56 protein-coding genes and 3 pseudogenes (2 of these 59 cut by a window edge) are annotated in these 55,497 nt (G+C 64.5%); 22 read left to right on the top strand and 37 right to left on the bottom strand.

Features of this window, described 5'->3' with window-relative positions; genetic code table 11:
• From Q7J44_RS05620 to Q7J44_RS05635, 4 genes and pseudogenes are all read right to left on the bottom strand, one after another.
• Window positions 1-70 (bottom strand): annotated as a pseudogene (locus Q7J44_RS05620) (cupin domain-containing protein); its annotated part reaches 149 nt to the left of the window's first position; the annotation flags it as partial.
• Window positions 71-122: 52 nt separating this feature from the next.
• On the bottom strand, window positions 123-428 hold the full coding sequence (locus Q7J44_RS05625; RefSeq protein WP_304877838.1) for a cysteine hydrolase family protein: 306 nt from the start codon (window positions 426-428) through the stop codon (window positions 123-125).
• Window positions 429-722: 294 nt separating this feature from the next.
• Complete coding sequence (locus Q7J44_RS05630; protein ID WP_304877840.1) at window positions 723-869, bottom strand: hypothetical protein; 147 nt, start codon at window positions 867-869, stop codon at window positions 723-725.
• A gap of 226 nt (window positions 870-1,095) precedes the next feature.
• Entirely contained in the window at window positions 1,096-1,662 is a 567-nt protein-coding gene (locus Q7J44_RS05635; RefSeq protein ID WP_304878051.1) for a BMP family ABC transporter substrate-binding protein, read from the bottom strand.
• Window positions 1,663-1,785: 123 nt separating this feature from the next.
• Between Q7J44_RS05635 and Q7J44_RS05640 the strand changes: the two genes are divergently transcribed.
• Window positions 1,786-2,352, top strand: coding sequence for a LysR substrate-binding domain-containing protein (locus Q7J44_RS05640; RefSeq protein ID WP_304878053.1), 567 nt, complete (start codon window positions 1,786-1,788; stop codon window positions 2,350-2,352).
• Window positions 2,353-2,505: 153 nt separating this feature from the next.
• On the opposite strand, the gene argF is transcribed toward Q7J44_RS05640, so the two are convergent.
• Window positions 2,506-3,432 (bottom strand): ornithine carbamoyltransferase, encoded by a 927-nt coding sequence (gene argF / locus Q7J44_RS05645; protein ID WP_304877842.1) that lies wholly within the window; start codon window positions 3,430-3,432, stop codon window positions 2,506-2,508.
• 82 nt (window positions 3,433-3,514) lie between these two features.
• The gene (locus Q7J44_RS05650; protein WP_304877843.1) at window positions 3,515-4,693 is read right to left on the bottom strand and encodes an aspartate aminotransferase family protein; all 1,179 of its coding nucleotides are present in this window, start codon (window positions 4,691-4,693) and stop codon (window positions 3,515-3,517) included.
• Between the two features lie 347 nt (window positions 4,694-5,040).
• Between Q7J44_RS05650 and Q7J44_RS05655 the strand changes: the two genes are divergently transcribed.
• A complete protein-coding gene (locus tag Q7J44_RS05655) occupies window positions 5,041-5,646 on the top strand; it encodes a GcrA family cell cycle regulator (protein ID WP_304877844.1) in 606 nt (201 codons plus the stop codon).
• Window positions 5,647-5,937: 291 nt separating this feature from the next.
• On the top strand, window positions 5,938-6,975 hold the full coding sequence (locus tag Q7J44_RS05660) for a cytochrome-c peroxidase (RefSeq protein ID WP_304877845.1): 1,038 nt from the start codon (window positions 5,938-5,940) through the stop codon (window positions 6,973-6,975).
• Between the two features lie 63 nt (window positions 6,976-7,038).
• Here the strand turns inward: Q7J44_RS05660 and Q7J44_RS05665 are convergent, their stop codons facing one another.
• Complete coding sequence (locus Q7J44_RS05665) at window positions 7,039-9,033, bottom strand: AsmA family protein (protein ID WP_304877847.1); 1,995 nt, start codon at window positions 9,031-9,033, stop codon at window positions 7,039-7,041.
• A gap of 83 nt (window positions 9,034-9,116) precedes the next feature.
• A complete protein-coding gene (locus Q7J44_RS05670) occupies window positions 9,117-10,148 on the bottom strand; it encodes a hydroxyacid dehydrogenase (protein WP_304877849.1) in 1,032 nt (343 codons plus the stop codon).
• 237 nt (window positions 10,149-10,385) lie between these two features.
• Here Q7J44_RS05670 and rimO point away from each other — a divergent pair, with 237 nt between their 5' ends.
• The 8 genes from rimO (at window position 10,386) to Q7J44_RS05710 (ending at window position 18,943) form a co-directional block, all read left to right on the top strand.
• Window positions 10,386-11,771, top strand: coding sequence for a 30S ribosomal protein S12 methylthiotransferase RimO (gene rimO / locus Q7J44_RS05675; protein WP_304877851.1), 1,386 nt, complete (start codon window positions 10,386-10,388; stop codon window positions 11,769-11,771).
• Between the two features lie 362 nt (window positions 11,772-12,133).
• Window positions 12,134-12,700, top strand: a complete 567-nt coding sequence (gene rfbC, locus Q7J44_RS05680) for a dTDP-4-dehydrorhamnose 3,5-epimerase (RefSeq protein ID WP_304877853.1) — start codon at window positions 12,134-12,136, stop codon at window positions 12,698-12,700.
• Complete coding sequence (gene rfbB / locus Q7J44_RS05685; RefSeq protein WP_304877855.1) at window positions 12,697-13,737, top strand: dTDP-glucose 4,6-dehydratase; 1,041 nt, start codon at window positions 12,697-12,699, stop codon at window positions 13,735-13,737. Before rfbC ends, rfbB begins: the two co-directional genes overlap by 4 nt.
• Entirely contained in the window at window positions 13,734-14,588 is an 855-nt protein-coding gene (gene rfbD / locus Q7J44_RS05690; RefSeq protein WP_304877857.1) for a dTDP-4-dehydrorhamnose reductase, read from the top strand. Before rfbB ends, rfbD begins: the two co-directional genes overlap by 4 nt.
• Complete coding sequence (rfbA, locus tag Q7J44_RS05695; RefSeq protein WP_304877859.1) at window positions 14,585-15,463, top strand: glucose-1-phosphate thymidylyltransferase RfbA; 879 nt, start codon at window positions 14,585-14,587, stop codon at window positions 15,461-15,463. Before rfbD ends, rfbA begins: the two co-directional genes overlap by 4 nt.
• Window positions 15,464-15,659: 196 nt before the next feature.
• Entirely contained in the window at window positions 15,660-16,790 is a 1,131-nt protein-coding gene (locus tag Q7J44_RS05700) for a polysaccharide biosynthesis/export family protein (RefSeq protein WP_304877860.1), read from the top strand.
• Window positions 16,791-16,853: 63 nt separating this feature from the next.
• The gene (locus Q7J44_RS05705) at window positions 16,854-18,020 is read left to right on the top strand and encodes a hypothetical protein (RefSeq protein ID WP_304877862.1); all 1,167 of its coding nucleotides are present in this window, start codon (window positions 16,854-16,856) and stop codon (window positions 18,018-18,020) included.
• Entirely contained in the window at window positions 18,017-18,943 is a 927-nt protein-coding gene (locus tag Q7J44_RS05710) for a sulfotransferase (RefSeq protein WP_304877864.1), read from the top strand. The genes Q7J44_RS05705 and Q7J44_RS05710 overlap by 4 nt, the downstream gene beginning before the upstream one ends.
• Window positions 18,944-18,951: 8 nt before the next feature.
• Here Q7J44_RS05710 and rsgA read toward each other — a convergent pair whose 3' ends face one another.
• The 3 genes from rsgA to Q7J44_RS05725 all read right to left on the bottom strand — a co-directional run bounded on the left by rsgA (window position 18,952) and on the right by Q7J44_RS05725 (window position 21,380).
• Window positions 18,952-19,986: a ribosome small subunit-dependent GTPase A gene (gene rsgA, locus Q7J44_RS05715; RefSeq protein ID WP_304877866.1), complete on the bottom strand. Its 1,035-nt coding sequence runs from the start codon at window positions 19,984-19,986 to the stop codon at window positions 18,952-18,954.
• Between the two features lie 82 nt (window positions 19,987-20,068).
• Window positions 20,069-20,923 carry an amidohydrolase gene (locus tag Q7J44_RS05720; protein WP_304877868.1) on the bottom strand — a complete coding sequence of 285 codons (855 nt, stop codon included), beginning with the start codon at window positions 20,921-20,923 and terminating at the stop codon, window positions 20,069-20,071.
• 154 nt (window positions 20,924-21,077) lie between these two features.
• Window positions 21,078-21,380, bottom strand: coding sequence for a DUF2218 domain-containing protein (locus Q7J44_RS05725; protein WP_304877870.1), 303 nt, complete (start codon window positions 21,378-21,380; stop codon window positions 21,078-21,080).
• A 126-nt stretch (window positions 21,381-21,506) separates the two neighbouring features.
• Here Q7J44_RS05725 and Q7J44_RS05730 point away from each other — a divergent pair, with 126 nt between their 5' ends.
• The 5 genes from Q7J44_RS05730 (at window position 21,507) to Q7J44_RS05750 (ending at window position 25,606) form a co-directional block, all read left to right on the top strand.
• The gene (locus tag Q7J44_RS05730; RefSeq protein WP_304877871.1) at window positions 21,507-22,397 is read left to right on the top strand and encodes a siderophore ABC transporter substrate-binding protein; all 891 of its coding nucleotides are present in this window, start codon (window positions 21,507-21,509) and stop codon (window positions 22,395-22,397) included.
• A gap of 19 nt (window positions 22,398-22,416) precedes the next feature.
• Window positions 22,417-23,370: an ABC transporter permease gene (locus Q7J44_RS05735; RefSeq protein ID WP_304877873.1), complete on the top strand. Its 954-nt coding sequence runs from the start codon at window positions 22,417-22,419 to the stop codon at window positions 23,368-23,370.
• Window positions 23,363-24,304 (top strand): iron chelate uptake ABC transporter family permease subunit, encoded by a 942-nt coding sequence (locus tag Q7J44_RS05740; protein ID WP_304877875.1) that lies wholly within the window; start codon window positions 23,363-23,365, stop codon window positions 24,302-24,304. Before Q7J44_RS05735 ends, Q7J44_RS05740 begins: the two co-directional genes overlap by 8 nt.
• On the top strand, window positions 24,301-25,056 hold the full coding sequence (locus Q7J44_RS05745) for an ABC transporter ATP-binding protein (protein ID WP_304877877.1): 756 nt from the start codon (window positions 24,301-24,303) through the stop codon (window positions 25,054-25,056). Before Q7J44_RS05740 ends, Q7J44_RS05745 begins: the two co-directional genes overlap by 4 nt.
• Before the next feature lie 73 nt (window positions 25,057-25,129).
• Entirely contained in the window at window positions 25,130-25,606 is a 477-nt protein-coding gene (locus tag Q7J44_RS05750; protein WP_304877880.1) for a MarR family winged helix-turn-helix transcriptional regulator, read from the top strand.
• Window positions 25,607-25,646: 40 nt separating this feature from the next.
• Here Q7J44_RS05750 and Q7J44_RS05755 read toward each other — a convergent pair whose 3' ends face one another.
• From Q7J44_RS05755 to Q7J44_RS05780, 6 genes are all read right to left on the bottom strand, one after another.
• On the bottom strand, window positions 25,647-27,575 hold the full coding sequence (locus tag Q7J44_RS05755) for a TonB-dependent siderophore receptor (RefSeq protein WP_304877882.1): 1,929 nt from the start codon (window positions 27,573-27,575) through the stop codon (window positions 25,647-25,649).
• 135 nt (window positions 27,576-27,710) lie between these two features.
• Complete coding sequence (locus Q7J44_RS05760) at window positions 27,711-28,508, bottom strand: inositol monophosphatase family protein (RefSeq protein ID WP_304877884.1); 798 nt, start codon at window positions 28,506-28,508, stop codon at window positions 27,711-27,713.
• An 88-nt stretch (window positions 28,509-28,596) separates the two neighbouring features.
• On the bottom strand, window positions 28,597-29,223 hold the full coding sequence (locus tag Q7J44_RS05765; RefSeq protein WP_304877886.1) for an ABC-type transport auxiliary lipoprotein family protein: 627 nt from the start codon (window positions 29,221-29,223) through the stop codon (window positions 28,597-28,599).
• 31 nt (window positions 29,224-29,254) lie between these two features.
• Window positions 29,255-30,976, bottom strand: a complete 1,722-nt coding sequence (locus Q7J44_RS05770) for an MlaD family protein (protein ID WP_304877888.1) — start codon at window positions 30,974-30,976, stop codon at window positions 29,255-29,257.
• Between the two features lie 4 nt (window positions 30,977-30,980).
• The gene (locus Q7J44_RS05775) at window positions 30,981-31,778 is read right to left on the bottom strand and encodes an ABC transporter ATP-binding protein (RefSeq protein ID WP_304877889.1); all 798 of its coding nucleotides are present in this window, start codon (window positions 31,776-31,778) and stop codon (window positions 30,981-30,983) included.
• The gene (locus tag Q7J44_RS05780) at window positions 31,775-32,890 is read right to left on the bottom strand and encodes an MlaE family lipid ABC transporter permease subunit (RefSeq protein ID WP_304877890.1); all 1,116 of its coding nucleotides are present in this window, start codon (window positions 32,888-32,890) and stop codon (window positions 31,775-31,777) included. Before Q7J44_RS05780 ends, Q7J44_RS05775 begins: the two co-directional genes overlap by 4 nt.
• A gap of 262 nt (window positions 32,891-33,152) precedes the next feature.
• On the opposite strand from Q7J44_RS05780, the gene Q7J44_RS05785 reads away from it, so the two are divergent.
• On the top strand, window positions 33,153-34,214 hold the full coding sequence (locus Q7J44_RS05785) for a YeeE/YedE family protein (protein ID WP_304877891.1): 1,062 nt from the start codon (window positions 33,153-33,155) through the stop codon (window positions 34,212-34,214).
• Between the two features lie 94 nt (window positions 34,215-34,308).
• Here Q7J44_RS05785 and Q7J44_RS05790 read toward each other — a convergent pair whose 3' ends face one another.
• The 13 genes from Q7J44_RS05790 to Q7J44_RS05850 form a co-directional block, all read right to left on the bottom strand.
• A complete protein-coding gene (locus Q7J44_RS05790; RefSeq protein WP_304877893.1) occupies window positions 34,309-35,253 on the bottom strand; it encodes an MBL fold metallo-hydrolase in 945 nt (314 codons plus the stop codon).
• A complete protein-coding gene (locus Q7J44_RS05795; RefSeq protein ID WP_304877894.1) occupies window positions 35,250-36,161 on the bottom strand; it encodes an MBL fold metallo-hydrolase in 912 nt (303 codons plus the stop codon). Before Q7J44_RS05795 ends, Q7J44_RS05790 begins: the two co-directional genes overlap by 4 nt.
• A gap of 62 nt (window positions 36,162-36,223) precedes the next feature.
• Window positions 36,224-37,489, bottom strand: a complete 1,266-nt coding sequence (locus Q7J44_RS05800; RefSeq protein ID WP_304877895.1) for an NAD(P)/FAD-dependent oxidoreductase — start codon at window positions 37,487-37,489, stop codon at window positions 36,224-36,226.
• Between the two features lie 51 nt (window positions 37,490-37,540).
• Window positions 37,541-38,245: a c-type cytochrome gene (locus Q7J44_RS05805; protein WP_304877897.1), complete on the bottom strand. Its 705-nt coding sequence runs from the start codon at window positions 38,243-38,245 to the stop codon at window positions 37,541-37,543.
• Between the two features lie 6 nt (window positions 38,246-38,251).
• Window positions 38,252-39,649 (bottom strand): c-type cytochrome, encoded by a 1,398-nt coding sequence (locus Q7J44_RS05810; RefSeq protein ID WP_304877899.1) that lies wholly within the window; start codon window positions 39,647-39,649, stop codon window positions 38,252-38,254.
• Window positions 39,633-40,898 (bottom strand): sulfite dehydrogenase, encoded by a 1,266-nt coding sequence (soxC, locus tag Q7J44_RS05815; protein ID WP_304877900.1) that lies wholly within the window; start codon window positions 40,896-40,898, stop codon window positions 39,633-39,635. The genes Q7J44_RS05810 and soxC overlap by 17 nt, the downstream gene beginning before the upstream one ends.
• A gap of 20 nt (window positions 40,899-40,918) precedes the next feature.
• Window positions 40,919-42,610, bottom strand: coding sequence for a thiosulfohydrolase SoxB (gene soxB / locus Q7J44_RS05820; RefSeq protein WP_304877902.1), 1,692 nt, complete (start codon window positions 42,608-42,610; stop codon window positions 40,919-40,921).
• 112 nt (window positions 42,611-42,722) lie between these two features.
• A complete protein-coding gene (gene soxA / locus Q7J44_RS05825; RefSeq protein WP_304877903.1) occupies window positions 42,723-43,589 on the bottom strand; it encodes a sulfur oxidation c-type cytochrome SoxA in 867 nt (288 codons plus the stop codon).
• A gap of 30 nt (window positions 43,590-43,619) precedes the next feature.
• On the bottom strand, window positions 43,620-43,949 hold the full coding sequence (gene soxZ, locus Q7J44_RS05830) for a thiosulfate oxidation carrier complex protein SoxZ (protein ID WP_304877905.1): 330 nt from the start codon (window positions 43,947-43,949) through the stop codon (window positions 43,620-43,622).
• Window positions 43,950-43,971: 22 nt separating this feature from the next.
• On the bottom strand, window positions 43,972-44,391 hold the full coding sequence (gene soxY, locus Q7J44_RS05835) for a thiosulfate oxidation carrier protein SoxY (protein WP_304877907.1): 420 nt from the start codon (window positions 44,389-44,391) through the stop codon (window positions 43,972-43,974).
• 28 nt (window positions 44,392-44,419) lie between these two features.
• Complete coding sequence (gene soxX, locus Q7J44_RS05840; RefSeq protein WP_304877908.1) at window positions 44,420-44,893, bottom strand: sulfur oxidation c-type cytochrome SoxX; 474 nt, start codon at window positions 44,891-44,893, stop codon at window positions 44,420-44,422.
• 112 nt (window positions 44,894-45,005) lie between these two features.
• Window positions 45,006-45,569, bottom strand: a complete 564-nt coding sequence (locus tag Q7J44_RS05845; protein WP_304877909.1) for a thioredoxin family protein — start codon at window positions 45,567-45,569, stop codon at window positions 45,006-45,008.
• Between the two features lie 11 nt (window positions 45,570-45,580).
• A complete protein-coding gene (locus tag Q7J44_RS05850; protein ID WP_304877910.1) occupies window positions 45,581-46,318 on the bottom strand; it encodes a cytochrome c biogenesis CcdA family protein in 738 nt (245 codons plus the stop codon).
• A gap of 80 nt (window positions 46,319-46,398) precedes the next feature.
• Between Q7J44_RS05850 and Q7J44_RS05855 the strand changes: the two genes are divergently transcribed.
• The 5 genes from Q7J44_RS05855 to Q7J44_RS05875 all read left to right on the top strand — a co-directional run bounded on the left by Q7J44_RS05855 (window position 46,399) and on the right by Q7J44_RS05875 (window position 49,956).
• The gene (locus Q7J44_RS05855) at window positions 46,399-46,776 is read left to right on the top strand and encodes a thioredoxin family protein (protein ID WP_304877912.1); all 378 of its coding nucleotides are present in this window, start codon (window positions 46,399-46,401) and stop codon (window positions 46,774-46,776) included.
• 104 nt (window positions 46,777-46,880) lie between these two features.
• On the top strand, window positions 46,881-47,222 hold the full coding sequence (locus Q7J44_RS05860) for a helix-turn-helix transcriptional regulator (protein WP_304877914.1): 342 nt from the start codon (window positions 46,881-46,883) through the stop codon (window positions 47,220-47,222).
• 68 nt (window positions 47,223-47,290) lie between these two features.
• Window positions 47,291-48,337, top strand: a complete 1,047-nt coding sequence (locus tag Q7J44_RS05865) for a YeeE/YedE family protein (RefSeq protein ID WP_304877916.1) — start codon at window positions 47,291-47,293, stop codon at window positions 48,335-48,337.
• Between the two features lie 196 nt (window positions 48,338-48,533).
• Window positions 48,534-48,851, top strand: coding sequence for a helix-turn-helix transcriptional regulator (locus Q7J44_RS05870; RefSeq protein ID WP_304877918.1), 318 nt, complete (start codon window positions 48,534-48,536; stop codon window positions 48,849-48,851).
• A 55-nt stretch (window positions 48,852-48,906) separates the two neighbouring features.
• Window positions 48,907-49,956 carry a permease gene (locus Q7J44_RS05875; protein WP_304877920.1) on the top strand — a complete coding sequence of 350 codons (1,050 nt, stop codon included), beginning with the start codon at window positions 48,907-48,909 and terminating at the stop codon, window positions 49,954-49,956.
• Window positions 49,957-50,071: 115 nt separating this feature from the next.
• Here the strand turns inward: Q7J44_RS05875 and Q7J44_RS05880 are convergent.
• From Q7J44_RS05880 to Q7J44_RS05910, 7 genes and pseudogenes are all read right to left on the bottom strand, one after another.
• A pseudogene (locus Q7J44_RS05880) lies at window positions 50,072-50,283 on the bottom strand (ATP-binding cassette domain-containing protein); the annotation flags it as partial.
• 156 nt (window positions 50,284-50,439) lie between these two features.
• A complete protein-coding gene (arsH, locus tag Q7J44_RS05885) occupies window positions 50,440-51,156 on the bottom strand; it encodes an arsenical resistance protein ArsH (RefSeq protein ID WP_370692959.1) in 717 nt (238 codons plus the stop codon).
• Window positions 51,149-51,577, bottom strand: a complete 429-nt coding sequence (locus tag Q7J44_RS05890; RefSeq protein WP_370692960.1) for an arsenate reductase family protein — start codon at window positions 51,575-51,577, stop codon at window positions 51,149-51,151. Before Q7J44_RS05890 ends, arsH begins: the two co-directional genes overlap by 8 nt.
• Window positions 51,574-52,590, bottom strand: a complete 1,017-nt coding sequence (gene arsB, locus Q7J44_RS05895; protein ID WP_304877922.1) for an ACR3 family arsenite efflux transporter — start codon at window positions 52,588-52,590, stop codon at window positions 51,574-51,576. The genes Q7J44_RS05890 and arsB overlap by 4 nt, the downstream gene beginning before the upstream one ends.
• A 155-nt stretch (window positions 52,591-52,745) precedes the next feature.
• Window positions 52,746-53,246 (bottom strand): arsenate reductase ArsC, encoded by a 501-nt coding sequence (locus Q7J44_RS05900; RefSeq protein WP_304877924.1) that lies wholly within the window; start codon window positions 53,244-53,246, stop codon window positions 52,746-52,748.
• A 100-nt stretch (window positions 53,247-53,346) separates the two neighbouring features.
• Window positions 53,347-54,624, bottom strand: coding sequence for an organoarsenical effux MFS transporter ArsJ (gene arsJ / locus Q7J44_RS05905; RefSeq protein ID WP_370692961.1), 1,278 nt, complete (start codon window positions 54,622-54,624; stop codon window positions 53,347-53,349).
• A pseudogene (locus Q7J44_RS05910) lies at window positions 54,624-55,497 on the bottom strand (ArsJ-associated glyceraldehyde-3-phosphate dehydrogenase) (it continues 170 nt past the right edge of the window). Before Q7J44_RS05910 ends, arsJ begins: the two are co-directional and overlap by 1 nt.

Here is a 55,497-nt window from a genome sequence, read left to right on the forward strand (position 1 = left end):
GGAAGGGCTTGAACGCGGCGTTGGTCCAGTCTTCCGGCAGGAATCCGGGAAAGTGTAGTGGCTCAGACATTCAGCGCCCTCCTGTCCTGATCGGTCGTGGCGGTCCATCCCACGATTGCGCCTTACGCGCGGATCATCGCCAGCGCCGCTGCCTTGAATTCGGGGAAGTAGCTTTCTGTCGCATCCTCGACCAACAGCGCGTCAAAGCCCCGGTCTTTGGCTTCGCGCATGGTCGTCTGCACGCAGACCTCTGTCGTCACACCGGCGAAAAACAGCGTGGTGATGCCAAGGCCGGTCAGCACCTCCATCAACAGGGTGGCGTAGAATGCGCCCTTTCCCGGCTTGTCGATCACGACCTCTCCGGGCAAAGGGGCAAGGGCGGGTATGATGTCGGCACCGGGCTCCCCCGCGATCAGGATGCGGCCCATGGCAACTTCGTCGCCTGCGCATGTCGCGGCCTGACAGCCAGAAGCGGCGGCCCGTCCCGTTCCGGTCAAAACTGCGGAAGGCGATGTTTTCGGCCATGCTCATCCGGGCCGCGCAGGCGTTGCGCACCAGATGGTTCATCAGCGCAATGGCGATATAGGCCAGCAGCGGGGAAGAGATCGTCTCGTTCACGCCCCGGTAGTGGCGCAATCCCCCGGCAAGGCCGATCCACAGGCCCCCCACCAGCATTGCCCCCGCAGCCATGACCGGCAGCGCAACCACAGGCGCGGTTCCGGTCAGCGCCCCCCCAAGGCCCCGGCGGCCACCCCGCCCAGCACGATCGCACCTTCGCCGCCAATGACGACAAGGCCAAGCCGCGGAGGCAAAGCCACGCACAGGACGGCAAACAGCAGGGGGCAGTCCGTGACAGCGTGTTCTGCCACGAAAAAGCCGATCCATATCCACCACGCCAGACCAGCGTGAAATACTGGACCGGCGACTTGCCTTGCGTCAGCAGAAACAGGCTGAACACGGCAAAGCCCGCCATCAGCGCAAGGAGCGGGATGGCCACAGGCTCTGCCCTGCGGGCAAGAGTGGGAAGGACGGCAGCCCCCCTGATTCGATGATTGCCTGATCTGCCATGCCGCCCCCCCGGTTCCCAAGCCCGCCCTACGACGTTGACCCGACAACGCCTTCAACAAGATAATCCATGCTTTCCAGTGCGATGTCGGTCTCGACCAAAGCCTCGCCTGCGGCCAGCAGGGGCTTGCCGGTATTGTCGTTCAAAGGTCCCTTCAGGGCCGCGAATCCGCCCGCCATGATTTCGGCCTTCACCGCTTCGAACTGCGCGCGGGCGGCGTCGCTGACGGAGGCACCAGGCGAAGACATCTTGATGAACCCCTCCGCCGGCCCGCCGCGCACGAAATTGTCGATGGTCCCGCCGTCCAGCACGGTCTGAACCATGCCGGTATAGACGCCCGCCCAGTTCCATTCGGCCCCGGTCAAATACTTCTCGGGGGCAAGCGCGGACTGGTCGGCGTGGTAGCCACAGATGAACGCGCCACGCCGCGCGGCCGTTTCCATCACCACTTTCGGCCCGTCGACATGGCAGGTGATGACATCGCAGCCCGCATCCGCCAGCGCATTCGTGGCTTCGGCCTCTTTCACGGCCAGTGACCATTCCCCGGTAAAGATCACCTGGCAGGTGATCGACGGATCGACCGCCCTCGCCCCCAGAAGGCAGGCAGCGGATTACGAAAAGCTCAAGGGCCAGATCGCCGATCTGCGGGGCGAGCGGCGCGGCCATGTTGCCATCGCCTGTTCGCAGGCCTTCGTTCCCTATTTCCTGCCCGCCACTGCATCGGGACTTACCGCCGCGATCACCCTGGCGTCAGCTTCAGCGTGCGGGTCCGTGACCGGGCGGCGGCGGAAACCGCGCTCGCCGATCACAGCGCCGACATTGCCCTGATCTTCGAGCCTGTCCGTCTGTCCGAGGTGCAGGTGCTTGCCAGCGTTCGGCAACCGTTCCATGCCGTGATGGCGGCGGACCATCTGCTTGCCAGCAAGGCCGTGGTCCGGCTGCGCGATTGCGCCCTGTTCCCCGTGGCACTTCCCACGGCGGTCTATGGCGTGCGCCACCTGATCGACGTCGCGCTGGTCCGGTTGTCCATCGAGCTGCCCTCGATGATAGAAACTGACAGCTTCGATTTCATGCGGCATTATCCAGAACAGGAATGGATCATCAGCTTTCAGATGCAGGTTGGTCTTCCAGACTCCTACCCCTCTGTCGTCACGCGCCCGATTGACCCCCGGGATGTGCCTTCCGGGCGGCTCTATCTGTGCCAGTTGCGCAGCCGCACCCTTCCCGTCGCGGCGGCGAAATTTGCGGCCCTTCTCGAGCGGGAAATCGACCTGCTGGAAACATAAGCCGCAGCGCGGTCGGCACCTTGCCCGGCATCGCGGGAGATGTGGCCTCTGCCGTTTATAGCAAGCTTTGGCCCACGAAGGGCCAAAAGCCAGAGGATGCGGGTGCCAACCCGGTGCGCAACGGATTGCAAAAGCGTGCCGTGCGCAAAGCGCCTATTTCCCCAGACACCAGCGCATGATTGCCTTTTGCGCGTGCAGCCGGTTTTCCGCCTCGTCAAAGATCACCGAATGCGGGCCGTCCATCACGGCGCTGCTCGCCTCATCGTTGCGATGCGCGGGCAGGCAATGCATGAACAGGCTGTCTGGCTTGGCCTTTGCCATCAAAGCCTCATTCACCTGATAGCCGCGCAGCTGATTGTGGCGGCGCTCTTTCGCCGACTCCGGGTCGTGCATGCTGACCCATGTATCGGTCACCACCAGATCGGCCCCGATGATGGCGGTATGCGGATCGCGTTCGATCTGCACATCCGAGCCCTTGGCGCGGGCGAACTGGACGAACTTCGGCTCCGGGTCCAGCGTTTCCGGTCCTGTAAAGGTAAAATCGAAACCGAACTGTCCGGCGGCATGCAGGAAGGACGCGCAGACATTGTTGCCATCGCCGGCCCAGACCACCTTTTTCCCGGCAATCGGGCCGCGAAATTCCTCATAGGTCATCACATCGGCCATGATCTGGCACGGATGGGTGCGGTTGGTCAGGCCGTTGATCACCGGCACGGTGGCGTGTTCGGCCATTTCCAGCAGCGTCGCCTCTTCAAAGGTGCGGATCATGATCAGATCGACATAGCGCGACAGCACGCGGGCGGTGTCGGCGATGGTCTCACCATGCCCCAGCTGCATTTCCTTGCCAGACAGCACCATGGTCTGGCCGCCCATCTGCCGCACGCCGACATCAAACGACACGCGGGTGCGGGTCGAGGGTTTTTCAAAGATCAGCGCAACCATGTGACCGGCCAGCGGCTGGTCATCATCCGGCGCACCGCGCGGGCGGCCCAGACGGGCCGTTTTCATGGCATGGGCCGAGTCGATCATGGATCTGAGCTCGGTGGCGTCGGTGGTGTGGATATCAAGGAAGTGTTTCATGTCATTTCGTTTCTTTGGCGGCAAGCGCCGGGGGCTGTCTGCCCCCGGACCCCCGAGAGTATTTATCAAAGGTGCAAGCGGATCAGAGGGCGGCTTCCAGATCAGTGGCGGTGGCGTCGAGGCGGGAGAGAGCTTCGGTGATATCCGTCTCGGGGATGTTGAGGGCAGGCAGCAGGCGCAGCACGTTGTCGGCGGCGGCGACGGTGAGGATGTGTTGTGCGTAGCCCGCTTTGACCACGTCGGTATTGGGCACCACGCATTTCAGGCCAAGGATCAGGCCCTGCCCGCGCACCGCCTCGAACACCTTGGGGTGGCTGGCGACCAGACCTTCAAGGCCTTGGCGGAACTGCGCCGCCTTTTGGCTGACGGCATCGAGGAAGGCAGGATCGCTGACAATCTCGGTGACCTTTGCCCCCACAGCACAACCCAGCGGGTTGCCGCCGTAGGTGGAACCGTGGCTGCCCGCAACCATGCCCGACGCGGCATGTTCGGTGGCCAGCACCGCGCCCAAAGGAAAGCCGCCGCCGATGCCCTTGGCGACCATCATGATATCGGGGGTGACCCCGGCCCATTCATGGGCGAACAGCCGCCCCGTGCGGCCCATGCCGCATTGCACCTCGTCAAAGATCAGCAGCGTGCCGGTGCTGTCGCACAGGTCGCGCAAACCCTTGAGGCACTGATCAGGGACCACACGGATGCCACCTTCTCCCTGAATCGGTTCGATGATCACGGCGCAGGTCTGGTCTGTGATCGCGGCACGGATCGCATCGTGATCGGCCCATTTCACCTGCGTAAAGCCCGGCATCAAGGGGCCGTAGCCCTTGACCATCTTTTCCGACCCGGCGGCGGCAATCGCCCCGGTAGACCGGCCATGGAACGCACCTTCGAACGCGATGATCTGCGTGCGCTCGGGGTGGCCCGCGTCATAATGGTGCTTGCGCGCCATCTTGATGGCCAGCTCTGCCGCTTCGGTCCCCGAATTGGTGAAGAACACCGTATCGGCAAAGGTCCGGTCCACCAGCAGTTCGGCCAGATGCTCCTGTTCCGGGATGCGGTAGATGTTGGACACATGCCACAGCTTTTGCGCCTGCGCCGTCAGGGTTTCCACCAATGCCGGATGGGCATGGCCAAGCGCGTTCACGGCGATGCCCGCCCCCAGATCAAGGTATCGGCTACCATCTTCGGACGTAAGCCAGCTGCCCTCCCCCGTCACAAAGGCAAGGGGGGCGCGGTTATAGGTGGGCAGGACGGCGGAAATCATGGCACATGCCTTTCGGGGTCTGGCGGAACCGGAACGATGGGTCTTCCCTGAACAACGGCGGGAAGCCAAGGCGTAGCGGGTGGCCGCAGGGGGTGTCAATCTGGGGATGGCCCTGTGCGCCGGGCCAGGCGTAACCATTCGCTCAGAAGCGTCGGGGACGTCGGATAAGGGCGTGCCGTCTGGTCATATCCTGTCGATAGGCGAAGATCGGCCGTCTGTAAACGGAAATCTGGCAGGCTGTTTCGCCCGCCAGCGCTTGATCTTCGCCCCGCCTGCTTGTATCCCGTGCCGTCGCGGTTAGAATGCGCGGCACATGACCATTGCACAGCCCAACAGCGGAGATCACCATGTCCTGGACGGATGAGCGGGTTGAAACGCTCAAGAAGATGTGGGCCGAAGGCCAGTCGGCCAGCCAGATCGCCAAGGAACTTGGGGGTGTTACCCGCAATGCGGTGATTGGCAAGGTGCACCGTCTGGGCCTGTCGAACCGTGTCGGCGGCGGCAAGGATGAGGCAGAGGAAGAGGCACCCGTGGTGGCGGCCAAGCCCGAACCGGCGTCCCGACCCGCGCCGGAACCGCGCCCCGAGCCTGTTGCCACAGCCCCGCGCCCGGCCCCTGAACGCCCGGCTGCCGCCCCCGTGGCCCCGTCGAACGTGACGCCGCTGCCGGTGCGCAAGGCGATCATTCCTGCCGGTCAGCCGCTGCCGCCGCAGCCGTCGGCCAATGAGATCAGCCCCGAAGCCCTGGCCTCGGTGCGTGAGGTGGAAAAGCACGCCAAACGCCTGACGCTGATGGAACTGACCGAACGCACCTGCAAATGGCCGATCGGCGACCCGGCAACCGATGACTTCTGGTTCTGCGGCTTGCCCAGCCTGCCCGGCAAACCCTATTGCGAGGCGCATGTCGGCGTGGCCTTCCAGCCGATGAGCGCGCGACGCGACCGCCGCCGCTGATCCATACAACTGGCGCAGAGCGGGCATGGCCCGCTCTGGCGCAGCCTGAAGGACCATAGCGGTCCTTTCAGACCTGCGGTGCGCAGTGGCCGCGTCTGACCTGCCCCCCCGCCAAAACTTTCGCCGCTCTCGGCGTATCGCGCCAAAGCCCAAGGGCTGCAGCCGTGCCCGTCCAACGGGTCACCAAACGACACATTCAAAATCAATGATTTAACTTGATCCAGATCACGGTGCCGTGTCTGGAACGATTCTAATACTCGCGGAGCGATATCAACAACACGGAGATATGCCATGCGACATACCTTATTTCTTGCCCTGATAACCTCGGCCCTTGCCGGGCCGGTCATGGCCGACGACCTGCGCGACCGGGCGGCGGCAGAGTTCAAGCCCCTGCCCTCGACCATCCCGGCGGTCAAAGACAACCCGGTCACGCCCGAGAAAATCGAGCTGGGCAAGGCCCTGTTCTTTGACCCGCGCCTGTCGGCCTCGGGTGTGTTTTCCTGTGCGTCGTGCCACAACCTTGCGACCGGCGGCGATGACAACATGGAAACCAGTGTCGGCCATGGCTGGCAAAAGGGGCCGCGCAATTCGCCCACCGTGCTGAACGCGGTGCTGAACGAGGCGCAGTTCTGGGATGGCCGCGCCGATGACCTTGCCGCACAGGCCAAGGGCCCAATTCAGGCCGGGGTCGAAATGGCGAACACGCCCGAGCAGGTGGAAGTCACCCTGAAATCCATGCCGCAATACGTGACATGGTTCACCGATGCCTTCCCGGCAGAGGAAAACCCGGTCAACTTCGACAACATGGCCAAGGCGATCGAGGCGTTTGAGGCCACGCTGATCACCCCGGCCCCCTTTGATGCCTGGCTGAACGGCGATGACAATGCCATGACCGAAGAGGCCAAGGCCGGGCTGAACCTGTTCATGGACAAGGGCTGTTCGTCCTGCCATTCGGGCGTCAATGTCGGTGGCCACGGCTATTACCCCTTTGGCCTGATTGAGAAACCCGGCGCAGAAATCCTGCCCCCGGGTGACAAGGGCCGCTTTGCCGTGACCGAAACCGTGGATGATGAATACGTGTTCCGGGCCTCACCTCTGCGCAACATCGCGCTGACCGCGCCCTATTTCCATTCGGGCAAGGTCTGGGATCTGTCGGTTGCGATTGAGGTCATGGCCGAAAGCCAGCTGGGCGAAAAGCTCGCGCCAGAAGAGACTGTGCAACTGGTGGCGTTTTTGGAAAGCCTGACGGGCACGTTGCCGCCTGTCACTCTGCCGGTGCTGCCGGCGGAAACGGCCACCACGCCGCGCCCGTCGTCCGAAGTGAAGTAACCCTCGCAGCACTCAAACCAGCGGGCGGCCTTCGTGCCGCCCGTTCCGTCTGCTGCAAACGCGTCAGTTCCCGCCCAGAAGCCGCTGGAACAACCGCCCGGCCTCGGCGTCAATCGCCTCTTGCGCGCGGCGGCGGGCGGCGTCTTCCAGACGTTCCCCGTCCTCGCGCACGATGCCCAGCTCTTGCTCGGCCCGGCGTGCCAGCTCTGCCCTGGCCCGCGCTTCGGCCTCTTTGGCCTGCTCTTCAAAACGCTCCCGCGCCAAAGCCTCCAGATCCAGCCGGAACCGGGGGCTGGCCCATGGGCCGGTGATCAGCAAGGGCACCATCACCCCGCCGGTGCCATCGACCGCCGCAAGTGCCACCGGGCGCAGGCGGTAATCCAGCGTGCGCGCGCCAAGATTGACCGCGCCGTCGCCGGTGGCGGTGACATATGGCGCGCGGAACGCCAGATCGGAGTTCGACAACACCCCGGCGTCGATCAGAAAACTGCCGGTGACCGCTTCGAAAATCGTGCGCTGCCCGTCGCCGACATAGCCCGCATCCAGCGTGCGCAGCATGCCTGCGACATCCAGGCCGCGCAGCTCGCCCTTGCCAAGGCTGAGGCTGCCCGAACCGGACAGGCTGCGCATGATCGCATCCACCGACCCGCCGACGCCCAGAAACTTCAGCCGCAGATCGCCGGTGCCGATCAGCCGGTCATAATCGCCAAGATCCGACAGCATCGGCTGCATCGCCAGACCGGCCAGCACCAGATCGCCGCCGACCGACAGGCCAGAGCGGCCGTTCACCACAAACTGCCCGCTGACATTGCCCTGATAGGCCGCGATCTGGCGCAGATCAAACACCGCGCGGGAGCGGTCAATCGTGGTCACCACCCGCGTGGTGCCCAGCCGCAGCCTGCCCAGATCGACGCTGTCCGCCGTCAGGGCAATCGACGCATCCATCAGATCCAGCGCCGAGACATCAATGGTCGCGGTGGACCATCCATCCGCCGCCGCCCCGCCGCCGTTGCCGCCACCGCCACCGCCGCCCGTACCGCCGCCCAAGGCACCCGCCAGCGACAAGGCCCCGGCCGAAACCTGCGCCGACAGGTTGGGCCGGTCGCCTGCGGTGGTCAGATCCGCATCCAGCCGCAGCTGGTTGTCATCCAGCCGCACCGCGCCACCGCGCAGATGCACCGACGCGGCGTCCGTCAGCGTCAGCTGCCCGCTCACATCCACCCGCCGCGCACCCAGACCCTGCGGCAGGGCGGGCCGGCCCACACCCGCCAGCCGGGTGATGGCCGACAGATCGGCCAGGCTGGCGGTCAGCTTGCCCTCAACTGCCAGGGGCTTCCAGCCGCCCCTCCCCGCCAGATGCAGATCCGCGTCACCGGCCTTCAGCGTCAGATCAAGCCCGACCGGCCGCCCATCCATGAAAGGTGCAAATTCTGCAATCTGCAGGCTGGAACGGAAGGGTTGACCGTTCAGAATGGCCTCAAAATCGAAAGTGGCCGGTCCCTGCGACGTGCCGATCCGTGCCTCGCCGGTGATGGATGTCATCACCACCCTGCGCCCCGTGCCGTGATCGACAAAGCTAAAGCGACCATCCGTCACTTCGGCCAGATCCAGCGTGACGGGGGTATCCGTCCGGACTGTCTGTGCCCCGGACCCGCCGCCGCTGCCACCGTCTGCCCCCCCGAACACCCAGTTTTCACGCCCGTCCCGCGCGCGTTCCAGCACCAGCTGCGGGGCCTGCGCCGTGATGCCGGTGATCTTCACCTCGCCGCCGATCAGCGCTGCCATGTCCAGCGCGATGCTTAAGCCCTCGGCGCGCAACATGTCGCCTTCAACGCCCCAGTCGGCATTCGACACCGTGACCGGCCCGGTCTGCACCCCCAGCGTGGGAAACACCGTGGGCCGCACCGCGCCCTCAATCACCAGCCGGCGCCCGGTCAGTTCGAAAAAGCGCTCGGTCGCAAGCGCCGCAATCCGCTCGGACGGGATCATCACCACGGCGGCAACGCCCAGAAACACCAGCAAAGACAAGGCCAGAACAGAGCGGATCATCCAACGCATGACAACGGCCTTCCCCAGAGACATTCCCCGAGTCTACGCGCGCCTGCCCCCGCCTTGCAACCAGATCAGGGCCACGGGCCGGCTCAGTTCACGCGCACCGGGCGTGATCGCATCCGGGCCACGGTTTCCCGCTCTGCCCGCTTGCACAGATTGGGCGGCAGGCCCCGGTCAAGCAGCGCCATATCCTGCCAGACCATCTCGCCCATCCGCTGAAACGCCACGTCCAGCGCCCCCGCCCGGTGCGCCGACAACAGCAGGCCCGGCAAGCGGCGCACCGGATCACCCGCAGCGGGGGGTTCCTCGGGAAACACATCCGACGCCGCCCGGATGTGGCCCGACCCGACCGCCGCCATCAGCGCCGGAAAATCCACCACATCGGCCCGGCTCAGCAAAACAAACGCCGCCCCCTTGCGCATCGACGCAAAGGCATCGGCCCCCAGAAAGCCCCGGTTTTCCGATGTCACCGCCGCCGTGACAAACACCACATCCGACCCCGCCATCAACTGGTCCAGTGTGGCAGGCTCTGCCCCCGCCTCCACGATCCGCGCCTCCGGCAGCCAGGGGTCGTGGATGCGCAACCGGGGGCGAAAGCCCTGCAGCACCCGCGCCACCGCCCGGCCCAGATCGCCAAAGCCGATGATCCCGACATCGGCCCCGGTCAGCAACCGCGCCCCCGTATTGCCCGCCCCGCCCCAAAGCTCCTGCCCGGCCCGGAAGTCGGCATCGGCCCCGTGGATGTTGCGCAGCAAAGACAGCGCGAAGCCCAGGCCGATCTCGGCCACCGGCTCGGCAAACACCGCGCCGGTGGTCACCACATGAATGCCGCGCGCAAACACCTGATCATAGGGCATGTTGTTGATCAGGTTGGATTCGACATTGAAGATGCAGCGCAACCCGCTCAGCCGCGCCAGCGTGGCCGGGTCCAGCGGCGGCTGCCCGATGATATAGCGCGCCTGCGCCAGCACCGCATCGTCCAGCCCCGGCAAACCTTCATCCGTGGTCTCGACCAGCCGGTAGCGCGCCCGCAGCTCTGCCAGACGGGCCGGCGTGAAGATCAGCTCCAACGTACGCGGCAACGGGCAGCACAGCACAAGTGGCCGTTCGATATCCTGCATCCTCACCCCTCCCTTTTGCCCCACCCTTCCGCGCCCCACCGCAAAGCGCAAGCCCCAGCCTTTGCAGCTTTCCCAAATACTCCCGCCGGAGGCTTGCGCCGCTGGCCGCACACCCCACCGAAGAGAGAACCGCGCCCAAAGACCCACCTCAGGCGCGCCGGGGTGGGCGGGTGGCAGGTGCCTGAGGCGGGTATTCCCCCCTATCCGCCTGCGCGAAACACTTGTATAGACCGCGCCATGTCGCACAATCCGCCCAACCTCCGCCCCGATCTGGCCCCGCGCGCCACGTTCACCGAGGCCCCGCGCCCCGGTCAGCCGACCATTGGCATGGTCAGCCTTGGCTGCCCCAAGGCGCTGGTCGATTCCGAACGTATCCTGACCCGGCTGCGCGCCGAAGGCTATGCGATCAGCCCAGATTACAAGGGCGCGGATGCGGTGATCGTCAACACCTGCGGCTTTCTCGACAGTGCCAAGGCCGAAAGCCTTGACGCCATCGGCGAGGCGCTCGCTGAGAATGGCCGGGTGATCGTCACCGGCTGTCTGGGGGCGGAACCCGAATACATCACCGGTGCCCATCCGAAAGTGCTGGCCGTCACCGGCCCGCATCAGTACGAGGCGGTTCTGGATGCGGTCCACATCGCGGTGCCGCCGTCGCCCGACCCGTTCATCGACCTGCTGCCCGCCCGCAGTGTCAGCCTGACGCCACGGCACTACAGCTATCTGAAAATCTCGGAAGGCTGCAATCACAAGTGCAAGTTCTGCATCATCCCCGACATGCGCGGCCGATTGGTCAGCCGCCCGGCCCATGCCGTGCTGCGCGAAGCGGAAAAGCTGGTCGAGGCCGGGGTGCGCGAACTGCTGGTGATTTCACAGGATACCAGCGCCTACGGCGTCGACCGCAAGCACGATCAGTCCCCCTGGAAGGGTGGCGAGGTGCGGGCGCATATCACCGACCTTGCGCGCGAAATGGGCAAGTTGGGGGCCTGGGTGCGGCTGCATTACGTCTACCCCTACCCGCATGTGCGCGACCTGATCCCGCTGATGGCAGACGGGCTGATCCTGCCCTATCTCGATATCCCGTTCCAGCACGCCCACCCGGACGTGTTGCGCCGGATGGCGCGCCCCGCAGCGGCGGCAAAGACGCTGGACGAAATCGCCGCATGGCGCGCCGCCTGCCCCGACATCACCCTGCGGTCGACCTTCATCGTCGGCTACCCAGGCGAGACCGAGGCCGAGTTCCAGACCCTGCTGGACTGGATGGACGAGGCGCAACTGGACCGTGTGGGCTGTTTTCAATATGAAAACGTCGCCGGTGCCCGCAGCAATGACCAGCCGGATCATGTGCCTGCCGAAGAAAAGCAGGACCGCTGGGATCGTTTCATGGCAAAAGCCCAAGGTATTTCCGAGGCGAAGCTGGCTGCCAAGGTCGGCCGCACCCTGCAAGTGATCGTCGATGAGGTAGATGCCGATGGTGCCACCTGCCGCACTATGGCAGATGCGCCGGAAATCGACGGCAACCTGTTCATTGACGAAGGGTTCGAAGGTCTGACCCCCGGCGACATCATCCCGGTCACTGTGGACGAGGCGGGGGAGTATGATCTGTGGGGGCGGCGCGTGGGGTGAAAGACCGCCCGCCGCACTGCCCGGAAATCCTGCGGCGCCTGTGTTGACACCAAAGCCTGTTTCTTTTTTGATCACTTTCGGCGCGGAACTGCAATCCACCCCAATTTGAGCATCTTTTTACCATTTCTTCACGCTTTCGACGTCTGACCAGATAAAGTGACCCCCAATATGTGTGAACAAGTGAATGTCGGGCACAAACGGCCCCGCCCCTGCCCGCGGAGAAACAAGATGACGGTCGCCACAACAGGCATTGCGCCGGGCGCAAGCTGCGCTGCGGGGACAGCCTTTCATACCATCTGTAACCACGCCGCGACCCGCCTGCCGGGCCACGCGGCCCATAAGACTCTGGGGCAATAACCTTTATGCTTGATGTCAAACCCACCTCGTTGCCGGGGGTCATGCTGCTGACAGCCCGGCGCTTTGGCGATGCCCGTGGCTGGTTCACCGAAAGCTGGAACGCCGAGCGGATGGCGGCGGCGGGGCTGGACCTGCATTTCGTGCAGGACAACCATTCGTTTTCGGCGGAGCCGGGCACCTTGCGCGGCCTACATTACCAAAAGCCACCCCGCGCGCAGGACAAGCTGGTGCGCTGCACGCGCGGCGCGATCTTTGATGTGGCGGTAGATATCCGCCGGGGCTCGCCCACCTACGGCCAGTGGACCGGGGCAGAGCTGACCGCCGACAATGGCCATCAGCTTCTGTTGCCCAAGGGATTTCTGCACGGCTTTGTCACGCTGGTGGCGGATACCGAGGTGCAGTACAAATGCACCGACGGCTATGCGCCTGACTGTGACGGCGCAGTGCTGTGGGACAGCTGCGGCATCGACTGGCCCCTGCCGGTGGCGCAGCCGGTCCTGTCCGACAAGGACCGCGCGGCGCAGCGCTTTGCAGATTTCGACACTCCTTTCGCTACAGGAACACAGCCATGAAAATACTGATCACCGGCGGCGCAGGCTTCATCGGGTCGGCCGTGGTGCGGCAGGCGGTGGCGCTTGGGCATCATGTGGTCAATCTGGATGCGCTGACCTATGCGGCCAATCTGGACAATGTGGCCTCGGTCGGCAATTCGCCGCTGTACCAGTTCGAACAGGCCGATATCCGCGACCGCGCCGCGCTGTCCCGGATTTTCACAACCCATGCCCCCGATGCCGTGATGCATCTGGCCGCGGAAAGCCATGTCGATCGCTCGATCGACGGGCCGGGCGATTTCATAGACACCAATATCACCGGCACCTTCAACATGCTGGAGGCCGCCCGCGCCTATTGGCAGGCCGCCGGTCGGCCCGACACGTTCCGCTTTCACCACATCTCGACAGATGAGGTGTTCGGCAGCCTTGGTCCCACCGGCCAGTTCGACGAGACCACGCCCTATGATCCGCGCAGCCCCTATTCGGCGTCAAAGGCGGCGAGTGACCATCTGGTACGGGCCTGGCACGAAACCTACGGCCTGCCGGTGGTGCTGACCAATTGCTCCAATAATTACGGCCCGTTCCACTTTCCCGAAAAGCTGATCCCGGTGGTCATCCTGAACGCTCTGCATGGCCGCCCGATCCCGGTTTATGGGGCGGGCGAGAATGTGCGCGACTGGCTTTATGTCGAAGATCACGCCACCGCCCTGCTGATTGCGCTGGAAAAGGGCGTGCCGGGCCGCAGCTATGCCATCGGCGGCGAGAATGAGCGGCGCAACATCGATCTGGTGCGCACGATCTGCGAGCTGCTGGACGAGATGCGCCCGGCAGGCGCGCCGCATGACCGGCTGATCAGCTTTGTCACCGACCGTCCCGGCCATGACGCGCGCTATGCCATCGACCCCAGCCGGATGCGCGAAGAACTGGGCTGGCGGCCTTCGGTGACGGTCGAGGAGGGGCTGCGCCGCACCGTGCGCTGGTATCTGGACAATGAAAGCTGGTGGCGCCCGTTGCTTGACCGGCAGGGCGTGGGCGAACGTCTGGGGAAAACCGCATGAAGCTGCTGGTCTTTGGCCAGACCGGACAGGTGGCGCGCGCCTTGGCGCGGCTGATGCCGGAGGCCACGTTTCTGGGCCGCGACCGCGCCGATCTGACCGATCCCGCCGCCTGCGCCGCTGCCATTGCGCAGGCCCGCCCCGATGCCGTGATCAACGCCGCCGCCTATACGGCGGTGGACAAGGCCGAGAGCGACGAAGCGGTGGCACGCACGGTCAATGCGCTGGCGGTTGAGGCGATGGGCCGCGCCTGTGCAGACCTGCAGGTGCCGCTGGTCCATATCTCGACCGATTATGTCTTTGATGGCACGGGCACAGCACCGTTTCTGCCGAATGACCCGGTGGCCCCGCTGGGGGCCTATGGCCGCACTAAGGCCGAAGGCGAGGCGCTGTTGCGTGCCACCGGCGCAGTGCATGGCATTCTGCGCACATCCTGGGTGTTTTCGGCCGATGGCGCGAACTTTGTGAAAACCATGCTGCGCCTGTCGGAAACCCGCGACCGGCTGACGGTTGTCGGCGATCAGGTCGGCGGCCCGACCCCGGCGGCGGCGATTGCAAGCGCCTGCCTGACCATGGCACATGCACTGCGCGCCGACCCCGCCCTGTCGGGCAGCTATCACTTTTCCGGCGCACCCGACACCACATGGTCCGGGTTTGCCCGCGCGATCTTTGCGCTGTCGGGCCGCACGGTCGAAGTGGCGGATATCCCCACATCAGACTACCCCACCCCGGCACAGCGACCGTTGAATTCGCGGATGGACTGTTCCACCACCCACTCCGCTTTCGGACTGGCGCGGCCTGACTGGCACGCGGGTCTGCGTGATGTTCTTACAGATTTGAAGGTTTTGGCATGACACAACGCAAAGGGATCATTCTGGCAGGCGGCTCGGGCACGCGGCTTTGGCCCATCACCATGGGTGTGTCAAAGCAGCTGTTGCCGGTCTATGACAAGCCGATGATCTATTATCCGCTGTCGACGCTGATGCTGGCAGGCATCCGTGAGATTGCAATTGTGACCACGCCGGAAGATCAGGCGCAGTTTCAGCGGCTGATGGGAGACGGGTCGCAATGGGGGCTGCGGTTTGAATGGATCCTCCAGCCTTCGCCAGACGGTCTGGCGCAGGCCTATCTGCTGGCCGAGGCGTTTCTGGACGGCGCGCCATCGGCCATGGTGCTGGGCGACAACATCTTTTTCGGCCACGGCCTGCCGGAACTGCTGAAAGCCGCAGATGACCGCGCGACTGGCGGCACGGTCTTTGGCTACCGCGTCACCGATCCGGAACGCTATGGCGTGGTGGCCTTTGACGGCAACGGCACGGTGAAGGAGATCATCGAAAAGCCCGCCGTGCCGCCATCAAACTACGCGGTGACGGGCCTGTATTTCCTTGATGGCCGCGCCCCGGAATTTGCCCGCCAGATCAAACCCTCACCAAGGGGTGAGCTGGAGATTGTCGATCTGTTGTCGGTCTACCTGACCGAGGGCAGCCTGCAAGTACAGCAGATGGGCCGCGGCTATGCCTGGCTGGATACCGGAACCCATGAAAGCCTGCTGGATGCGGGCAATTTCGTGCGCACCCTGACCGGGCGGCAGGGGTTGCAGGTCGGCTGCCCGGATGAGATCGCCTTTGTGTTGGGCTGGATCACCGCAGATGACCTGATGCGGCGGGCCGAGGTGTTCAGAAAGAACGACTACGGCAAATACCTGCTGACGGTTGCGCAGCAAGGCTGAGATCTGGCCGGGTCGCGCGTGCCGTTGACGTTTCGGATTTCTGGAAACCATTTGTTAACCAATTTGCTGCACGCAGTCCTGTGTGGGGGCTGCGTCAGCTTGGGCTGTCGCAGCACGGAACACCGGTGAACAGGGGGTAGTCTTGCTGTTCGGTCCGTCAGGACAACAGGAAGATGGTTCGCTAGGCGTGGCAAGAATGGGCAAGCAAAAGACACTGACCGGACCCGTCTTCCGGTTGGCTGCGGCCTTGCTGGTCCTGTCCGTTCTGGCCGGATGCTCCGCCCCCCGCGGTGCCGCGCTGCAAAGCGAGGTTTTGCGCGGCCAGAACAGTGCAAACGCAGAGTTTCAGGTGATAGAGGTCACGCGCGATTCGGTCAGTCAGGTTGCGCATTGGCCCACGACCGGATGGGCGGGGTCATACCACTGGCTGCCCAACGGGTCGGGCGCGAACAGCCCGCTGATCGCAGCCGGGGACCGGATTTCGCTGGTGATCTGGGACCCGCAAAGCAATTCGCTGATCGCTGCAGCGGGTGAGCGGTCGGTCGCGCTGCCCAATCTGACGGTATCGCCCGAAGGCTCGCTGTTTGTGCCCTATGTCGGCGATATCATGGTGCGCGGCAAAACCCCGTCGCAGGTGCGGCAAGAAATTGAAACCGCGCTGGCCCCCACCGTGCCCTCAGCGCAGGTGCAGCTGACGGTCGAGGTGGGGCGGCTGAACTCGGTCGATATTGTCACCGGCGTCGGTCGCGCCGGGGCCTATCCGCTGATGGACCGCAACACCACCATCCTGTCGCTGATTGCGCAGGCCGGCGGCATCTCCTCCACCCTGCGCAACCCGCTGGTGCGGATGATCCGCGACGGGCGGACCTATGAGATCCGGGCGGAAAGCCTGTTTTCCGACGGGTCGAAGAATGTGCTGATGAAGGGCGGCGACAAGGTGTTTGTCGAAGAAGACCGCCGCTATTTCACCGCCATCGGGGCGGCCGGGCGCGAAGAGCTGCTGTATTTCGAACGCGATAACATCAGCGCGATGGAAGCGCTGTCGCATATCGGCGGTCTGGTCGATTCGCGTGCCGACCCGAAGGGCATTCTGATCTTGCGCAACTATGCCGCAAAAGACCTGCGCACAGACGGGTCGGGGCCGGGCAAAACGCAGGTGGTGTTCACGATTGATCTGACCAGTGCGGCAGGCCTGTTCGCCGCCCGGTCGTTCGAGATCAATCCCAAAGACACCATTCTGGTGACGGAATCGCCGATTGTGGCCGCCACGTCGATCATGGGGCTGTTCGGTGCAGCGTTCGGGTTGCGCAATGCCGCATCCGACTGACCGCTGGCCTGACGTCACCCCCGGACCTGGCACTCCGGACAACAACTGATGGTGGGCAACTCGATGTCACAAGTCCATACCTCTGCCAACGGGCACCCGGTGCCGGAAGCCACCTTGCTGATGATCTGCCTGCATGGCTCTGCCGCGAGGGGTCTCGGCCCGATCAACGCCGCGCAGATCCTGCTGTTTTCGCCAGACCCGCCAGAGGCCGGCACGCCGTTGAAATCCGCCCCCGATTTCCGCCATATCCCCGCTATCCCCGGCCCGGCCACGACGGAGGCAGAGGCGCTGCGGTTCAATATGCCCGGGCTGGCAAGCCTTGGCGAACCCACCGCCGCGCTGCGGGAGCTGCTGCCGGGGCTGAAGATCACCGGGCGAGTGCCTGTTCACCGGCTGGGGCCGCAGGATCTGGCCCCCCTGCTGCCTGCCCAAGGCAACATTGCCGTCGCGATGGACTGTCCGGGGGCCGAGGCCGGGGTGCTGGACGCGCTGTGGCGCTGTATCGGTCCGGACCGGATCACCCGGATCACCCTGCGCTGCGGCGCGCAGGCGTTCTTCCACGGTGCCAGCGGGCGGACCGGGGTCGCGCAGATGCTGCAGGCGCAGGGCTTTGGGCGGACAGGATCTGACACCAGTGATCCGGACTGGCCCGTCCTCAGCTTTCAGCCTGACCCGAAGGTCAGGCAGATCGCCGACTTGCAGGTGAAGCTGAACGACCTGTCGCAAACCGTGGCCGATCTGACCGCCGCGCAAACCCGGTCTGATGCGCGCGAAGCGCAGCTGGTAGCGCAGGTCCAGTCCTTGCAGGCGGCGAAAGACGCGGTCGATCAGGCCTTTGCCAGCTTTCGCACAGAGACCGAGGCGGCGCGCCAGTCGCTTGCCACCCAACAGACCGCCGCGGCCGAAGCGATCCGCAAGCGGGATCAGTGTCTGGCCGATCAGGCCCTGTCAGCGCGGGTTCAGGCGATGCAGGCGCTTGACCTGCGCGACCTGCGCACGCAACTGGACCACAGCGAGCGTGAGCGGCAGCGTCAGGAAGACCTGCTGCGCAAGCTGACACCCAGACTGGCGCAGGCCGCAGCGCATCTGCAGGCTTTGCAGATTGGCCAGACCAACGCCCCCGGGCAGCCACAGTCCGGCAAGGGAATTGCGAAACCAAAACCCGGCAAGCTGCCAAAACCCGCCAAGGACCCCAAGCATCGCAAAGCAAAGGCGGGACCGGCGCTATGACCCTGACGCCAAGCGCGCGCAGCGTGGCAGCCGATCTGGAGGCCGCGCTGGATCTGCTGGCCGACTATCGCGGCCGCGATGACGGCGACGCGGGGGCAGAGCCGCTGCCCAGCCTGCTGGCGCAATGTGTAGCGATGCGCGACGGGTTCCCTGAACCGCAGCCGATGCGCAGCATCCACCACTTTGCCTGCACCGGCGGCACCTTGCTGTCACGCTGCGTGGCGGCGCTGCCCAACACCGTGCTGCTGAGCGAGATTGATCCGCTCAGCCGCGCCAAGCTGGAGCCGACGTATCCGAAAACCGAATTCGCCCCACATGATATTCTGTTGCACTTGCTGCGGGCCGACCATCGTGTGGATCAGGCCGTGGTGGTCGAGGCATTTCAGGCCGCCATCACGACGACGCTGACGGCGCTGGCCCGGCGGGGCCAGCGACTGGTGCTGCGTGATCATCCGCATTCGCAGTTCTGCACCGGAGTGGACGCGGCTTCGCGCCAGACCGTGCACGAGATGCTGGTCCAGTGCTGCCGGGTAAAAGCGCTGGTCACCGTGCGCCACCCGCTGGACAGCTTTGCCTCGCTCGACGCGCTGGGGTGGCGGCAGTTCTCACCCTTCACGCTGGAAGCCTACGGCCAACGCTATCTTGCCTTCCTGACGCGGCATGCCAGTCTGCCGGTGCTGCGCTACGAAGACTTTGTGGCAGAGCCGCAGGCTGGGCTGGAACGGATTTGCGGCCATCTGGATCTGCCCTATGAACCGCTTTCGATCGACCTGATCGGGGCCGTCGCCATCAGCGGCGACAGCGGGCGGTCGGGCAGCAACATCACCCCCCGCCCCCGGCGCGCGGTGCCGCCCGCCATTGAGGCGCAGCGGGGCGACCCGGCCTATCTGCGGCTGTGCGCGCAGCTTGGCTACGACCCATGACCGGCAGGCTACCAGCGTTTTGACGGCAGTTTTGTCGTCCGGTTGCCGCGCGGGCCGGATTGAACCGGGGTGTTGGCGCGGTTCTCATCGTGCAGTTTGCGCCAGCGGTCCAGCCGCGCCGGGTCCAGCGTGCCGGCCGCAATCGCAGCCTGCACAGCGCAGCCGGGTTCATGGGCATGGGTGCAGTCGCGAAAACGGCAGGCCGGGGCCAGTTCGGTGATTTCGGCAAACAGCTGGTCCAGCCCGAAGGCGGTGTCGCTGATATGCAGCGTGCGCATGCCCGGCGTGTCGATCACCCAGCCGCCTCCGGTGATCGGGTGCAGCGACCGCGCGGTGGTGGTGTGCCGCCCCTTGGCATCGGCCTCGCGGATGCTGCCGGTTTCCTGCGCCTCTGCCCCGGTTTTTCCGGCCAGCGTGTTCAGCAACGATGACTTGCCCACCCCGGATGAGCCGACAAGCGCCACGGTCTGCCCCGGCGCGCACCATTGCGCCAGCTGACCTGCGGCCTGCGCAGAGGTTGCATCCAGTGCCACCACCGCAAGCCCGCGCTGCAATCCCGCCACCTGCGCGATATAAGGGGCCGGATCAGGCACCTGATCCACCTTGGTCAGCACGATCACCGGGTTGGTCCCGGCTTCATTGGCAAAGGCCAGATAGCGTTCCAGCCGGGCCGGGTTCAGATCGTCATTGCAAGAGGTGACGATGAACAGCGTGTCGACATTCGCGGCAATCAGCTGCGGCACGCGCGCGCCTTCGGTATGGCGCTGCAGCACCGATCTGCGGTCCAGCCGCCGCAGCAGAAGCCGGGTCTGCGGGTCCACCAGCACCCAGTCGCCGACCGCGTAATCGGCAGTGCTGGCCTGCGGCGACAGCGTCAGGCGGACTGGATCGCCGCCCGCCACGGCGGTCAGCCGGGCACGGTGCACCGTGGCAATGCGCATCCGGTCGAGGGACTGTTCCTCTGGCCCCAGCTGATCGTCAAAAAAGGCGGACCAGCCAAGGGCGGGTTGGGACGTGGCGTCTAGGTCTGTGTTCTGGGTCATGTCTGACTGCATGATCGTGACACCGGCGCAATGCAAGCTGAACTCACCGGCGCGGCAGCCGCCCGGCAGGCTTTCGCAGCCATCAGGCCGACCGCCGGTCCGGCACCGCGATATCCCACAGCCTGCAGGCATTGGCGTGCAGGATCGCGCCGCGCTCACTGACCGACAGGTCGGCCAGCAGGGCCTGACTGGTCGCGACCCATTCGGGCAGGCTGGACTGCAATGTGCAGACCGGACTGTCAGAGCCCCAGACCATGCGGTCGGCCCCGAACTGCTCCAGCACATGGGTGACCCATGGCCGCAGCGTGTCCAGTGTCCAGTCGCCGCCGGTATAGGCGGTGATGCCCGACAGTTTCAGGATCACATTCGGGCGGCGGGCCAGATCGGTGATCCTGGCGGCCCAAGGCTCAAACGCGCCGCCCGCGATGTCTGGCACGCCGCAATGATCCAGCACGAAAACGGTGTCAGGGCAGGCATCGGCCAGTTCAATGGCCAGCGGCAGTTGCCGCGCCAGCATCACGATATCAAACGGCAGCCCCACGGTGCCCAGACGCGCGATGTTGTCGCGAAACAGCTCAGATTGCGACACCGCATCGGGCACAACATGCAAAACACGCCGCAAGCCCTTGACCACGCTGCGATCTACCCGCTCAAGCCAAGCGGCAAAGCCAGGGGATTCGGGGCGGGCCGCGGCGATGGCCCCGCGGATCAGACTGCCGGGCCGTTGCATCAGGTCCGCGATAAAGGCGGTTTCCGCCTCGATATCGGCCTCGGCCACATCCACCTCCATATGCAGCACATCGGTGATGCCGATGCGGCGGGCGGTGGATTCGTACTCTTCATAGCTCCAGTCGCGGTTCAGCGCCGGGGCACCCTCCAGCCACGGATAGGACAGCCGGCTGCGGTTCACCAGATGCAGATGGGTGTCAAAAATCATCGGCCAGTCCCTTTATTGCGCAACAGCATGGGGCAGCGGCAGGGCCTGCGCTGTGCAAGCTGATCTGGCGCATCTTGCCCCTGTCGCAGTAAAGCGATGTTGCGCCTGCAAATCCAGCCCCGCCTCAGCCTGCCCCGCCTCAGTCTGTTGTGCCTCAGTCTGTTGTGCCGCGTTCAAGCTGCCAGTTCAGCCCGGAAAACCCCTCACGATGGGCAAAGGTCACCAGATGCACGTCGATGGCAAAGCGGGCCTGAATCAACCCCTTCATGTCGTCCGCCGTGACGCGGACCGTCAGCGCCTCATTATCAGCGGCAAGATCTGCCGGGCCCGACAGCAGCGCGGCGGTGCCCTGCCGGTCATCGAAGTCCACAGCGACCTTGTGGGCAAAGTGCTTGCACAGTTGTTGCAGGTATTTTGACGCGTGCGGCGTCGGATAACGGGCTGTTGATACGAGCATGCGGCATTCCCAACTGTTTTACATGGAATATCCTCTGGAACTGCGCGGGGCAAGACGGTAAGGAACCGGCATCCCCCTCGCGTGAAGCCAGATCATCAGCCACACGCCACCCTGCAGGAGCCGCTGATGATCCGTGCCCCCCTTTCCGGCCTGCTGGCCGCGTTGATGCTTGCCGCCCCCACCGCACAGGCCGAACCGCTCACCGTGCTGACCGCTCAGGGCGCGGTGACGGTGCCCGCCACCCCGGCAAAGATCGCCGTGTTCGACATCGCGGCCATCGACACCCTGACAGCCCTTGGCGTCATCCCCGATGGCACGCCGGACAAGCTGTACCTCGACTATCTGTCGGCTGTGCCCGTGACCCCGATGGGCACCCTGTTCGAGCCGGATCTGGAAGCGCTGGCCGGGCTGACCCCCGATCTGATCATCGTCGGCGGTCGGTCCTCAACACAGGTAGGCGCGCTGTCCCCCATCGCGCAGACCATCGACATGACCATCTGGGAAGACATTCCCGGTGAAGCGCGGCAGCGGATCGAGGCCTATGGCACCCTGTTCGGCAAACCGGAACAGGCCGCAGACCTGCTGGCAGAATTCGACGCGGCCCTGACCGCCGCCCGCGCCGCCGTGGCGGGCAAAGGCACCGCACTGATCGTGCAGACCAACGGGCCAAAGGTTTCCGCCTATGGCAAGGGATCGCGCTTTGGCTGGCTGCACTCTGCGCTGGATCTGCCAGAGGCCTACGCCAACCTGACCCCCGACACCCATGGCGATGCGGTGTCCTTCGAGTTCATCGCGCAGGCCAATCCCGACTGGCTGATCGTGGTCGACCGTGCGGCGGCGATTGGCGAGACGGCTTCGGCGCAGGCCACGCTGGACAACCCGCTGGTGGCAGGCACCACCGCCGGGCAAAAGGGGCAGATCCTTTATCTGTCGTCGGGCCCGGTCTATATTGCGGGGGGCGGCTATACCTCGATCACCACCACGCTGGCAGAGCTGACCGCCGCGTTTTCCAAGTAACGCGCAGACCTGCCCAGCCATGCGCCCGGCCCTTGCCCTGACCCTACTGCTCGTGCCGCTCTCTGCCGCCAGCCTGCTGATCGGGGCGGCGGATATGGATCTGGCCAGCCTTGGCCATGACCCGCAGGCGGCGCTGATCCTGACCGTATCGCGCGTGCCGCGCACGGCGGCGGTGATCCTGACCGGCGCGGCGCTCGCGATTGCCGGGGTGGTGATGCAGCAACTGGTGCGCAACCGCTTTGTCGAACCGGGCACCACCGGCACGGCGGAAAGTGCGGCCCTAGGCCTGCTGGCGGTGACACTGATCGCGCCCGCTGCGCCGATCTGGGTCAAAATGGTGGTGGCCAGCCTTGCCGCCATGGCGGGCACCGCGCTGTTCTTGCGGCTGATCCGCCGCCTGCCCCCGCGTGAGGTGTTGCTGGTGCCGCTGGTCGGCATCGTGCTGGCGTCGATCCTTGGGGCCATGGTCACCTTTATCGGCTGGCAGACTGACCTTCTGCAGATGATCGGCATCTGGCTGTTCACCGGGGAGTTTTCCGGCGTGATCGCCGGACGCTATGAGCTGCTGTGGATCGCCGCCGCCGCCGCCGCACTGGCATGGTTTGCCGCCGACCGCTTTGCCATTCTGGGCTTGGGGCAAGAGACGGCAACCGGGCTGGGCCTGAACCCCGATGCGGTGATGCGGCTGGGGCTGGTGGTGGTGGCGGTGGTGACAGCACTGGTGATCGTGACCGTGGGGATGATCCCTTTCATCGGGCTGGTGGTGCCCAACATCGTGGCCCGCCGCATGGGCGACAACCTGCGCGCCACCCTGCCGGTCACCGCTGCGGGGGGGGCTGCGCTGGTGCTGGCCTGCGACATCACCGGGCGGCTGGTGCGCTACCCCTACGAGGTGCCGGTGGGCACTGTGCTGGGCGTGGTCGGCAGCCTGCTGTTCCTGTGGCTGCTGTACCGGGAACCCGCCCGTGGATAGGCGCGCCACCTTTCTGACGCTGGCGCTGACCGTGGCCTGCGCCGCCTATCTGCTGTGGGGGCTGGGGCCGAAGTGGCCGTTTGTGCTGTCGCTGCGCGCAGGCAAGCTGGCGGGGATGCTGCTGGTGGGGGCTGCCGTGGCGGTGGCGACGGTGCTGTTTCAGACCGTCAGCCGCAACCGGATTCTGACGCCGCAGATCATGGGGTTTGATGCGCTGTATATCCTGATGCAGACAGCCCTTGTTGCCGGTCTGGGCCTGACCGGCTTTGCCAGTCTGCCGGTGCCCGCCAAATTCGGGGTCGAGGTGGCGATCATGATCGCGGCCTCCTTGCTGCTGTTCGGCACCCTGCTGGGCCGCGCCGGGCAGGATGTGGCGCGGCTGATCCTGACCGGGGTGATTCTGGGGGTGCTGTTCCGGTCTGCCGCCGGGTTTCTGGCACGCGTGCTGGACCCGAATGCCTTTGCCGTGGTGCAATACGCCAGCTTCGCCAGCTTTGCCCGGGTGAACACCGACCTGCTGCCCTATGCCCCCACGCTGACCTGCGCGGCCATCGGGCTGGCGCTGTGGCTGGCCCCGCGGCTGGATGTGCTGGCGCTTGGCCGCCCCATTGCGGTGTCGCTGGGGCTGAAGCATGACCGGCTGCTGCTGCTGGCACTGGGAATCGTCGCGGTGCTGGTGTCGGTCGCCACCGCGCTGGTCGGGCCGATGGCCTTCTTTGGCCTGATCGTCGCCGGACTGGCGCATGAGGCGGCGGGCACCGCCCGCCATGCCCGGCTGTTGCCGATGGCGATGCTGATCGCCGGCCTGCTGCTGGTCGGCGGACAGACGGTGTTCGAACGCGCGCTTGGCCTGCAATCCACCCTGTCGGTGGTGATCGAATTTGCCGGCGGGCTGTTTTTCCTGTGGTTGCTGCTGAAGGGACGCATCAGATGATCGAGGTTCAGGGCGTCAGCCACCGGATCGGCCAGACCCCGATCCTGTCAGACATCAGCCTGCGCCTGCCCAAGGGCAGGCTGACCGCGCTGATCGGGCCGAATGGCGCGGGCAAATCCACCCTGCTGTCGCTGATGGGGCGGCTGATGCCGCTGCAGGCCGGGCAGATAACGGTCGACGGGTCCGACATTGCCCGCACCGACACCCGCCAGCTGGCGAAACAGATGGCGATCCTGTCGCAATCCAACCCGCTGGGCAGCCGCCTGCGGGTGCGCGAGCTGGTGAGCTTTGGCCGCTGGCCGCATCATCAGGGCCGCCCCGGCCCGCAGGATGCGGCACAGGTAAGCCGGGCGCTGGACGATATGGACCTGACCCAGCTCGGTGACCGCTTTGTCGATGCGCTGTCGGGTGGTCAGCGCCAGCGGGCGTTTATCGCGATGACGCTGGCGCAGGGCGCAGACTGGCTGCTGCTGGATGAACCGCTTGCGGCGCTTGATATGGCCCATGCGCGCGGCGTGATGGCGCGGCTGGCGGGGTTGCGCGATGCGGGTCGCAGCGTGGTCGTGGTGCTGCATGACATCAACCATGCGGCGGTCTGGGCAGACCATATCGTCGCCATGAAGGACGGGCGCATTGTGGCCGAGGGTCCGCCGTCCCAGGTCTGCACCGCCCCCACGCTGGGCGCGATCTATGATATGGACCTGCGGGTGATGCAGGTCGATGGCAAGCCGCTGGTGCTGCATCACCTGTAATCCCGCCGCAAGGCTGACAAACCGATGGCAGGCAGCCTATGCTGCCCCATCCCCTGCCCCGATGGACCTGCCAGTGATATCCAGCGACGCCCTGCCCCCCGCCCCTGATTTCGGTGATGACGATCCGCGCATCGCCTATAACCGGGTGTGGTTCAACCTGCTGCGCATCCAGCGCACCGCTTTTCCCCGCATCGCGCGCGCGCTGCGCCGCCATGGCATGGAAGACCCCATCTGGCACGAGATCATGCTGGAGATTGACCGGAGTGCCGCCGAGGGGATGCAGATGGCCGAACTGGAACGCAGGCTGCATGTCGCGCAATACACGCTGTCGCGCCATGTGACCCGCATGGTCAGCTCGGGCCTTGTGCGCCGCGAGCGCAGCCCGGGGGCCGGGCGCGGGCAACGTTTGTTCCTGACCGAGGCCGGGCGGCTGGCAAATGATGCGATCTGGCCCGCCTATATGGACGCGATCCAGTCCGAATTCGCCCATAGGGTCAGCACGGATGAGGCTTACGCGCTGTGCCGCGTGCTGATCCGGCTGTATCCATAGTGGCTGAAGGCGGGAGCAGCGCCCCCGCCTTCAGAAGGTTTCAGAACTTCGACACCAGTGACAGGGTCACGGTGCGGCCCGGTTCACGCAGCGGAGTGACCGAATTGAAATCCGCCCCATAAGAAGCGCGGTCGGCGAAATCGGTGTCAAACAGGTTCGTCACCTCGGCCCGCAGACGCAGATTCTGCATGCTGGGCGGCACGTATTCTGCGAAGACGTTCACCACCTCATAGCCTTTGAGCGTGTTCTGAGCATCGGCTGGCAGGTCATTGTAATCAAACGCAACATCCAGACTGCCGCCCAGCTTCCAGCCGGTGGCCCCGATCTCTTGCTGCACCTCAAACGCCAGAACCTGACCCAATGGCGCGCCGAAGTCCTGCGCCTCATAGCTGCTGGACACCGCGCCGTTCACCCGGACCTTGCTGTTGGAATAGGTCAGCCGCGCAAAGCCGCCGTCCCAGCCATAGGTGCCGCCAAGGTTGAAGCCCCGGCTTTCGAAGTCAAAGTTCTCTTCTGCGCCGCGGGCCTTGTTGATTTTGGTCTGGAACACCTCACCGCCAAGGGTCAGGGTGCCATCGGTCCAGTCCACGCCTGCCACGATGTTTTCCGACCGCGATGGTTGCAGCCCCGTGTAGCTCCACAGCGGCGAACGCTCATAGATGTAGTTGTCTTCAATGTCGATGCCACCGAACACCGATGACACACCGGCGCGCAGGGTCAGCGCCTCTGTCAGGCCATAAGACACCGATGCATTGCCTGACAGGCCGGAATTCGTATCCTGCCAGCCGTTCACCCCGGTAAAGCGCTGCCGGTCGGCGCGCAGGCCAAAGGACAGTTTCAGCCGGTCCACCGGCTCCAGCCGCGCCTGCGCAAAGATGCCGATGTTGCGCGCGGTTTCCTCCAGCCGCACCCCCGGTGCCTCATACAGCCCGTTGCGGTCATAGGCATCAAGGCCCACCGTCACTGTATCGCGTTCGCTCAGGTTGAAGGTGTTCTGCGCGGTCAGCGACCAGGTGGCCGAGGTGCCTTCGCTTTGCCAGGGGTTTGGCACGTTCACCAGACTTTCGGAAAAGCCGACCACCAGCTTGGGGTCCCACATGCCAGCGGCCATGGTGTTTTCATAGCTGACCGAGACGCTGGTGCGGGTGGTGTCATACAGCCGGTCATGCCGCACCGGGCCGGCAACACCCCCCATATTGGCGCGGAACGGGCGGAAGGCGGCGTCGCGCAACCGCTGGGCCGAAAACTCGATCCGGTCACCGGAGTCGCTTTCATAGGCCAGCTTGACCAGACCGCTTTGCAGATCGGCGCCGGTGCCGGAAACCTTGTCACCCGCCCCTGCGGTATAATCCTTGCCCTGCGCGGATTTCAGATAGCCCAGCCATTCAAAGCCATTGTGCTGCCCGGCCACTGTCAGCGCCCCGGTAAAGGTGTTGCCATTGTCGCCGTAGGCCAGCCGCAGGTTGCCGCCGATGGGCTGCCCGTCCTCCAGAATATCGCCCGCATCGACGGTTTCAAATACCACCGACCCCGCCATCGCGTGTGGCCCGGCATCTGCCGCGGCCACACCGGCATCGGCCCGCACCGCCTTCAGCAGACCGGGGTCGATCGCGTTGGCAGAGACATGATGAAAAGCGCGGTTGTTCTGCGCCACGCCGTCAATCGTCACCCGAAGGTTCAGCATATCGACGCCGTTGACAAAGATCTTCTGCGCAACCGGCATCGCGCCCCCGACAGAGACCGACGCGATCCCGGCGAACAGGTCTTTCAGATCGCCGGTGCGGGCGCGTTCAAGCTCGGCCTGCGACACGTATTGCGTGGTGGCCCGGTCGGCCGCCCCGGCCTGTTCATCCTGCTGTGCGACAAGGATCGGATCAAGGCTGATGTCCTGCGCCATCACCGGCAGGGCAAGAAGGCTGACGCTTGCGAACAACAGCCCGCGCGCACCCGTGAGTTTCAAACTGGTCATGGACCGCTCCGTTGCATTCTGTGGGGATGCGTGGCTGCGGAGGACCGTGGCTGCGTTCTGCGCCTGCGGCTAGCGCGCCGCAGCGATACATGCAAGTGCATGTTCAGCAGGAATGGTATTGTTGACTAAATTAGTTCACGACTGCGGCTTTGATGCCCCGGATCGTATCGCCGGAGCGCCAAGCGAGGCAATCGCGGCAACCAGAGCGGGCTTGCCGATGACATAGCGCAGCTTTGCATCCAGCGGGGTTTGCGGCCAGTCCAGCGTGGAAACGGCACCAAGCGCCACCAGGACCGGCCAGGCGGCCATGACATCCCAGGCACTTTCGCCATAGCCGACATGGCCGTCCACCTCTCCGGTCGCCAGTTCCAGCAGGGCGATGGTCGATGCGTTGCAACAGCGGAACAGCACGCCTGCGTCCTCGGCCAGATAGCGCAGCGCCTCGATGCGCTCGGCCAGCGGCAGGGCGCGGCCAAGCGCCACCCCCACCACTGCGCGGTCCGGCTGAAAGGCGCTCAGCGGTGGCAGAACCCGGCCATTCAGCGTCGGCGCATGGGTGGTGCCGCCCGCCAGCGTCAGGCCCAGTGCCGGGGCATGGATGATGCCCGCCACCGGCACCCCGGCCTGCCACAGCCCGATTGACACCGCCCATTGCCGGCCGCCCCGGACAAAGTTGAAGGTGCCATCAATCGGGTCAATGACCCATACGCGGTCTGACGTGCCCGGCAGCATTCCGCCCTCTTCGCCCAGAATGCCATCCTGCGGAAAGGCGGCGCGCAGGCGGGCGACGATCAGCGCCTCGACCGCGCGGTCAGCTTCGGTGACCAGATCCAGCGGCCCCTTGGCGCTGATGTCGCCTTGCGACAGGCTGCCGAAATGGCTCAGGGCAAGATCACCCGCCGCATGGGCCAAGGGGGTCAGAACATCGAACATGTGAACCGATCCGTGGCTGAAGGGTTGGAAAAGGCATCGGGCAGGGCGATGGCAGGGGTCTGGCGGTTCATCCCGCCAGCACCGGCCCCTACCCCACCCGCAGCCCGAGCGTGTTCAGCACCCAGCCCGACAGGTCTTTCAGCATGATCTGCGTCGCCGCGTTGAAACCTTCGACCAGAACAATCGTGTCGGTGCTGGCGACCGGATAGGTCACGTTGAAGGTGCGGGTCGACAGGACCGAGGCATCGCTTTCGCGCACCAGCCGCGCCGTCAGGCGCACGCGGATATTGGCGCCCTGCCCCGCAGGGGCCGCTTCGGCCTGCATGTCTGTCAGTTCAGAGATCAGCACGTAATCACCAAAGCTGCCCAAGGGGCGGCGCCCGACATAGCGAAGGCCGTTGCTGTCTTCCAGCGTACGCACGATCAGCGTCTGCATCATCTCGGGCGTTTCTGCCGACCATTGGCCATCGGTCAGATATTGCGCCTGCAACGGGCGCGGGCGGATCATGATCCGGTCGGTCATCAGCCCGCCGGGGGCCGAGGGCACCTCGACCACCAGCTGCCGCGCAAGGCTGCTGCGCGCCACCGGCCCGTCGGCGGGGGCCTGCAGGTCATAGCTTTCCAGCGGTGTCGCCGCCCCGCTCAGCGCCGAAATCGCCGCACAACCGGACAGGAACGCTGTTGCGGCAAGGATAGTCAGGATCGGCCGAAGCATGGCAGTGCTCTTTCGTTAAGGGCGACAGACGTTACTGGCGGTAAGCGGGGGTATTGGTCCCGCCAAGGAAGAACCGTGCCGGATCGCGCTGGATCTGGCGGGTCAGCTGGTCAAGATTGGTGATCAGGCCGCGCATTTCACGGCCCAGCAGGGTAAACTGCGGCAGGGCATTGGCCGAAAAGTCGCGTACCGGCCCGCCCGAGGCCGCCACCGTGCGCGCCACCTCGTCAAAGGCCTGCCGCGCCGATTCACTCGCCGCCTTCAGATCGGCGGTCACGCCGGGAATATCGGCTGAGACTTGCGCAATCGCCTGATCCAGCGCGTCAATCGTGCGGCGCAGATCGGTGGTGATCGCCGCCACATCGTTGTTGATCACCCGGTCCGCCCCGTCAAACGTGCGCTCTGCGGCAGACAGTGTGCGCTCCCCCACCTCCAGCGCCGAGTTGATCGCGCCCAAGGTCACATTGGCGTTGGCAAAGGTCTCTGTCACCGATGCCATGGCGGTGCCGGCCCTGTCGACCAGACCATCCACCTTGCCGCTGGCATCGGTCAGGCTTTGCCCCACCTCGGCAATCGTCAGGTTGGCGGTTTTCACGGCGGCGCGGATATCGGCGACCACTGCCGGCAGATCGGCATTGGCCGCTTCGGAAATCGGGCGGATCGCGGCGCGCGCCTCGGCCACCAGGGCCGCACCATCCACGGTGATCAGCGTGTCGAAATTGTCGGCAGCCGTACTGACCGACTCGAGCGTCGAGGTCAGATCGGCGATCATCGCATCGGTGGCACGGATTGTGGCTTCGGCTTCGGTCAGGCGGGCGGTCGCGGCCTCGCCGGTGCGGCGGAATTCGGCCACGGTTTCGCGCGCTTCCCTGCCGATCTGGTCAATCTGCGCGCGGATCTCGGCGATTCCGGTCTGCAGGTCTTCGGTGGTGCGGCGCAGCTCGTCCTGAATATAGCTGTCGGCAGACGACAGGGTGGTGGTGGCCTGATCCAATGTGGCGGTGCCGCTGTTCACAGTGGTGCGCGTGTCGGCCATCAGCGCATCAAGATTGGTCAGCGTGTTTTCCGCCGTGGCAAACAGGCTTTCCGCCTGCCCGGTCAGCCCTTCCACCGTGGTGCTGAAGGATGAGATGTTGTCGGCAAAATCGGCCACCGCCGCGGCCACCACCGAAAAATCCTCCAGCGCCTTGGACAGGCCGGCAGAGGCCGTTTCGGCATTGTCGAGAATGTTGTTGATGTGTTGGATATTCTCGGCACTGGCAAGCTCGGTCAGGTCCCGCATCACCTGCAACGCCTGTTCCACCAGCTGCGGCGCATCTTCCGACAGGCTTTGCAGAATCGACCGCCCCGCCTCGATCTCGGGCACATCACCGGCGTCCGAGACGCGCAGCAGCGCATCTGCCGGATCACCCGGGCTGATGCCGACAAACGACACGCCGGTTACGCCCTGCGATTCAATCGTGGCAACCGAACTGGTGCGCACCGGCACTTCGGCCCCGATTTCCAGCCGGACCAGCACCGTGCCATTGCCATCGGGCGACAGCCGCACATCCACCACCTGCCCCACCGGCAGACCGGCAAAGCGCACATCCGACGCGCCCGACAGGCCGGAAACCGAGGTGAAGCGCACCTCGTAATAACTGAACTGCCGGTCCAGCTGCACCTGCGCGAACCACAAAAAGAAGCCCAGAATGCCCAGCAGTCCGGCCAGCGTGAAGGCACCGATCAGAATATAGTTTGCCTTGGTTTCCAACGGATCAACTGCCTTTCTGGGCGTCTTTTGCAGCCAGTGCCGCGCGGGCGCGCGGCCCGTGGAAATAATCGTGAACCCAAGGGTGATCGACTTTCAGCATCTCGTCCATTGTTCCTGTTACCAGAACCTTCTTTTCGGCAAGGACCGCAATCCGGTCGCAGATTGCGTGCAGCGTGTCCAGATCATGCGTCACCAGAAACACCGTCAGCCCCATCGTATCGCTCAAGCGCCGGATCAGCGTGTCGAAATCGGCAGCACCTATGGGGTCAAGCCCCGCTGTCGGCTCGTCCAGAAACACGATCTCGGGGTCCAGCGCCAGTGCCCGCGCCAGACCGGCGCGCTTGCGCATGCCGCCCGACAGCTCTGACGGATATTTGTCGCCCGCCAGATAAGGCAAGCCCGACATCGAGATTTTCAGATCCGCCATCGCCCGGCGCAAGGCAGGGTCAAGCCCTGCAACCGCGCGCATCGGCACTTCGACATTCTCACGCACGTTCAGCGAGGAAAACAGCGCGCCATCCTGAAACATCACGCCCCAGCGCCGTTCCAGCGCGGCGCGGTCTTCTTCACTGGCCTCACGCACATTGGTGCCCAGCACCTCGATCTCGCCCTCCGCCGGGCGCAGCAACCCGGCAATCGCGCGCAGCAGCACCGATTTGCCGGTGCCAGATCCGCCGACCACGCCCAGGATTTCGCCGCGATACACATCCAGATTCAGCCCGTCATGCACCACATGGCTGCCGAACTGGGTGCGGATGCCCCGCAACCTGATCACCGGATCGTGCGCGTCCGCCACCGTCATAGCCCCACCTGCGCGAAGAAAATGGAAAACAACGCGTCGATCACGATCACCGAAAAGATCGCCGTCACCACCGAGGATGAGGTTTTCTGCCCCAGCGATTCGGCGTTGTTGCCGACCTGCATCCCGGCGTGGCAGCCGACGATTCCGATGACGATGGCAAAGAAAGGTGCCTTGATCATGCCCACCATCAGATGCGACACCCCGGTGTTTTCGATCAGCCGCGACACAAACAGCGCCGGCGAAATCCCAAGCTCGACCCAGCTCATCAGCCCGCCACCCAAAAGGCCCGCCGCATTGGCGATCATCCCCAGAATGGGCAGCATCAGCAGCAGCGCCAGCACGCGCGGCACGATCAGCGCCGCCGCCGGGTCAATGCCCAGCGTGCGCATGGCATCAATCTCTTCGCGCATTTTCATCGACCCGATGGCGGCGGTAAAGGCCGAGGCCGTCCGCCCTGCCACGATGATGGCGGTCAGCAGAATGCCCAGCTCGCGCAGGATCGACACCGCGATCAGATCGACCACAAACACCTCTGCCCCGAACTGGCGCAGCTGTGCCGCACCCTGAAACGCAAGCACCACGCCGATCAGAAACGCCATCAGCGCCACGATCGGCACGGCTTTCAGCCCGACCTCCTGACAATGATGGACAAGCGATGTCAGGCGGAATTCGGATGGATGGATCACAGACCGGCCCAGCCGCGCGATGAACACCCCCAGAAAGCCCAGAAGTTGCCCCAGAAACACCGCGCCCGCCGCAACCGACCGGCCAAAGCCGTCGAGCCAGACCATCAGGGAAAATGGTGGTTTGGCTTGGATATCCGGGTCTGGCAGCGCCTTGCGCACGGTGTCGATCAGGGCGGTGGCGTGGTCACTGGCACCGACAAGGCGCAGCCTGTGCCCGGCGGCTTGCGCCGCCTGTTCCGCCTCGACAATCGCCCAGGCCGCCGCCGTATCCAGCCGCGTCACCTCGGTCAGATCCACACTCACCGGCCCCGCCGCCGCCTGCGTCAACTGACCATGCAGCCCGGTCAGATCGGCCAGCGAAAAACTGCCCGCAAGACGCAGGGACGTGCCGGCATCGGCCTGATCGATGGTGACAGTTGCTGGCATGTTCCGGCGATCCAAGACCCTGACTGACCCTTGCGGTTGACCGTGCAGGGCTATCATCATCATCGGGGCAAGGAAAGCATGGCGTAAGGGGCAGATCACCCCCCCGGCAATGGTGCCGCTCCAACACCGTCGGGCCGCACAGCGCCCTGAGAGAACGCCCCGGCACCGCCCGGGGGCAAAGCTGCGGCTGACCGGGGCATGTGATCTGGATCATGGCACTTGCGGACATTGCCGTCAGAATAGCGCAAAACGAGGGTGCGCCATGCAGATCAGTTTTCTTCTTGACCATGTGGACGAACCGACGCTGGCCGCGCTGTTCGGGCTGCTGGTCGGGTCTGTTTTCGGCATCGCGGCGCAACGGTCTTCGTTCTGCCTGCGGGCCGCGACGGTCGAGTTTGCGCGCGGGCAGTTGGGGCCAAGGGTGGCAGTCTGGCTGCTGGCGTTTTCGACGGCGGTGATTTGGGTTCAGGCGGCGCAGATGCTGGGGCTGTTCCGGGCCAGTGACGCGCGGATGATGGCGGTGACGGGGTCGTGGTCTGGCGCGGTGATCGGCGGGCTGATGTTCGGTGTGGGCATGGTTCTGGCGCGCGGCTGTTCGGGGCGGCTTCTGGTGCTGGCGGCGACGGGCAACCTGCGGTCGGTGGTGTCGGGGCTGATCTTTGCGGTGGTGGCCCAGATGGCACTGCAGGGCTGGCTGGCCCCGCTGCGTCAGGCGCTGGCAGGGCTGTGGGTAACGCCGGGCGGGAGGAATGTCGATCTGCCGGCCGCGCTGTCGCTGCCATCATGGTCGGGGCTGGTGATTGGCTTGGTCACGGCAGGGCTGGCCTTGGGGCTGGCGTATCGCAACCGGATCGGCGCGCGGGTGCTGGTCTTTGCCTCGGGCGTCGGGTTTGCGGTGGCTTTGGGGTGGGTGCTGACCTTTGCCCTGTCGCAGCAGGCGTTCGAGCCGGTGGCTGTCACCTCGGCCACGTTTTCGGGGCCGTCGGCGGCGACGCTGATGTTTTTCCTGACCCCCGACCGGGGCTTGGGCTTTGATGTCGGGCTGGTGCCGGGGGTGTTTCTGGGGGCCTTGCTTGCCGCCGCATGGGCGGGGGAGCTGAAGCTGCAGGGCTTTGAAGGGGAAGGCCAGATGCGGCGGTCGATGGCGGGGGCGGCGCTGATGGGGTTCGGGGCGATGCTGGCCGGGGGCTGTGCCATCGGGGCCGGGGTGACCGGCGGGTCGGTCTTTGTGGCGACGGCCTGGCTGGCGCTGCTGTCGATGTGGGTGGGGGCTGTCCTGACCGACTTTCTGGTGGATCAGGCTGGGGCACGGGTGCGGCAATAGGGCTGCCTCTTATGTTACAAGAGGATCGGCCCTTTGCTATCAAGCACTAGGCTTTTGCGCTTCAACAGATTTTTAACCTCGCCTGCGGTTGCGCCTATTCGAATTCCATCTCGGCAAACACGACGCCAGCATTTTTGGTGGCCAGTTCTTCGAAAGTATCAAGGTGCTGCCACCGGGACTGGTCAACGTAATACGCCCCTGCCAGATCGCCGCCGTCTTCCAGATGGGCCCCGATCTTGCTCCGCAGATCCACCAGATAGTCGCGGGTATAGCGGGTGACCTGCGCAAGGTTGGTCGGGTGGCCATGGCCGGGGATCACATAGGTGGGGTTCAGCGGCATCAGCGCGCTGTCCCATGTCTCGATCCAGCAGGCGGTGCAGGTGCCCTCGAATATCGGCGGCATGCGTTCGTGAAAGGCGATGTCGCCTGCGATCATCATGCCCCAAGCTGGAATCCACACCTGCGTGTCGCCGGGGGAATGCGCGGGGCCAAGGTGCATCACCTGTAGCGTGACATCACCCATGGTGATGGTTTTCGCCTCGGCAAAGGTTTCGGTTGGCAGGGCGATCACGGTGCCTTCGGCATTTTCGCGGGCATAGCGGTGCAGGCTGGCCAGATCCTGCGCGCTGCCATCTTCGAACTCGGCCGCAGCCTCGACATGGGCCAGGATGGGCACCCCCTGCCCCGCCCAATAGCCATTGCCCAGCATGGCATGGCCCTGACCGTTCTCGACGATCACCAGTTTCACCGGCTGATCGGTCACCGCCCGGATTTCATCATGCAACGCCTGCGCCAGTTTGAAGCTGGCCCCGGAGTTGACCACGATCACCCCGTCGCCGGTGACGATGAAGGACAGGTTGTTGTTATGGCCCGCGTTTTCGTAAGTGGGTGGTGCGGTGGCCCCGATGGCAGAAAACACATGCGGGATCACCTCGACCGGTTTGGAATACAGCACCGATTGCGGATACTGGTCGGGGATATCCTCGGACCCAAAGGCGGGCGTGCCGAGCAGCAGGGCGAAAATGGCGGCGCGGGTCATTCTGCAACAAACCTGTAGCCAGAGCCCGATTTTTCGGCGCGGCCGATGCCGCCACCAGGCAGGTGAAAACCGACCAGCCGCATCTGCGCGGCGGTGATCTGATCCAGCAGGGCAAGCCGGGTCTGCGCCGCCAGATCCTTGTCCTGATCCGAGCCGGAGGCCCAGTCGGGGCGTTCAAAAGCCACGTGATGATTGCCCAAGGCATCGCCCACGACCATGGCAGCGTCGGACCCCGCGCGCAGTTCATAGGCCATATGCCCCGGCGTGTGGCCGGGGGTCAGGCGGGCCGCGATGCCGGGCAGGATTTCTTCGCCATCCGAGACAAAGCGCAAGGTTTCGGCAATCGCCATCAGCCGGCGTTGGGCCCCGATGGCAAAGGTGGTGCGGGCCTCGCCAATAGTGGAAACCGTGTCCGGGTCGGTCCAGTAGTCGAATTCGGCCTGTCCCATCAGGTATTCCGCATTGGCAAAAACCGGCTCGTCAAAATCATCCAGCAGGCCCCAGAGGTGATCGGGGTGGGCGTGGGTAAACACGACATGGGTGATGTCTTCGGGCGACAGCCCGGCGGCGTCCAGCGCCTGTGTCAGCTTTCCCGCCGAGGGTTGGAAATCGGGGCCAGCCCCGACATCGAACAGCACAGTGTTGGTGCCGTCGCGCATCAGGGTGACATTGCAGGGCGGTGTCAGCTGGTCGGTCGGCAGGCCGTAAGAGGTGATGATCTGCGCCATTTCCGCCTGCGGCATGCCGCCAAGGATGAAGTCGCCCGGCAGCACCAGATGGCCATCGGACAGGGTGTCGATCTGCATCTGCCCCATGGTCAGGGTGGATGCAGCCCAGAGCGTACGGGGCGCAAACGGCAGCGCGAGGCTGGCAGCGGCAGAGGTAAGGATGTGACGACGGGTCAGCATGGTGATGCTTTCATTGGAAAAACGGCGGGCACCCAGATATGCCCGCCCGTCGGGAATGATGTTCAGCCGAACATGTCGGCGGTGATGCCGGAGTACCAGCCGATGCTTTCCTCGTACGTGACCTTGCGCAGGGCCGCATCTTCGCCGGTGGCGCTGATGAAGCTTTCGACCGAGGCAATCTTTTCCGGGTTGGGCTCATAGGACGCCCCGACCTTGACCCCATCATCCGGCGCGATCAGCGACCAGCAGGTGTTTGAATATTTCGCCGGAAAGACCTTGGTGCCCAGAAGCTCGCCCCGGATGGTCATCGCCGCGACCTTGGCCTGCGAATTGGCCGAAAAGCCGGATTTCGGCATGTCGCCCTGCGCGCTGGAATCGCCCAGCACATAAACGTTTTCATCGGCCTTTGACGTCATGCTGTCGGGGTGGACGGGGGCCCAGCCAGACTCGTCGGTGACACCGGCGATGGCAGCGATCTTGCCTGCGATCTGGCCGGGGATGACGTTGCAGACATCGACTTTCTGCGCCTCACCCTCGACCACGATTTCCATGCTGTCGGGCCGCACCTCGACCGCAGCGCCGCCGAATTCGGGGCCGATCCAGTCGATCATGCCGTCGTAATGCCTGCCCCAGCCTTCCTCGAACAGGGCTTTCTTGGAGAAGTTATCCTTCGGATCAAGGATCAGGATCTTGGCGGTCGGGTTGGTCTGCTTCAGCAGATGCGCGACCATGCTGATCCGCTCATAGGGCCCGGGCGGGCAGCGGTAAGGGTTGGGCGGCGCGATCATGGCGAAGGTGCCGCCCTGCGGCATCGACTCGACCATGGATTTCAGCAGTTGGGTCTGCGGACCGGCCTTGTAGGCGTGCGGCATGATCTCGGCATGCGCGTCAGCCGACCAGCCGGGCACGGAACCGTCACGGAAATCGATGCCGGGCGACAGGATCAGCCGGTCGTAGGGCACGGTCTGCCCCCCCGCAAGCTTGACGTTTCGGGCCGCGCGGTCAACGCCGGTGGCCATGTCGTTGATGACGGTGACGCCGCCTGCGGCAATGCCGTCATAGCCATGTTGCAGCGACTCGAACTCGCGGAAGCCGCCGATGTAAAGGTTCGAGAAAAAGCAGGTGGTATAGACCGGGTTGGCCTCGATCAGGGTGACCTCAAGGCCGCCCGCGCTGTCCTTGGCCAGATAGCGCGCGGCGGTGGCCCCGCCTGCCCCCCCGCCGATGACGACGACGCGCGGTTTGCTCTGCCCCCAGACCATGGGGGCCGACAGGATCGAGGCAGCGGCAAGGCCGGTGCCGAGGAATTGGCGTCTGTTCAGGCTCATCTTGGGTTCCTCCCTTCGGATGTGAAGGGGGCGGTTCAGCCGCCCCTCGGGTCATTCAAGCGTGGCAAAATAGGCGGCGAGGGCTGCAATCTCGTCATTCGACAGACGGCCGGCCATCATCTGCATCACCGGATGCGGGCGCAGTCTGGATTTATAGGCGTGCATGGCGACGACGAAATCTTCGGGCGGCCACCGGGTGATCGACGGTATGCCCGCGTCGGTGCCGTCTGTGCGGTGGCAGGTCGAGCATTCGGACGACAGGTATGCGCCGTACTCGGGGTCACCCTCAATGGCGAGGATGGCGGGGTCGAGCCCCGGTTCGGTCTTGCGGGCCGTGGGTTCGGCTTCGGGGATGTCGCGCGGTTTGTCGGAGTAATCGCGCAAAAACGCCATCAGGTCGGCGCGGGCGGCGGGATCGGCCATGCCGCGGTAGTTCATCCGGGTGCCCGAGACCAGCGCCTTGGGGTTTTCGATATAGGCGTCAAGGGTTTGCAGCGTCCACGTCAGGCCATCATTGCCCATGCGGGTCATCGGTTTCGAATAGGTGAACCCAGCCACCCCCCCTGCCCTGCGCCCGAACAGGCCGGTGAGGACAGGGCCGACCCGGTTCACGGCCCCCGCGCCGATCTGGTGGCAGGCCTTGCACTGACGGTCAAAGAGCGAGGCCCCGCGCGCCGGGTCGCCGATGCTTTCGGCGGCGACCGGCGGTGCGGCCAGCCCACTGACCGCGAGGGCAAGGAGCAGCGCGCGGGACATTCCCGGTCAGCCGCCAAGGCTGGCCAGATAGGCAATCACGGCGTTGCGCTCGTCTGCCGATTTCAACCCGGCAAAGGCCATCTTGGTGCCCTTCATGAAGCTGCGGGGGTTTTCGAGGAAGGCCTGGAGGTTCTCTGCATCCCAGACCAGTCCGCCTTCGGCCATGCTCAGCAGGGGTTTGGAGTAGTTGAAGCCTGCAACCGCCCCTGCCGCATTACCCACAATGCCGTTAAGCGTCGGGCCAACCGCATTTTTTGCGCCTTCGCCGACCTTGTGGCAGGCGGAGCATTTCTTGAACACCGCCTCGCCCGCCGCGATGAGCGCCTGATCGGCGGCGGCAGAGAGGATCGGCTCTGGCGCGACGGCGGGTTGCGCGGCCTGTGCCGCAGCCTCTGCTTCGGGTTCAGCAGCAGGTGCCTCGGCAATGGCCCCGGCGGGCGCTTCCGATGTCGCGGGCGTCACCGCTGCGTCACCGGCATCGGCCCCCAGCACCGGCAGGGTTCCCGCCGGTTTGCCATCTTCGCCCGTGGGCGTCACCTTCAGGTCAATGGCGCGTTTGGTCACCTGTGGGGCGGCGGGCAGGCAGTTTTCCATGCAGGGCGCGCCGGTGAACAGCGGATATTCGGTCTGGGGCCGGTCATCTTCGTAAAAGCCATCAACGTTGGGCATCACGATCGAGGTGAAATTCTCATGCGTCAGAACGAAGTCATCTTCGACGATCCCATTCGAATAGAGCAGAAACGCGGTGATCGCATAGGTGTCATCCGGCGTCAGCGTCTGCGCCCCGCCAAAGGGCATCGAGCGGTGAACATAGTCGAACACGGTTGACAGATAGGGCCAGTAGCTGCCCACGGTCTTGACCGGGCGGGGGTCGGTCAGGGAATTGTCGCCCCCGGCCAGCACCGGCCAGCTGTCCAGCCCTTCGGCAAAGTCACCGTGACACGAGGCACAATTTGCGGCAAACACCTCATCCCCGGTTTCAACATCGCCAGACCCTACGGGCAGGCCGGTGCCATCGGGCAGCACGGTGACATCCCAGGCTGAGATCTCTTCGGTCAGGGCGGTGCGGCCAAGGCCAAGCGGGGTGGACGGAGCGGCGGCAAGCTGCGGTTCCGCAGCGACGGGGGCCGGAATGGGATCAGTGACGGCGGCCGCCTGCGCGAGGATGATTTCAGCCGTAATGGGTTCGGGCGTGGCTTTTGCCGGGGCCGCATCACTCTCGGCCTCTGCGATTACTTCTGCCGCAGGAGCCGCCGGAGTTTCGGCCCTCACAGCGGCCATTGGCACACCGACAGGTTCCCCCGGCCTGTGGCCGGTGGTGACGATGACAAAGGCGGCGACTGTGGCGGCGGTGGCCCAGCCGGTGACAAGCAGGATTGTCGGGAACTCAGGCGATTTCGACATTCTCGACCTCTCCGTCAGCGCGCACCCACCAGACCTGGATGGCGTTGTTGTGGTAAACACTATTGGTGCCACGGATATCGCGCAGCGCCTGCTTGGTGGGCTGGACGTAGCCGGTTTCATCCACCGCACGCGACAGGATGAACATCTCAGACCCGTCCCATGTCATGTCATAGTGAAACCGGGTCAGCGCCTTTGATTTCGCGTCACCGGAAATGCGGGCAGGCACCCATGTGTTGCCGCCATCGGTGGACACATCCACGCGGGTGATGCGGCCATTGCCGCTCCATGCCAGACCCGTCACGACCAGAGGGCCTGCGCCGTGGCGGATCGGGGCCTGCGGGCTGGGCGAGGTGATGACGGATTTCGCATCCATCACCCATGTCCATTTGCGCGCGCGACCATCGGGCATCAGGTCGGTGTATTTCGAGGTTTCTTCGCGGCTTTGCACCGCCTGATCATAGACGGCGATGCGGCGGATCCATTTGACCCACATGTTGCCTTCCCAGCCCGGCACGACCAGACGGACGGGGTAGCCGTGTTCCTTGCGCAGCGCCTCGCCATTGGCGAAAAAGGCGACCATCACATCATCGAGCGCCTTTTCCAGCGGAATCGAGCGGCCATTGGAGCTTGCATCGTGGCCTTCGACATAGACCCATTTGCCGGCGGTCTGCACGCCTGCTTCGGCCAGCAGGTCACGCAGCATGACGCCGGTGTATTCCATGTTGTGGATCATGCCTTGGGTGAACTGGCAGCCCTCCAGCTGTGCGCCGCCCCATTCCATACCGCCATTGGCCGCGCATTCGCAGAACGCGGTGGTGATGTGGCGGGGAAAGCGCATCAGGTCTTCGAAGGTGAAGACCAGGGGCGTGTCGACCAGCCCGTTGATCATCAGGCGATAGTCCTGCTTGGTCAGGTCGATCGCGCCGGAATGGTGACGCTCGAACGCGCAGCCCTGCGGGGTGATCGTGCCTTCCAGCGCGTGGATCGGGGTGAAGTTGATGGAGCTGACCGGGCTTTCGGTCAGCCATTCCACGTTGCGGCGCACGACATGCGCCTCGTGTGAAATTGGCGTGCCATAGGGTGCCGCATCGACCGGGTCGCCGAAGGCCGACGCGTAGTCCTGCACTTCGGTGATCAGCGGATCGGCGGTCTGGGCATGTGCGCTGGTGGCCATCAGCCCGGCCCCGGCGGCGGCAGTGCTGCGCAGGAAGCTGCGGCGCGAGGGGTGGTTTTGTGGTTCGTCGGTCATGTGGCGAACGCTCCTGTTGCTTAAAGTCCGGTCACGGTGACCGAGGTGTTGGGGTCCAGCCTGACGGTGCCGAGCTTGCGGATATGGGCTTCGACCACATCCCAGATCTGCGGGCCATCGGTGCCTTCGTTCACGCTCGCCCAGCCGGCGACGGTGTAGGATTTGCCAGCGTCAATTGCCTCGCCCGTATCGGTCAGGGTCAGGCCGGTGATGCGGCTGCCGATGGGTTTTGCGATGTCGATGGCAAAGCCCATACCGCCCACCCGCACCATATCGCCGCCCTGCTGGTAATAGGGGTCGGTGTTGAACAGGTTGTCGGCCACGTCTTCCAGCACCATGTGCAGCGTCTCGCCGGTCATTTCGGTGCGGTAGACCTGACCATAGGTCATCGAGGTGGCGTTGTGGATATGCTCGCGGGTGATGTCGTCGCCGGGCATCAGCGACGGCCCCCAGCGCACGCCGGGGGACAGGGCGATTTGCGCATCGCGCTCGCTGCGCACCGCGTCGCAGATCAGATCGTCCCAGGTGCCCTGAAAATTGCCGCGGCGGTACAGCAGGCTTTCGGTGGTGCCGATCTTTTCCTCCAGCTGGTCCTTGTAGGGTGCGCGTTCGGCGTCGATCAGTGCTGCCATCTCGGGATCGGGGGTGATCACGTCCGAAAACACCGGGATCAGCTTGTGGCGGTAGCCCATCATCTGCCCGCCCTGCACGTCGAGATCGACGCGGGAGACGAATTTGCCGTTGGAGCCAGAGGCGATCAGGATGGTCTGGCCGACCAGAACCGGCTCGGGAATGGCGTCATGGGTGTGGCCGGTCAGGATCACATCAATGCCCTGCACGCGGCTGGCCATTTTCTGATCGACGTCAAAGCCGTTGTGCGACAGGCAAACCACCAGATCGACGCCCTGTGCGCGGACCTCGTTCACCACCGTCTGCATACGCTCTTCGCGGATGCCGAAGGAGTATTCCGGGAACATCCAGCCGGGGTTAGCGATCGGCATATAGGGGAAGGCCTGACCGATGACGGCGATGCGGGTTCCGGCACGTTCGAAGATCTTGTAGGGCTCAAACGCGGGTTCGTCCCATTCGGCATCGAAGATATTGGCGCCAAGGAAGGCAAAGGGCAGGGTCTCAACAATTTCCTGCACGCGCTCGGTGCCAAAGGTCCATTCCCAATGGCTGGTCATCGCGTCCGGGGTCAGGGCGTTCATCACGTTGACCATATCCTGACCGCGTGTCAGCAGGCTGGTCATCGACCCGTGCCAGGTGTCGCCGCCATCCAGCAGCAGCGCCTCGGGCCGGGCGGCGCGGATGGATTTGATGACCGTTGCCACACGGTCCATGCCGCCCATCTTGCCGTAGGTCTTGCCAAGTGCGGTGAAATCCTCATGCGTCAGCGCATAGGCTTCCGGCGTGCCGGGGGTGATGTTGAACATGTCCAGAAACGCGCGGCCCACCACATGCGGCGGCTTGCCCTTGGCCTGTCCCACACCGATGTTCCATTCCGGTTCGCGGAACCAGATCGGTTTAAGCTGGGCGTGGATATCGGTGATGTGGATCAGGGTGACATTGCCGAAATCGTCGAACTGCAACAGCTGATCTTCGGTCAGCGCCTGCTGGGCTGCCAGCCGCGACCAGTTGCCAAAGCCGGAGACGCCGACGATGGCGGTGGCGGCCAGTGAGGCTTGCAGAAATTCGCGGCGGCTGATCATCGGCATGTCCTTGTGTTTCGGCATGACGGGGGCGGCCGCGCGGGCGCGGTGGCCTTTGGCCCGTCTATCATGAGGTGGATGCGCCCCCCGCCATGGACGGAGGGCCGGGTGTTCAGTGGCGGACCGAGACGCCTTCGACCGACAGCCCGTTGCCGCGCGAGGCGACATAGAGCTCCAGCGCCTTGAACTCGGCCGAGTCCGGCTTGAAGGTTTCGGCCCGGGTGTCGCGGACGCAGCCGACAAAGCGCTGCTGGGCCGACAGGATGCCCGCGTCTTTCAGACGATAGACCGGGAAGCCGTTGACCTGACCCTGGCTGAGGTGGTCAGCGCGGATGTAGCGGCCCTGATTGTCTTCGTGGCAATTGGCACAAGACATTTCGAGCTGCCCGAACCGGGTGTAGTAGATTTCCTTGCCCGCTTCCCAGAACGGTGCCGCCGCGCCGTCGATGGCAACATTCACCACCGCGCCGCGCGACTGCATCGAGATCAGCGCCAGCATGTCCTTCATCTTGTCGCCGGTCATGCCCCAGGGGTCCAGCGCCATGCGGTCGGTCACGCATCGGTTGACGTAGTTTTCAACCGTCATCAGTTCGCCGGTTTCCGCATCGACCCGAGGGGTGACCGCGCGCAGGCCCGTCATGCTCTCGGGGCCGTTGTGGCACCCGGCGCAGCTTTCGCCTTTTGCGCCCTGCGCCGCGTTCCAGCTGTCGAGCGCCCGGTCGACATAGACCATGCCGGGATTGTCGAAATCATCGCGTTGCAGGTCGCGGGTTTCGTCTTCGCGGAAGTGCCAGCCGGAATAGATGGTATCCATCGTGTCCGACAAATGCGCCGGAGCGGCGGTTGTGGTCACAATGTCCAGCATACCTTCTTCGGTTTCGATGCTGAGGCTGTCTTCCACCGGATCAGCATAGGCTGCGCCCGTCAGGGCAAGAGCCAGGGCCAGCGTGGTGGCCAGACGCACGGTATGTCGCTGCATGATGTCTCCTCCCTTAAACATCTGTGGCGATCAGGCGCGTTCGATGGTTTTGACGTCTTCGTAGACAGAGCCGTCATCGTCATACCAGGTGAACTTGATCTCGCCGGAGTCTGCCATTACGGCATCGAATTCGAAGTAGGGATTGGTGGAAACGGCGGGCTCGACCGTGATGTCGATCACATTCACGCCGCCCAGATCGCAGGTGAAACGGTTGATGATCGAGCGCGGGATCAGCTCGCCCGCGGCATCCTTGCGCTGACCGGATTCCATCTTGTGGCTGATCAGGGCCTTGATCGTGAACACCTCACCAGCCTTGGCTGATTTCGGAACTTTCACGCGGGGTTTTGCGTCTTCTGCCATGGTATTTCTCCTGTTCCTGAGCTCAGCCGCCGCAGCCGCCGATGGTGACTTTGACGGTGGTCGACGCCTGAACGATGCTGCCGTCAGCCATCTTGGCCAAAGCGATCACGTCCTGCGTGGTGGCAAGCCGGATGCGGGTGGCCCCCATCTGGCTGCCGGCACCGGGGCCGAAGGTGAAGGTGGCCACTGCCGGCGTCGGGTTGCCTGCGGCCAGCAGCATGATGGCCACGGCGCCGGGGGCATCGACCGACACCGGAACGGTGTTGCCGTTTTCGGCGATCTCCGGCGCGGTGATGGTGATGCCCCCGGTGCCCGCAGTCGCGCCGCCGGTAAAGGCAGAGGTCAGTTCGTCAACCGTGGCGGCGAACACGGGGTTTGCAAGCGTCGCCGCCGCGATGCCGCCAAGGCCAGCCCACAGGGCATCTCTTCTCGAAAGGTTCATTGTCATCTCCTCTGGTCGGGACGCCCGGTCACTCTGTCATCGTGATCAGGTAGGCCACGACATCTTCGACTTGTTGGGCTGTCAGGATGGGTGGCAAAGCCTCGGTCGGAGCCTTGCCGCTATAGGCCGCACCCGGACGGATGAAGCCTTCGGTCTTGTAGAAGGCCGGCATGAAGCTGCCCTCGAACGTCATCTTTGCGTTGGCGACAAGGCCGCGCAGCTGGGCCTCGGAATAGCGGTCGGCCACACCATCAAGCGGCGGGGCGATGTCGCCCTGAAAATCCGCCTCGGGGATGGTGCCGATCTGATGGCAGGCCACGCAGTTGCCCAGGGACGCGGTGGTCATCACCTTTTTTCCCGCCGCAGCATCGCCGGGGCCACCTGTCAGCGACGCCTCGATCGCGCCGTCGTCAAAGGCCACCGCTGTCGGCGCTGTTTCACTTGACGCTGGTGCGGTGATGCACAGCACGGCCGCCGTGGCCAACCAGAATTGGCGTATCATTGCGATCCTCCCAGATCTCTCCCTGTTGCTACGATACCTTTGGCATGCCGTCGTGTGCAACAGAAATATATGTATCCTTGAATATTCATATGTCTCAGCTTGCATCAGAGACTTAGCCGCCGTTTTCGGTGTTTGCGCGGGTGGCGAGGTATTTCTGAAAGTGCTCGCCGGAGTCGTAGCCGTGGTCGCGCACCCATGTCAGCAGCGCCCCGGTGGTGCCGATCCCGAAAGCACCCGGCATCAGAGCCACAGCCGATTCTGCCGCTGTGGCCCCGACGGGCACCTCTTCGGGCAGAAAGATCATCGTGGGCGTGAACATGACGCCCCAGCGCACCGCCATGGCCTTTTCCGGCAATGTGGTGCCGTCGAAATCAGTGACTTCGACATCGCCGAACAGGTTGATCTGGACGACAAAATAATGGTCCCGGAGCAGAGCGGTGATGGCGGGGTCGGGGTAGACCGAGTCGTGCATCTGGGTGCAGTAGATGCAGCCGCGCTGTTCGACCATCAGCAGCAGGCGTTTGCCTTCCGTGTTCGCCTCGGCCAGATCGTCGCGCAGATCCTTGAAGGTCTCGCGCATCCAGTCGGGTTTGTGCAACCCGTCGTCGCCCAGTTCGGCAGGCTGGGCGATGCCGGGCAAGAGCGCGAGGGCGGCAATGGCAAGCAGGCGGCGCATGGCGGGTCTCCTTATCTCAGGGTGGCGGTCCAGTCGAAATTGCGGATCATCCAGTCGGCAATGAGGTTGACGGAATTGGTGGCGATCAGGATGCCAAAGACGATCAGCATCACGCCCATCACCTTTTCCACATGGCCCATCATGGCGCGGTGGCGGGCGATGAAGCCAAGGAACGGTCCGGCGAACAGGGCGGCGACGACAAAAGGCAAGGTCATGGCAAGGCCATAGACCAGCAGCAGCAAGCCACCGCGCCACAGATCACCCATGCCGCTGGCCACCATCAAAATGGCCGCCAATGCCGGGCCGACGCAAGGCGTCCAGCCAAAGCCGAAGGCAAGGCCCATGACATAGGCCCCGATCAGCGTGGTGGGCCTGGCGTCGGTCTGCACCCGGGCCTCGCGGTAGAACAGGCCGATTTTCAGGATGCCCAGAAAGTGCAGCCCGAACAGGATCAGCACGCCGCCCGCGATCCAGGACAGGGTTTCGCGCCATTGCAGGAACACCCGCCCCAGCGCAGTGGCCCCCAGCCCCAGCATCACGAACACGGATGTGACGCCAATGGCAAAGGCCAGCGCCTGCCCCACCAGACGGCGTTGTGCGCCCGGCGCGATACTGCCGCCGTCGCGCAATTCTTTGACGGATTGACCGGCCATATAGGACAGGTAGAACGGCACCATCGGCAGGATGCAGGGCGACAGAAACGACAAAAGCCCCGCAAGCGCCGCGCCGGTATAGGTGATATCCAGCATGGGCCTCCTGCTCTGCCCGCGTCTTGCTCTGAGCGTCGCGATACATTAGTATATTTCTATGTAAATATGAGGCTGTCAACATGTGGCGTATCTTCTGCGGCTTGACCTTGGCTCTGAGCGCCGCTCTGGCACAGCCGCTTGCGGCGGCAGAGCTGCGCCTGTTGATGTTTGAACAGCCGGGCTGCATCTATTGCGCCCGATGGGACGCCGAGATTGCGCCGCAATATCCGCTGACGGTCGAGGGCAAGGCCGCCCCCCTGACCCGGCTGCAGCTGCGCGATGACGTGCCCGGGGATATCACCCTGTCGCGCCCTGCCACCTTTACCCCGACCTTCGTTCTTTTGAACGACGGCCACGAAAGCGGGCGGATCGAGGGCTATCCGGGCGAAGACTTCTTCTGGCCAATGCTGGCAGCCCTGATCCGGGACGCCGGGCCGGGCGAGGGTGCCGGACAATGACGCAGTCTGACGCCTTTTCGCTGGGAATTCCGCCTTACAGGCGGGTTTTGATTGCCCCCGCCCCTGCTGCCCGGCATGAAGGGAAGGAAAGGGTTACCGGAACAATGCCATTGGGCGACAGGGATTATAAGGATCAGGATACGCCTCTGGATCTGGAGGGGCTGGTTGCAGGCGCGAATGAGGCCGCGACCTTTCTGAAGGCGCTTGGCCATGACGGGCGGCTGCTGATCCTGTGCCATCTGGAGTCGGGTCCCAAAAGCGTGACCGAGCTTGAAAACCTTTTGTCCTCGCGTCAGGCCGTGGTCAGCCAGCAACTGGCACGTCTGCGGCTGGAAGGTCTGGTAAGCGCCCGCCGGGAGGGGCAGGCAATCTTTTATTCCATTCTGGACCCCCGGGTTTCCGAAGTGATCGGGGTGCTGGCAAAACTGTTCTGCAAGCCGGCCTAAGTCCGGACGGAAAAAGACGACCCCGCCCGGGCTGTGCTGCGGGATGGGACTGCAAAGGGAGGATGGCGATGGAGATGCTTCCATATGGTCTGCTGGCGGCCCTTGTCGGGCTGGCGGGCGGGATGGTGCTGGGGCTGGCGGCGCGGCTGGGGGATTTCTGCACGCTCGGCGCGCTGGAATCGGCGGTCTACGGCAAGGACCAGCAGCGGATGCGGCTGTGGGGCATTGTGCTGGGCGTGGCGATTCTGGGCACGCAATTTGGCGCGCTGGCCGGATGGATTGATCTGGGCAGCACTTTTTATCATGCCATCATGTGGAATCCGCTCGGCTCTGTCCTTGGCGGGCTGGTGTTTGGCTATGGCATGGCGATGGCCGGCAACTGTGGCTTTGGCGCGCTGGTCCGGTTTGGCGGCGGCGATCTGCGGTCACTGGTCGTGGTGGTGGTGATGGGGATCTTTGGCTTTGTCGCCCTGTCGGGGCCTTTGGCCCCGCTGCGCCAGATGCTGTTTCCACAACCCGATGCGACCGGGCCACAGGGCATTGTGCATGATGTCGGCCTGCTGACCGGATTGCCGGCAAGCCTGATCATCGTTGCGATCGGCTTTGGCTGCCTGTTCTGGGCGCTGTCTTATGCGCCGCTGCGCCACGCGCCGCGCAACCTGTTCTGGGGGGTGGCTGCCGGTCTGGCAGTGGTGTGGTGTTTTGCCGGCACCACCTGGGTCAGCGAAACCAGCCTTGGGGCGATTGGCGTTGAAGGGCCGTCCTTTACCGCGCCAGTCGGCCGCACGCTGATTTTTCTGATGACCTCGACCGCTGGGGGCATCACCTTTTCGGTGGGCGCGGTGGTGGGGGTCATGGCAGGATCTCTGATCGGGTCGATGATCCGGGGGCTGTTCCGTTGGGAAGCCTGCGAAGACCCGCGCGAGCTGGGCCGTCAGGTCGGTGGCGCGGTGCTGATGGGCATTGGCGGCGTGGTCGCTATGGGCTGTTCGGTGGGTCAGGGCGTGACTGCCTTTGCCGCGCTGGCCTGGTCCGGCCCTGTCACCCTGATGGCAGTTGTCGCCGGTGCCCTGTTCGGCCTGCGCCAGCTGATCAGCGGTTACCAGCCGGACTAGGGCCAGGGCTGGCACGTGACGGACTGCAGGACCTCCGACACGCCGCTTGAAGCGCCCGACAGCTGGTCGAGCGCTGTCCAAAATCGAAATGCCCCATAAAGCTGACCGCTGATGCCGCAAGGGGCTGCGCCTCAACGCGCGGCATCAGCTTTGTGCGAATCATTTACAAAACCAGATTTGTAGTTATTTTGGGCGCATGACAACGATCAGCCCCAACGCACGCGCGCTTGCCGCCCTTGGCCATGACGCCCGCCTGTCGATCTTTCGCCTGCTGGTAAAGGCCGGGGACGATGGCCTTCGGGTCAGCGACATCGGCGAACATCTCGGGCTGGCGCCTTCGACCCTTGCGCATCACCTGTCCACCCTGGTCGATGCGGGGCTTGTGGTGCAGGACAAGCAGGGGCGCGAAGTGTTCAACAAGGTGGACTATCCGGCAATGCGCCGGGTGGTCGGGTTTCTCACGTCGGAATGCTGCTCTGGCGTTACGGTTCAGCCTGCGGCGGATGCGGCATGACGCATCTGGTCGGTTTTTTCAGCCTTAAAACAACCAAAAATCCGGATATGTGGTGATGACTGACACGACCCTTTCCACAGCCAGCCTGCGTTCGTTGCTCAGACATCTTTGGCACGACCAACGGGTCTGGCTCGCCTCGGCGCTGATCCTGTGCGGGCTGGCGGCTTTTGATCCCGGACAGGCTGCCACGTCCGCGCAGTTCGCGGGGCGCGCGCTTTTAAACACGTCGCCCTTTCTGATCCTGTCGATCACCATCGCCGCATGGGCGGGTGCGACAGGGGCAGATAACCTGATCGCGAGGGCTTTCACTGGTGCCCCGCTTCTGATGATCGGGTTGGGCGCACTGGCCGGGGGCATCTCGCCGTTTTGCTCTTGCGGCGTCATTCCGCTGATTGCCGCCTTGCTGACCATGGGCGTGCCCTTGTCGGCAGTCATGGCGTTCTGGCTGGCCTCGCCCATCATGGACCCGTCGATGTTCGTGCTGACGACCGGCGTGTTGAATCTGGAGTTCGCGGTGGGCAAGACCCTTGCCGCCATCGGCCTGGGGGTTTTTGGCGGGCTGGTTGTGCTGGTGTTGTCGCGCAGCGGCGCGCTGGCAGATCCGCTGCGCGACGGCATTGGCAATGGGGGCTGCGGCGGGGCGCGGGTTCGCGCGCCAAAGGACGTGGCGTGGCGCTTCTGGCAAGACCCTGCCCGCCGGGCGAAATTCGCCAGGACCGCCCTTTCCACAACCCTGTTCCTTGCCAAATGGCTGACGCTGGCCTTCATTCTGGAAAGCCTGATGGTGGCCTGGATTCCCGCCGAAATGGTCACGGCCACACTTGGGGGCGATGGCCTGCTTCCCATTCTGACGGCGACGGTGATCGGCGTTCCGGCCTATCTGAACGGGTATGCAGCCTTGCCGCTTGTGGCCGGGCTGATCGATCATGGCATGGCACCCGGTGCAGGCATGGCCTTCCTTGTCGCCGGGGGCGTCACCTCTATTCCGGCGGCTATGGCCGTCTGGGCGCTGGCCCGGCCAAGGGTCTTTGCGCTTTATATCGGGTTGTCGCTGACCGGTGCCTTTGCCTCAGGTCTGTTGTTCCAGCTCTGGACGTCGCTTTGAGCGGGAGCCGGTCGCCACGGACGGCGGGCCTGGGGTCTGCCATCAAGCCGCCCGATCCACCCTCAACGAAGCGCTGCCAGTTGACCTCGACACTGCCTATGCGCTGAATGAACTACTGCGCAAGCGGCGCGTCATGGATGTTTAAAATCGCGGGCAAGCCACGTTCGGCACAGATCTCGATCAAGAGCCGCATGATCTGGCGGCTGGTCTTGGGGTGAAGGCTGACGGTCGGCTCGTCCACCAGCAACAGCTCCGCCTCTGGCTCAGCACCCGCGCGATGCCGGCGCGCTGCCGCTGGCCGCCGGACATCCGATCTGCGCGTTTGTCGGTCTGTGCCGCCCCAAATCACCTGACACCGGGTCAGGCGCGCGACTGGCTTGCAACCGCACAGGCCAAGTCGCAGACCAGATGCTCCGCCAGCGCCATGTGGTTGGTGCGCGACGCCCAGTTGATGATGAAGCAGCGCGGCTGACCCTGCCCGGATCAGGTCGCCGCCGACAGGTTCACCCGTTTCATCAGCGCCTGGGCCGTTTCCTTGCGTTCCGAATAGCGGTCCACAAGATAGTCGGCGCGGTCGCGGGTCAGCAGGGTGAACTTCATGAGTTCCTCCATCACATCGACGATCCGGTCATAGAGAGGTGAGGGGCGCATGCGGCCGGCCTCGTCAAATTCCTGAAACGCCTTGGGGATTGAGGATTGGTTGGGAATGGTGATCAGCCGCATCCAGCGCCCCAGCAACCGCATCTGGTTCACGGCGTTGAAACTCTGCGACCCTCCCGACACCTGCATCACGGCCAGCGTCTTGCCTTGGGTTGGCCGCACGGCCCCCTCGGACAGCGGAATCCAGTCGATCTGGGTTTTCATCAGCCCTGTCATCGCCCCGTGCCGTTCGGGCGAGGACCACACCATCCCCTCGCACCACGCCACCAGATCGCGCAACGCGCGCACCTTCGGGTGTGTGGCGTCCACACCATCATCGACCAGCGGCAGGCCCGATGGGTCGAAGAACCGCACCTCGGCCCCCATCCGGGTCAGGATTCGCCCGGCCTCTTCGCCCGACAGGCGGCTGAAGCTGCGCGGGCGGAGTGACCCGTAAAGGATCAGAATGCGCGGGGCATGGGTTTTGTGCGGCGGCGTCAGCAGGGCAGCCTCGTCCAGTGCGGGGAACAGGGCATCGTCAATATTGGGCGTGTCAGACAAGGCGATTTCCTTCCGAGTCGATGATCAGTTGGCCGTCTTCCTTGGCCAGCGGGCCGGGCGGCATCTGGTGCAGCAGGTCCAGCACCAACTCGGACGGACGGCACAGGCGCACGCCCTTCGGGGTACAGACGATGGGGCGATTCACAAGGATCGGATGGGCGATCATCGCCGTCAGCACCTGTTCATCGGTGATATCCGGGGCCGTCAGCCCCATCGCCCCGGCCGGGGACCGGGCAATGCGCAGGGCCTGCCGCGGCGTGAGGTTGGCGGCGGCGAACAGCGCCAAGAGCTGCGGCCGCGTCCAGCCCTCGGCCAGATAGTCGATGACCGTCGGCGCATATCCCGCCGCCCGGATCATCCCGAGCACATTGCGCGAGGTGCCGCAGTCCGGGTTATGATGGATGACAACTGGAAAGCTCACCCCGGAAACCTTTCCCGCGTGCGGTTGGCAAAGGCCACCAGCGACAGCATCACCGGCACTTCGACCAACACGCCGACCACCGTGGCCAGCGCGGCGCCTGAGTTCAGACCAAACAGCGAGATGGCCACCGCCACGGCGAGTTCGAAGAAGTTGGATGTGCCAATCAGGCAGGCGGGGCCGGCGATGTTGTGCGGCAGCTTCAGCAGCTTGGCGCCCCACCAGGCGATGAAGAAGATGCCGTAGGTTTGGATGATCAGTGGAACCGCAATGAGCGCGATGATGCCGGGCTTTTCGACAAGCGTGCCCGCCTGAAAGCCGAACAGCAGCACCACGGTGGCGATCAAGCCCACCACGGACCAGGGCTTGAGTTGGCCCACGAAATCGCTGACCGCGTGGCTGGATTTCTTTTGCAGCATCTGGCGGGTGGCCATGCCGGCCAGCAAGGGCAACACCACATACAGAATGGTTGAGAGCACCAGCGTTTCCCAGGGCACGGAGACGTTCGTCACGCCCAGCAAAAAAGCGGCGATCGGGGCGAAGGCGACCACCATGATGAGGTCGTTCACCGACACCTGAACCAGGGTGTAGTTGGCATCGCCTTTGACCAACTGGCTCCACACGAACACCATGGCGGTGCAGGGCGCCACACCCAGCAAAATCATGCCGGCAATGTATTCGCTGGCGGACTGCGGATCGACCCAGTCGGCGAACAGATACTTGAAAAACAGCACACCCAGCGCGGCCATCGTGAAGGGCTTGATCAGCCAGTTGACCACCAGCGTGAGCACCAGACCTTGCGGTTTTTTGCCGACGTCTTTGATGGCGTGCCAGTCAATCTGGATCATCATCGGGTAAATCATGACCCAGATGAACACGGCCACCACCAGGTTGACCTGTGCCACTTCAAGCGCCGCCACCGCCTGGAACACGCTGGGCACCACCAGCCCCAGGCCCACACCGGCGGCAATGCCCAGGGCCACCCATACCGACAAATACCGTTCAAACAACCCCATACACACCACCCGAATAGAAACAGGACTGACGAAAAACCGACATGGCGTTGTTGCAACGCCATGTCAACCCTGCGTACGGCCGGCTTTGCGCAAGTCCTGAGAAGCAAAAAACCTGGTCGCTTGCGTGCACCAGGCCGAGAAGAACGCGAATGCGATCAGGACCTTACCAGCCCAATGTCCTTGAGTTCTTGCTGAAGCTTCAATTTGTCCAGTTTTTCGATCGGCAGGGTGGTCAGCAGCGTGATGCGCCGGTTCAGGACCATGAAGGTGTCTGTGAATGCTTTGCTGATGACGTCGTCGCTACCCTTGACGGCAGCGGGGTCTTCAACACCCCAGTGCGCCGACATGGGCTGACCCGGCCAGACCGGGCACACCTCGCCGGCAGCCTTGTCGCAGACCGTCAGCACAAAGTTCATTTGCGGCGCATCGGGTGCGGCGAACTCGCTCCAGTTCTTGCTGCGCAACTGGCCCGTTTTGTAGCGGTTTCGCTCCAGCAGTTCAATGGCATACGGATTCACGTGTCCCGCGGGATGGCTGCCCGCACTGTAGCCCCGAAAGCGCCCAGCCCCCAGTTGGTTGAGGAGGGCTTCCGCCATGATGCTGCGGGCGGAGTTGCCGGTACAGATAAAAAGAACGTTGTAGATGGACGGGTTCATAAGTGCCTCAGCTGCAAGGGTTGGGGGAACGGTGTTTTGAGCAGGGAAAGCTGTGAACGCCCGGCACCTGTACGGAGGGGTGGTCGTTCACGGTGACTTTTCAGGGTTGGTTGGGGCTGGGCAAGGCCCGCTGCGTGGGCAAACCCAGTGTGAGCAGCCAGCACACCAGCAGCATCAGCGCCGAGCCCGTCAGCGCGTACAGCAAGCCGCCCCACTGATAGAGCAGGCCCGACATCAGCGTGCCGAAGAAGCGGCCGAGCGCGTTGGCGGCGTAGTAGAAGCCCACGTCCTCGGCCGCTTTCTCACTGCCAGCGTAGGCCAGGATCAGGTAGGAATGCACCGAGGAGTTGACGGCGAAGGCGAAGCCGAACAGGCCCAGGCCGCCGACCACCCACCACTGCAAATGCGGTGCTTCGAGCAGCACGGCCGCCGCGATGCCCACCGGAATCAGCGCCAGCACCAGCGACCACCAGCGCGCCGCCGGCACCTCGGCGCTCAGGCCGTCCGGGCTGCGCTTGACGATGTTGGGCGCGAGCGCCTGCACCAGGCCGTAGCCGATGGTCCAGAGCGCAAGGAAGCCGCCGACCATGGTGAAGGTCCAGCCCTGCGAATACAAAAACACCGGCACGCCGACCACGAACCACACGTCGCGCGCGCCGAACAGCGCCACGCGAGCGGCGGCCAGCGCGTTGATGCCGGCGTTTTTGGCAAACAGCTCTTTCGCCGACTTGGACGCCTTGCTCTTGCCCATGAGCGGCGGCACAAAGCCCACCACACCGGCCAACACCAGCAGCAGCAAAGCGGCCATGGCCCACAGCGCGTGCTGGAAACCCAGCGCGTCGAGCAACAAACCGCCCAAGAAAAAGCCAAAGCCTTTCATGGCGTTTTTGCTGCCGGTGAACCACGCCACCCACTTGAACAGCTGGCCCGAGCCCTGGTTTTTGGCCTGGTCGGCGGTGATCTTGATGGCCGACTTGCTGGCGGTTTTGGTCAGGTCTTTGGCCACGCCGCAAATGGCTTGCGCCACCACCACCCAGGCCACCGACATCGCCGCCGTCCACGCCGGGTTGAGCAGCGAGAGCAGGGTGAAGCCGATGATTTGCGTGACCAGGCCCACCGTCAACATGCGCTGGATGCCATAGCGCGTGGCCAGCCAGCCACCAATCAGATTGGCCAGCACGCCCGCCGCTTCGTACAGCAGGAACAAAAACGCCAGCGTGAACGGCGAATAACCCAGGCGGTAGAAGTGCAGCAGCACCAGCATGCGCAGCGCGCCATCGGTGAGCGTGAAGCCCCAGTAGGCGGCGGTGACGATGGCGTAGTTGCGGGTGGCGCTGCTGGCGCCTGGCGGTGATGCGGTGGCGTTGGGCATGTTCATCAGAGACCAGCGGCTTCCATGTAACAAGCCAGGTCCACCATGCGGCAGGCGTAGCCCATTTCGTTGTCGTACCAGGCGTAGACCTTGAGCAGCGTGCCGTCGGTCACCATGGTGGACAGCCCATCGACGATGGAGCTGCGCGTGTCGCGGGCGTAATCGGCGCTCACCAGTGGACGGCGTTCGTAGCCCAGGATGCCGGCCAGCGGACCCTTGGCGGCGGCGTCGAACAAGGCGTTGACTTCTTCGGCCGTGGTGGCGCGGTTCAGTTCGAACACGCAGTCGGTCAGTGAGGCGTTGAGCGCGGGCACGCGCACCGCGTGACCGTTGAGCTTGCCCTTGAGTTCGGGGTAGATCAGCGCAATGGCGGTGGCGCTGCCGGTGGTCGTGGGCGCCAGGTGCACCATGGCGCTGCGGGCGCGGCGCAGGTACTAGTGCGGCGCGTCCACCACCAGGTTGGTGTTGGTCGGGTTGTGCAGCGTGGTGATCTGGCCGTGTTTGATGCCGATGGCTTCGTGCACCACCTTGACCACGGGCGCCAGGCAGTTGGTGGTGCAGCTGGCGGCGGTCACGATGCGGTCGCGCGCCGGGTTGTAGAGGTGTTCGTTGACGCCGACCACGATGTTCAGCACCTCGCCCACCTTCACCGGGGCCGCCACGATCACGCGCTTGGCGCCACGGTCCAGATGGCCCTGGATCGTTTCAGGTGTGAGGAACTTGCCGGTGCATTCGAGCACCAGGTCCACGCCCAGGTCGCCCCAGGGAATGTCGCCCGGGGTGGCGTGGTTGCTAAAGGACAGGCGCTGGCCGCTGATACGGATGGCTTGCTCGCCCACGGCGGCGATGTCGGCGCGCCATTTGCCCTGCACGCTGTCA

This window comes from Pseudotabrizicola sp., assembly GCF_030656345.1.
In the GTDB taxonomy this organism is placed as follows: Bacteria; Pseudomonadota; Alphaproteobacteria; order Rhodobacterales; family Rhodobacteraceae; genus Pseudotabrizicola.

Coding starts and splice junctions, on each gene's coding strand:
- Q7J44_RS05625 (WP_304877838.1), bottom strand. CDS start 428: ATGGGCCGCATCCTGATCGCGGGGGAGCCCGGTGCCGACATCATACCC.
- argF (WP_304877842.1), bottom strand. CDS start 3,432: ATGAAACACTTCCTTGATATCCACACCACCGACGCCACCGAGCTCAGA.
- Q7J44_RS05650 (WP_304877843.1), bottom strand. CDS start 4,693: ATGATTTCCGCCGTCCTGCCCACCTATAACCGCGCCCCCCTTGCCTTT.
- Q7J44_RS05655 (WP_304877844.1), top strand. CDS start 5,041: ATGTCCTGGACGGATGAGCGGGTTGAAACGCTCAAGAAGATGTGGGCC.
- Q7J44_RS05660 (WP_304877845.1), top strand. CDS start 5,938: ATGCGACATACCTTATTTCTTGCCCTGATAACCTCGGCCCTTGCCGGG.
- Q7J44_RS05665 (WP_304877847.1), bottom strand. CDS start 9,033: ATGCGTTGGATGATCCGCTCTGTTCTGGCCTTGTCTTTGCTGGTGTTT.
- Q7J44_RS05670 (WP_304877849.1), bottom strand. CDS start 10,148: ATGCAGGATATCGAACGGCCACTTGTGCTGTGCTGCCCGTTGCCGCGT.
- rimO (WP_304877851.1), top strand. CDS start 10,386: ATGTCGCACAATCCGCCCAACCTCCGCCCCGATCTGGCCCCGCGCGCC.
- rfbC (WP_304877853.1), top strand. CDS start 12,134: ATGCTTGATGTCAAACCCACCTCGTTGCCGGGGGTCATGCTGCTGACA.
- rfbB (WP_304877855.1), top strand. CDS start 12,697: ATGAAAATACTGATCACCGGCGGCGCAGGCTTCATCGGGTCGGCCGTG.
- rfbD (WP_304877857.1), top strand. CDS start 13,734: ATGAAGCTGCTGGTCTTTGGCCAGACCGGACAGGTGGCGCGCGCCTTG.
- rfbA (WP_304877859.1), top strand. CDS start 14,585: ATGACACAACGCAAAGGGATCATTCTGGCAGGCGGCTCGGGCACGCGG.
- Q7J44_RS05700 (WP_304877860.1), top strand. CDS start 15,660: ATGGGCAAGCAAAAGACACTGACCGGACCCGTCTTCCGGTTGGCTGCG.
- Q7J44_RS05705 (WP_304877862.1), top strand. CDS start 16,854: ATGTCACAAGTCCATACCTCTGCCAACGGGCACCCGGTGCCGGAAGCC.
- Q7J44_RS05710 (WP_304877864.1), top strand. CDS start 18,017: ATGACCCTGACGCCAAGCGCGCGCAGCGTGGCAGCCGATCTGGAGGCC.
- rsgA (WP_304877866.1), bottom strand. CDS start 19,986: ATGACCCAGAACACAGACCTAGACGCCACGTCCCAACCCGCCCTTGGC.
- Q7J44_RS05720 (WP_304877868.1), bottom strand. CDS start 20,923: ATGATTTTTGACACCCATCTGCATCTGGTGAACCGCAGCCGGCTGTCC.
- Q7J44_RS05725 (WP_304877870.1), bottom strand. CDS start 21,380: ATGCTCGTATCAACAGCCCGTTATCCGACGCCGCACGCGTCAAAATAC.
- Q7J44_RS05730 (WP_304877871.1), top strand. CDS start 21,507: ATGATCCGTGCCCCCCTTTCCGGCCTGCTGGCCGCGTTGATGCTTGCC.
- Q7J44_RS05735 (WP_304877873.1), top strand. CDS start 22,417: ATGCGCCCGGCCCTTGCCCTGACCCTACTGCTCGTGCCGCTCTCTGCC.
- Q7J44_RS05745 (WP_304877877.1), top strand. CDS start 24,301: ATGATCGAGGTTCAGGGCGTCAGCCACCGGATCGGCCAGACCCCGATC.
- Q7J44_RS05755 (WP_304877882.1), bottom strand. CDS start 27,575: ATGACCAGTTTGAAACTCACGGGTGCGCGCGGGCTGTTGTTCGCAAGC.
- Q7J44_RS05760 (WP_304877884.1), bottom strand. CDS start 28,508: ATGTTCGATGTTCTGACCCCCTTGGCCCATGCGGCGGGTGATCTTGCC.
- Q7J44_RS05765 (WP_304877886.1), bottom strand. CDS start 29,223: ATGCTTCGGCCGATCCTGACTATCCTTGCCGCAACAGCGTTCCTGTCC.
- Q7J44_RS05775 (WP_304877889.1), bottom strand. CDS start 31,778: ATGACGGTGGCGGACGCGCACGATCCGGTGATCAGGTTGCGGGGCATC.
- Q7J44_RS05780 (WP_304877890.1), bottom strand. CDS start 32,890: ATGCCAGCAACTGTCACCATCGATCAGGCCGATGCCGGCACGTCCCTG.
- Q7J44_RS05785 (WP_304877891.1), top strand. CDS start 33,153: ATGCAGATCAGTTTTCTTCTTGACCATGTGGACGAACCGACGCTGGCC.
- Q7J44_RS05790 (WP_304877893.1), bottom strand. CDS start 35,253: ATGACCCGCGCCGCCATTTTCGCCCTGCTGCTCGGCACGCCCGCCTTT.
- Q7J44_RS05795 (WP_304877894.1), bottom strand. CDS start 36,161: ATGCTGACCCGTCGTCACATCCTTACCTCTGCCGCTGCCAGCCTCGCG.
- Q7J44_RS05800 (WP_304877895.1), bottom strand. CDS start 37,489: ATGAGCCTGAACAGACGCCAATTCCTCGGCACCGGCCTTGCCGCTGCC.
- Q7J44_RS05805 (WP_304877897.1), bottom strand. CDS start 38,245: ATGTCCCGCGCGCTGCTCCTTGCCCTCGCGGTCAGTGGGCTGGCCGCA.
- Q7J44_RS05810 (WP_304877899.1), bottom strand. CDS start 39,649: ATGTCGAAATCGCCTGAGTTCCCGACAATCCTGCTTGTCACCGGCTGG.
- soxC (WP_304877900.1), bottom strand. CDS start 40,898: ATGACCGACGAACCACAAAACCACCCCTCGCGCCGCAGCTTCCTGCGC.
- soxB (WP_304877902.1), bottom strand. CDS start 42,610: ATGATCAGCCGCCGCGAATTTCTGCAAGCCTCACTGGCCGCCACCGCC.
- soxA (WP_304877903.1), bottom strand. CDS start 43,589: ATGCAGCGACATACCGTGCGTCTGGCCACCACGCTGGCCCTGGCTCTT.
- soxZ (WP_304877905.1), bottom strand. CDS start 43,949: ATGGCAGAAGACGCAAAACCCCGCGTGAAAGTTCCGAAATCAGCCAAG.
- soxY (WP_304877907.1), bottom strand. CDS start 44,391: ATGAACCTTTCGAGAAGAGATGCCCTGTGGGCTGGCCTTGGCGGCATC.
- soxX (WP_304877908.1), bottom strand. CDS start 44,893: ATGATACGCCAATTCTGGTTGGCCACGGCGGCCGTGCTGTGCATCACC.
- Q7J44_RS05845 (WP_304877909.1), bottom strand. CDS start 45,569: ATGCGCCGCCTGCTTGCCATTGCCGCCCTCGCGCTCTTGCCCGGCATC.
- Q7J44_RS05850 (WP_304877910.1), bottom strand. CDS start 46,318: ATGCTGGATATCACCTATACCGGCGCGGCGCTTGCGGGGCTTTTGTCG.
- Q7J44_RS05855 (WP_304877912.1), top strand. CDS start 46,399: ATGTGGCGTATCTTCTGCGGCTTGACCTTGGCTCTGAGCGCCGCTCTG.
- Q7J44_RS05860 (WP_304877914.1), top strand. CDS start 46,881: ATGCCATTGGGCGACAGGGATTATAAGGATCAGGATACGCCTCTGGAT.
- Q7J44_RS05865 (WP_304877916.1), top strand. CDS start 47,291: ATGGAGATGCTTCCATATGGTCTGCTGGCGGCCCTTGTCGGGCTGGCG.
- Q7J44_RS05870 (WP_304877918.1), top strand. CDS start 48,534: ATGACAACGATCAGCCCCAACGCACGCGCGCTTGCCGCCCTTGGCCAT.
- Q7J44_RS05875 (WP_304877920.1), top strand. CDS start 48,907: ATGACTGACACGACCCTTTCCACAGCCAGCCTGCGTTCGTTGCTCAGA.
- arsB (WP_304877922.1), bottom strand. CDS start 52,590: ATGGGGTTGTTTGAACGGTATTTGTCGGTATGGGTGGCCCTGGGCATT.
- Q7J44_RS05900 (WP_304877924.1), bottom strand. CDS start 53,246: ATGAACCCGTCCATCTACAACGTTCTTTTTATCTGTACCGGCAACTCC.
- arsJ (WP_370692961.1), bottom strand. CDS start 54,624: ATGAACATGCCCAACGCCACCGCATCACCGCCAGGCGCCAGCAGCGCC.